51 protein-coding genes, 2 pseudogenes and 1 riboswitch (2 of these 54 only partly in view) are annotated in these 57,671 nt (G+C 37.4%); of the genes and pseudogenes, 10 read left to right on the top strand and 43 right to left on the bottom strand.

All coding sequences use genetic code 11. From position 1 onward, the window contains the following. Both galT and ACFOY7_RS06680 read left to right on the top strand, forming a co-directional pair. Positions 1-913 carry the 3' portion of a UDP-glucose--hexose-1-phosphate uridylyltransferase gene (gene galT, locus ACFOY7_RS06685; protein ID WP_390250639.1) on the top strand. It extends 575 nt beyond the left edge of the window, so only the last 913 of its 1,488 coding nucleotides appear in the window; its start codon lies beyond the left edge, outside the window; its stop codon occupies positions 911-913. A gap of 36 nt (positions 914-949) precedes the next feature. Next, positions 950-1,993 (top strand): aldose epimerase family protein, encoded by a 1,044-nt coding sequence (locus tag ACFOY7_RS06680; RefSeq protein ID WP_390250637.1) that lies wholly within the window; start codon positions 950-952, stop codon positions 1,991-1,993. Between the two features lie 222 nt (positions 1,994-2,215). Here the strand turns inward: ACFOY7_RS06680 and ACFOY7_RS06675 are convergent, their stop codons facing one another. The 5 genes from ACFOY7_RS06675 to ACFOY7_RS06655 all read right to left on the bottom strand — a co-directional run bounded on the left by ACFOY7_RS06675 (position 2,216) and on the right by ACFOY7_RS06655 (position 6,931). Beyond that, positions 2,216-3,049 carry an STAS domain-containing protein gene (locus tag ACFOY7_RS06675; RefSeq protein ID WP_390250635.1) on the bottom strand — a complete coding sequence of 278 codons (834 nt, stop codon included), beginning with the start codon at positions 3,047-3,049 and terminating at the stop codon, positions 2,216-2,218. Positions 3,050-3,351: 302 nt separating this feature from the next. Next, positions 3,352-4,023 carry a bifunctional 4-hydroxy-2-oxoglutarate aldolase/2-dehydro-3-deoxy-phosphogluconate aldolase gene (locus ACFOY7_RS06670; RefSeq protein WP_390250633.1) on the bottom strand — a complete coding sequence of 224 codons (672 nt, stop codon included), beginning with the start codon at positions 4,021-4,023 and terminating at the stop codon, positions 3,352-3,354. 12 nt (positions 4,024-4,035) lie between these two features. Then, on the bottom strand, positions 4,036-4,989 hold the full coding sequence (locus tag ACFOY7_RS06665; RefSeq protein WP_390250631.1) for a sugar kinase: 954 nt from the start codon (positions 4,987-4,989) through the stop codon (positions 4,036-4,038). Between the two features lie 16 nt (positions 4,990-5,005). Further along, positions 5,006-6,154 (bottom strand): galactonate dehydratase, encoded by a 1,149-nt coding sequence (gene dgoD, locus ACFOY7_RS06660; RefSeq protein ID WP_390250629.1) that lies wholly within the window; start codon positions 6,152-6,154, stop codon positions 5,006-5,008. A 15-nt stretch (positions 6,155-6,169) separates the two neighbouring features. Continuing rightward, positions 6,170-6,931 (bottom strand): IclR family transcriptional regulator, encoded by a 762-nt coding sequence (locus tag ACFOY7_RS06655; RefSeq protein ID WP_390250627.1) that lies wholly within the window; start codon positions 6,929-6,931, stop codon positions 6,170-6,172. A gap of 283 nt (positions 6,932-7,214) precedes the next feature. On the opposite strand from ACFOY7_RS06655, the gene modA reads away from it, so the two are divergent. Together modA and modB are read left to right on the top strand one after the other, a co-directional pair. After that, on the top strand, positions 7,215-7,985 hold the full coding sequence (modA, locus tag ACFOY7_RS06650) for a molybdate ABC transporter substrate-binding protein (RefSeq protein WP_390252055.1): 771 nt from the start codon (positions 7,215-7,217) through the stop codon (positions 7,983-7,985). Between the two features lie 4 nt (positions 7,986-7,989). After that, a complete protein-coding gene (gene modB, locus ACFOY7_RS06645; protein ID WP_390250625.1) occupies positions 7,990-8,646 on the top strand; it encodes a molybdate ABC transporter permease subunit in 657 nt (218 codons plus the stop codon). Between the two features lie 96 nt (positions 8,647-8,742). On the opposite strand, the gene ACFOY7_RS06640 is transcribed toward modB, so the two are convergent. The 8 genes from ACFOY7_RS06640 to ade all read right to left on the bottom strand — a co-directional run bounded on the left by ACFOY7_RS06640 (position 8,743) and on the right by ade (position 20,990). After that, the gene (locus ACFOY7_RS06640; RefSeq protein WP_390250623.1) at positions 8,743-10,794 is read right to left on the bottom strand and encodes a beta-galactosidase; all 2,052 of its coding nucleotides are present in this window, start codon (positions 10,792-10,794) and stop codon (positions 8,743-8,745) included. A 273-nt stretch (positions 10,795-11,067) separates the two neighbouring features. Next, a complete protein-coding gene (locus tag ACFOY7_RS06635; protein ID WP_390250621.1) occupies positions 11,068-12,264 on the bottom strand; it encodes an ROK family protein in 1,197 nt (398 codons plus the stop codon). 84 nt (positions 12,265-12,348) lie between these two features. Next, positions 12,349-14,367, bottom strand: a complete 2,019-nt coding sequence (locus ACFOY7_RS06630; protein WP_390250619.1) for an ABC transporter ATP-binding protein — start codon at positions 14,365-14,367, stop codon at positions 12,349-12,351. Then, the gene (locus tag ACFOY7_RS06625; RefSeq protein WP_390250617.1) at positions 14,367-16,112 is read right to left on the bottom strand and encodes an ABC transporter ATP-binding protein; all 1,746 of its coding nucleotides are present in this window, start codon (positions 16,110-16,112) and stop codon (positions 14,367-14,369) included. The genes ACFOY7_RS06630 and ACFOY7_RS06625 overlap by 1 nt, the downstream gene beginning before the upstream one ends. A 488-nt stretch (positions 16,113-16,600) precedes the next feature. Beyond that, positions 16,601-17,584 carry an aldo/keto reductase gene (locus tag ACFOY7_RS06620; RefSeq protein WP_390250615.1) on the bottom strand — a complete coding sequence of 328 codons (984 nt, stop codon included), beginning with the start codon at positions 17,582-17,584 and terminating at the stop codon, positions 16,601-16,603. A 266-nt stretch (positions 17,585-17,850) separates the two neighbouring features. Further along, positions 17,851-17,991: a hypothetical protein gene (locus ACFOY7_RS06615; protein WP_390250613.1), complete on the bottom strand. Its 141-nt coding sequence runs from the start codon at positions 17,989-17,991 to the stop codon at positions 17,851-17,853. Positions 17,992-18,190: 199 nt separating this feature from the next. Next, positions 18,191-19,120, bottom strand: a complete 930-nt coding sequence (locus ACFOY7_RS06610) for a nuclease-related domain-containing protein (protein WP_390250611.1) — start codon at positions 19,118-19,120, stop codon at positions 18,191-18,193. A gap of 103 nt (positions 19,121-19,223) precedes the next feature. Continuing rightward, the gene (ade, locus tag ACFOY7_RS06605) at positions 19,224-20,990 is read right to left on the bottom strand and encodes an adenine deaminase (protein WP_390250609.1); all 1,767 of its coding nucleotides are present in this window, start codon (positions 20,988-20,990) and stop codon (positions 19,224-19,226) included. 118 nt (positions 20,991-21,108) lie between these two features. Between ade and ACFOY7_RS06600 the strand changes: the two genes are divergently transcribed. Next, positions 21,109-21,342: a YesL family protein gene (locus ACFOY7_RS06600; protein ID WP_390250607.1), complete on the top strand. Its 234-nt coding sequence runs from the start codon at positions 21,109-21,111 to the stop codon at positions 21,340-21,342. Positions 21,343-21,762: 420 nt separating this feature from the next. Here the strand turns inward: ACFOY7_RS06600 and ACFOY7_RS06595 are convergent, their stop codons facing one another. The 6 genes from ACFOY7_RS06595 to ACFOY7_RS06570 all read right to left on the bottom strand — a co-directional run bounded on the left by ACFOY7_RS06595 (position 21,763) and on the right by ACFOY7_RS06570 (position 28,191). Continuing rightward, complete coding sequence (locus ACFOY7_RS06595) at positions 21,763-22,194, bottom strand: CBS domain-containing protein (RefSeq protein WP_390250605.1); 432 nt, start codon at positions 22,192-22,194, stop codon at positions 21,763-21,765. A 140-nt stretch (positions 22,195-22,334) separates the two neighbouring features. Then, on the bottom strand, positions 22,335-23,102 hold the full coding sequence (locus ACFOY7_RS06590) for a DeoR/GlpR family DNA-binding transcription regulator (protein ID WP_390250603.1): 768 nt from the start codon (positions 23,100-23,102) through the stop codon (positions 22,335-22,337). Positions 23,103-23,217: 115 nt separating this feature from the next. Continuing rightward, positions 23,218-24,084 carry an HAD family hydrolase gene (locus ACFOY7_RS06585; RefSeq protein WP_390250602.1) on the bottom strand — a complete coding sequence of 289 codons (867 nt, stop codon included), beginning with the start codon at positions 24,082-24,084 and terminating at the stop codon, positions 23,218-23,220. 55 nt (positions 24,085-24,139) lie between these two features. Then, positions 24,140-25,282, bottom strand: a complete 1,143-nt coding sequence (locus ACFOY7_RS06580; RefSeq protein ID WP_390250600.1) for an oligogalacturonate lyase family protein — start codon at positions 25,280-25,282, stop codon at positions 24,140-24,142. A 13-nt stretch (positions 25,283-25,295) separates the two neighbouring features. Continuing rightward, positions 25,296-26,981, bottom strand: a complete 1,686-nt coding sequence (locus tag ACFOY7_RS06575) for an alpha-L-rhamnosidase-related protein (RefSeq protein WP_390250598.1) — start codon at positions 26,979-26,981, stop codon at positions 25,296-25,298. A gap of 235 nt (positions 26,982-27,216) precedes the next feature. Beyond that, positions 27,217-28,191, bottom strand: a complete 975-nt coding sequence (locus ACFOY7_RS06570) for a ring-cleaving dioxygenase (protein ID WP_390250596.1) — start codon at positions 28,189-28,191, stop codon at positions 27,217-27,219. A 136-nt stretch (positions 28,192-28,327) separates the two neighbouring features. Then, positions 28,328-28,443: riboswitch (TPP riboswitch) on the top strand. A gap of 95 nt (positions 28,444-28,538) precedes the next feature. Between ACFOY7_RS06570 and thiW the strand changes: the two genes are divergently transcribed. Then, positions 28,539-29,045 (top strand): energy coupling factor transporter S component ThiW, encoded by a 507-nt coding sequence (gene thiW, locus ACFOY7_RS06565; protein ID WP_390250594.1) that lies wholly within the window; start codon positions 28,539-28,541, stop codon positions 29,043-29,045. Between the two features lie 52 nt (positions 29,046-29,097). Here thiW and ACFOY7_RS06560 read toward each other — a convergent pair whose 3' ends face one another. The 9 genes from ACFOY7_RS06560 to ACFOY7_RS06520 form a co-directional block, all read right to left on the bottom strand. Next, positions 29,098-30,453: a sulfatase-like hydrolase/transferase gene (locus ACFOY7_RS06560; protein WP_390250591.1), complete on the bottom strand. Its 1,356-nt coding sequence runs from the start codon at positions 30,451-30,453 to the stop codon at positions 29,098-29,100. 3 nt (positions 30,454-30,456) lie between these two features. Continuing rightward, on the bottom strand, positions 30,457-33,666 hold the full coding sequence (locus tag ACFOY7_RS06555; protein WP_390250588.1) for a glycosyl hydrolase: 3,210 nt from the start codon (positions 33,664-33,666) through the stop codon (positions 30,457-30,459). Between the two features lie 211 nt (positions 33,667-33,877). Then, positions 33,878-34,117, bottom strand: coding sequence for an indolepyruvate ferredoxin oxidoreductase subunit alpha (locus ACFOY7_RS06550; protein ID WP_390250586.1), 240 nt, complete (start codon positions 34,115-34,117; stop codon positions 33,878-33,880). A gap of 118 nt (positions 34,118-34,235) precedes the next feature. After that, positions 34,236-35,075, bottom strand: a complete 840-nt coding sequence (locus ACFOY7_RS06545) for an aldo/keto reductase (protein WP_390250584.1) — start codon at positions 35,073-35,075, stop codon at positions 34,236-34,238. A 138-nt stretch (positions 35,076-35,213) separates the two neighbouring features. Beyond that, positions 35,214-37,580 carry an RNA polymerase recycling motor HelD gene (helD, locus tag ACFOY7_RS06540; protein WP_390250582.1) on the bottom strand — a complete coding sequence of 789 codons (2,367 nt, stop codon included), beginning with the start codon at positions 37,578-37,580 and terminating at the stop codon, positions 35,214-35,216. Between the two features lie 32 nt (positions 37,581-37,612). Then, positions 37,613-39,430 (bottom strand): ABC transporter ATP-binding protein, encoded by a 1,818-nt coding sequence (locus ACFOY7_RS06535; RefSeq protein WP_390250580.1) that lies wholly within the window; start codon positions 39,428-39,430, stop codon positions 37,613-37,615. Further along, entirely contained in the window at positions 39,423-41,144 is a 1,722-nt protein-coding gene (locus tag ACFOY7_RS06530; RefSeq protein ID WP_390250578.1) for an ABC transporter ATP-binding protein, read from the bottom strand. The genes ACFOY7_RS06535 and ACFOY7_RS06530 overlap by 8 nt, the downstream gene beginning before the upstream one ends. A gap of 205 nt (positions 41,145-41,349) precedes the next feature. Further along, positions 41,350-42,252 (bottom strand): DUF1002 domain-containing protein, encoded by a 903-nt coding sequence (locus ACFOY7_RS06525; protein WP_390250575.1) that lies wholly within the window; start codon positions 42,250-42,252, stop codon positions 41,350-41,352. A 179-nt stretch (positions 42,253-42,431) separates the two neighbouring features. Continuing rightward, positions 42,432-42,809, bottom strand: coding sequence for a RidA family protein (locus ACFOY7_RS06520; RefSeq protein ID WP_390250573.1), 378 nt, complete (start codon positions 42,807-42,809; stop codon positions 42,432-42,434). A gap of 106 nt (positions 42,810-42,915) precedes the next feature. Between ACFOY7_RS06520 and ACFOY7_RS06515 the strand changes: the two genes are divergently transcribed. Beyond that, the gene (locus ACFOY7_RS06515) at positions 42,916-43,317 is read left to right on the top strand and encodes a secondary thiamine-phosphate synthase enzyme YjbQ (protein WP_390250571.1); all 402 of its coding nucleotides are present in this window, start codon (positions 42,916-42,918) and stop codon (positions 43,315-43,317) included. Positions 43,318-43,433: 116 nt separating this feature from the next. On the opposite strand, the gene uxaC is transcribed toward ACFOY7_RS06515, so the two are convergent. Beyond that, entirely contained in the window at positions 43,434-44,834 is a 1,401-nt protein-coding gene (gene uxaC / locus ACFOY7_RS06510; RefSeq protein ID WP_390250569.1) for a glucuronate isomerase, read from the bottom strand. A 30-nt stretch (positions 44,835-44,864) separates the two neighbouring features. Next, a complete protein-coding gene (locus tag ACFOY7_RS06505) occupies positions 44,865-46,355 on the bottom strand; it encodes a tagaturonate epimerase family protein (protein ID WP_390250567.1) in 1,491 nt (496 codons plus the stop codon). Between the two features lie 151 nt (positions 46,356-46,506). On the opposite strand from ACFOY7_RS06505, the gene ACFOY7_RS06500 reads away from it, so the two are divergent. Next, a complete protein-coding gene (locus ACFOY7_RS06500; RefSeq protein WP_390250565.1) occupies positions 46,507-47,499 on the top strand; it encodes a LacI family DNA-binding transcriptional regulator in 993 nt (330 codons plus the stop codon). Positions 47,500-47,680: 181 nt separating this feature from the next. Next, on the top strand, positions 47,681-48,124 hold the full coding sequence (locus ACFOY7_RS06495) for a PH domain-containing protein (RefSeq protein WP_390250563.1): 444 nt from the start codon (positions 47,681-47,683) through the stop codon (positions 48,122-48,124). Between the two features lie 9 nt (positions 48,125-48,133). On the opposite strand, the gene larC2 is transcribed toward ACFOY7_RS06495, so the two are convergent. Together larC2 and ACFOY7_RS06485 are read right to left on the bottom strand one after the other, a co-directional pair. Next, positions 48,134-48,595, bottom strand: a complete 462-nt coding sequence (gene larC2 / locus ACFOY7_RS06490; RefSeq protein ID WP_390250561.1) for a nickel pincer cofactor biosynthesis protein LarC2 — start codon at positions 48,593-48,595, stop codon at positions 48,134-48,136. Between the two features lie 7 nt (positions 48,596-48,602). Next, entirely contained in the window at positions 48,603-49,196 is a 594-nt protein-coding gene (locus tag ACFOY7_RS06485; RefSeq protein WP_390250559.1) for a TetR/AcrR family transcriptional regulator, read from the bottom strand. A gap of 82 nt (positions 49,197-49,278) precedes the next feature. On the opposite strand from ACFOY7_RS06485, the gene ACFOY7_RS06480 reads away from it, so the two are divergent. Continuing rightward, positions 49,279-49,821, top strand: a complete 543-nt coding sequence (locus ACFOY7_RS06480; protein WP_390250557.1) for a hypothetical protein — start codon at positions 49,279-49,281, stop codon at positions 49,819-49,821. A 28-nt stretch (positions 49,822-49,849) separates the two neighbouring features. Here ACFOY7_RS06480 and ACFOY7_RS06475 read toward each other — a convergent pair whose 3' ends face one another. The 11 genes and pseudogenes from ACFOY7_RS06475 to ACFOY7_RS06425 form a co-directional block, all read right to left on the bottom strand. Continuing rightward, the gene (locus ACFOY7_RS06475) at positions 49,850-50,827 is read right to left on the bottom strand and encodes an HD domain-containing protein (RefSeq protein ID WP_390250555.1); all 978 of its coding nucleotides are present in this window, start codon (positions 50,825-50,827) and stop codon (positions 49,850-49,852) included. Positions 50,828-50,998: 171 nt separating this feature from the next. Continuing rightward, positions 50,999-51,130, bottom strand: a pseudogene (locus ACFOY7_RS06470) (GNAT family N-acetyltransferase); the annotation flags it as partial. Then, positions 51,129-51,253 (bottom strand): annotated as a pseudogene (locus ACFOY7_RS06465) (IS1595 family transposase); the annotation flags it as partial. The pseudogenes ACFOY7_RS06470 and ACFOY7_RS06465, both read right to left, overlap by 2 nt. A gap of 113 nt (positions 51,254-51,366) precedes the next feature. Further along, positions 51,367-52,209, bottom strand: a complete 843-nt coding sequence (locus tag ACFOY7_RS06460) for a sugar phosphate isomerase/epimerase family protein (RefSeq protein WP_390250553.1) — start codon at positions 52,207-52,209, stop codon at positions 51,367-51,369. A 107-nt stretch (positions 52,210-52,316) separates the two neighbouring features. Beyond that, positions 52,317-53,093: a 2-dehydro-3-deoxy-D-gluconate 5-dehydrogenase KduD gene (kduD, locus tag ACFOY7_RS06455; protein WP_390250551.1), complete on the bottom strand. Its 777-nt coding sequence runs from the start codon at positions 53,091-53,093 to the stop codon at positions 52,317-52,319. A 13-nt stretch (positions 53,094-53,106) separates the two neighbouring features. Continuing rightward, complete coding sequence (gene kduI, locus ACFOY7_RS06450; RefSeq protein ID WP_390250549.1) at positions 53,107-53,937, bottom strand: 5-dehydro-4-deoxy-D-glucuronate isomerase; 831 nt, start codon at positions 53,935-53,937, stop codon at positions 53,107-53,109. 27 nt (positions 53,938-53,964) lie between these two features. After that, the gene (locus ACFOY7_RS06445; protein ID WP_390250547.1) at positions 53,965-54,975 is read right to left on the bottom strand and encodes a sugar kinase; all 1,011 of its coding nucleotides are present in this window, start codon (positions 54,973-54,975) and stop codon (positions 53,965-53,967) included. Next, the gene (locus ACFOY7_RS06440; protein WP_390250545.1) at positions 54,972-55,616 is read right to left on the bottom strand and encodes a bifunctional 2-keto-4-hydroxyglutarate aldolase/2-keto-3-deoxy-6-phosphogluconate aldolase; all 645 of its coding nucleotides are present in this window, start codon (positions 55,614-55,616) and stop codon (positions 54,972-54,974) included. The genes ACFOY7_RS06445 and ACFOY7_RS06440 overlap by 4 nt, the downstream gene beginning before the upstream one ends. Next, entirely contained in the window at positions 55,613-56,305 is a 693-nt protein-coding gene (locus ACFOY7_RS06435; RefSeq protein ID WP_390250543.1) for a rhamnogalacturonan acetylesterase, read from the bottom strand. The genes ACFOY7_RS06440 and ACFOY7_RS06435 overlap by 4 nt, the downstream gene beginning before the upstream one ends. Next, entirely contained in the window at positions 56,305-57,399 is a 1,095-nt protein-coding gene (locus ACFOY7_RS06430; RefSeq protein ID WP_390250541.1) for a glycoside hydrolase family 88/105 protein, read from the bottom strand. The genes ACFOY7_RS06435 and ACFOY7_RS06430 overlap by 1 nt, the downstream gene beginning before the upstream one ends. Positions 57,400-57,417: 18 nt before the next feature. Next, a protein-coding gene (locus ACFOY7_RS06425) for a glycoside hydrolase family 43 protein (protein ID WP_390250539.1) crosses the window boundary here: on the bottom strand, positions 57,418-57,671 show its 3' portion. The gene runs 1,312 nt beyond the window's last position; 254 of the gene's 1,566 nt are visible here — the last part of the coding sequence; the start codon falls outside the window, past its right edge — the gene reads right to left on this strand; its stop codon occupies positions 57,418-57,420.

Raw genomic sequence — 57,671 nt, 5'->3', positions numbered from 1 at the left:
TGCAAGATCCAATCACCGTATTATAGAAGTACCATTAGAAGGGGAAAAATGGTTCCTGCAATATTCTCCATACGTCTACTATAATGAACATTGTATCATTTTTGCAAAGGAACACCGCCCAATGAAAATTAACCGTGAGTCGTTCCTCAGGTTAACTGCCTTTGTTGAAAAGTTTCCGCACTATTTCGCAGGCTCCAATGCCGACTTACCGATTGTTGGGGGAAGTATCCTCTCACACGATCACTATCAAGGCGGTAACTATACTTTTGCAATGACTAGAGCGGATGATGAATTCTCTTTTGAGATGGCTAAGTTTTCTGATGTAAAAGCAACCGTTATTAAATGGCCAATGTCTGTCATTCGTCTGCGTCATAAGGATCGCCATCAATTAACGAATGCGGCGGACTATATTTTACAGAAGTGGCGTGAATACAGCGATGTGGAAGCCAGTATTCTTTCACATACTGCTGAAACCCCTCATAACACCATTACACCAATTGCTCGAATGAGAAACGGCCTGTTTGAACTGGATCTAGTTTTACGCAACAACCGCCAGACGGAGGAACATCCAATGGGACTTTTCCACCCTCATGAGGATGTTCACCATATTAAGAAAGAAAATATCGGTTTAATAGAAGTGATGGGGCTTGCAGTTCTACCCCCACGCTTAAAAGATGAATTAGAAGAAATAAAAAAACATTTACTTGATGAAAGTGTTAACATTGCAGAGTACCATAAAAATTGGGTACAATCTATTAAGAGAAGGCATTCAAATGTAACTGCAGAAAATGTCAACCAAATAGTAGAAAATGAATTAGGCCTGAAGTTTGCTAGAGTGTTAGAGGATGCGGGTGTATTTAAAACAACAGAGGATGGCAGAATTAAATTTAAACGTTTTCTCTCACAATTATAGGAACATGGCCTAAACAGAAGCAGGAGGAATGACGTAATGGAAATTAAAACAGAAGTAATAACAATTAATGATCAACAATGGGAGGAATTCACCCTTGTTAATAACAATGGGATGGCTGTTTCTATCCTCAATTTCGGGGGTATTATTACAAAAATTCTAGCACCAGACCGAGAAGGGAAACTGGAAAATGTCGTAATTGGCTTCGAGAATTACGAGGACTATTTAGATAACCCTGGTTATTTCGGTGCATTAATTGGACGTGTAGCTGGCCGTATTGCTAACAGCCAATTTGAGATGGATGGGAAAACTTATACGCTTCCTAAAAATGATGGCGAAAACCATCTTCATGGCGGTGAACCGGGATTTCATAAATCAATATGGTCAACAGTGCCTTTTGAAAATGGAGAAGAAACCGGGTTAACAATGACATTGAATAGTCCTGACGGTGAAAACGGCTATCCTGGAAACCTTCGTATGACGGTAACTTATACACTAAACAATTCCAATGAATTGTCGATTACTTATGAAGGTTTATCTGATCAGAAAACAGTCTTAACTGCAACCAATCACACATACTTTAACTTAAGCGGAAACCTGCAAACAGATATCCAAGATCATGAAATTACACTTGATAGCAGTAAGTTTGTGGAATTGGACGAAGAATTAATTCCGACAGGGGAAATCTTGGATGTCGATAACAGTGTGTTTGATTTCCGTCAAGGTCGTCAAATGAAAGATGGGGTTACATCAGAATTTAAGCAAAACCTAGTAGCAAACAATGGTTATGATCATTATTTCTTATTTGATAAATCAAAAGAGGTCAGTGCTATTGTACGTGAAAGCGAAAGCGGGCGTGAATTAAAAGTTATTACTGATCAGCCAGGTGTAGTGATGTATACTTCCAACAACCTTCCAGAAGGGTTAAAATTACGGGAACGTCAATCTGTTCAATATCTAGGTCTATGCTTAGAAACACAAGCATCACCAGCATCTATTCACCATGATAACTTCCCTTCTGTCTGGTTGGATAAGGATGAGAAGTATTTCGCGAAAACAACTTTTTCGTTCGGAACATTTTAATGACAGCCTGCATACTCAGCATCTTTGAACTAGGTGCAGTAACAGCCACATAATTAGAAAATAACCATCCCCTGGCGATTCCTTTTGGGATGGTTATTTTTTTCTGGTTTCTATCTATAAGAATAAATAATAGAGAAAAAATACATTACTTATCATTCCATTTACTAACTTTAAACACAAAGTAGCCGAATAAACATAGATCAGAGCAATATCATAACATAATTATTTACTATCTTTTATTAAATATTTACCAAGGGCTTTTTGCAATGTTCCTAACTTTTCAGTATCTGGACCGAATATTATTCCCGCTTCAGTCATTTCTTTTACGACTTCTTTACGTACACCAGTTATAACTGTAGAACATCCCATCATTGATATACCATTAATAATGTTCAAGAGTTCGACCGTAACCTCTTTATCCATCGTGGCAATTCCTGATAAATCAATAATCAGCATTTGAATTCGTACATTTGATACCTCTGTTAGTACTTTTTCTTTAACAATAGAAATACGGTTACTATCAATCGATCCTATTAATGGCAATATACTGATCTCATCATCAATAGGTATGATCGGCACTGATAGATTTTCTACTAGTTTCCTTTGTTCATTTATTAAAGCATCTTTATATGTTGAGTAGTTAATGAAGAATGTATTTAAGAACATGTCTACTCTATTATTAATATCCTGTTCTAAACTAAAAAAGTCATTCATTTTAACTTTACCTGACAGATCATTAAACTTATGTATATAAATCCATAAAGTTCTGCGCAGTGCTTGTATCCATTCTAACTTAAACGTTAACTCTATTGATGCTGTTGCCCAAGCTATCCCTTCCTGTTTTGCAAAGCTCTTCAGTTCACTTATCTTCCCATTAATAATATAAGATACTATTTTGTGAGCATTATTAACTAAATCTATATTACTGAATCTAAGAATTTCATCAATCTTATCTTTCACATTTACTGCTTCTGACAAAAGCGTTGTTTCAAAATTATCTTTATTGGCTGTGATAAAATCTCGAAGTTCAAATGACGAATCATAAACAACGTTCATTTTTATTCCCCCCCTGTATTCCCTCTTAAAAATATAAGTATATATACCCGTTTGAAACTATATCTAAACACTATTTTTTCATGTTTTTTGTCGAGAATCAAATAAATCATCTTGGTAGTTTAAACCATTATATTCTCATGTCATTTCCCCTGCAGTTATTTTGTTAAACGATACCTTGACAGTAACTCCACCAACCGCCAAATGAAATACAATGCATATTCGACTAAACACTCATTGTCTACATTAAAGGAACATAACAAGAACACGCTGATTGACGCAATTCCGATAAATTTCCCTAATCCCTATTGTGTCATTTCGCCATTATTTCTCTCCTTTCCATTGCGAACTTGTTGCAAAATTTGCCTATATGCTCTTGCCTTTCTCGTCAATTCTGCTAAATCTGCTTGACTATATTTATCTTTCGCTTGAACAAGTGAACCACCTAGTCCCACTGCAACGGCTCCTGCTTTGAAATAATCCATTATATTATGTTGAGCTACACCGCCAGTAGGCATCAATGGAATATGAGGTAAAGGTCCTTTAATGTCTTTTATATAATCTGGTCCAATTGCTCGGGAAGGGAATACTTTAATCACATCTCCCCCCGTTTCATATGCTGTCAATATTTCTGTCGGTGTCATTGCACCTGGAATACTAACAATCCCGTAACGCTTTGTTATTTGGATTGTATCAATATTAACTGTAGGAGAAAAAATAAACTGCGAACCTGCCATAATTACTGCCCTGGCTGTTTCTGCATCCAACACGGTTCCTGCACCAACAATCACCTCTTCAGGCAACTCGTTTCTTAACCGTTCAATCACATGCAAAACGCGCGGAGTATCCACCGTAATCTCCAACGTATGAATTCCACCGTTATAAAGTGCATTCGCCACTTGTAAAATATCTTCCGGATGTACCCCTCTGATAATCCCCACTAAACCGTTTTCAAAAATCTTTTGCAAAACCTCCATTTTCTTCACTCCTTAGCGACTAACATCGTCATTGTTTGGTTTGAGAAATCGATCAATTTCATTCTTTTCTGGTAATCCTTCTACATCACCGTTAACCATTGTTACCATTGCCCCTATTGCATTACCTCTTTTTACTGCTTCTTCGATGGCAATCCCGTCTAGTAATCCTGAAGTAAAGCCGGCAGCAAATCCATCTCCTGCACCAACCGGGTCTATGACTTGGTCAACTGGAAAACTAGCAACAAAGCCTGATTGTTCTTTTGTGAAATAATAGGTTCCTTTCTTACCAGCTTTTAAAATGACGATTTCTGCCCCTAACTCTAAAAGATTGCTTCCATAGACTTCAGGCTCTTCCTCACCAAAAAGATATGCCGCTTCACTTAAACCTGGCAAAACAATATCCGCTTGTGCAGCAATCTCCAGCATAACTTGTTTCGCTTTTTCTTTACTAGTCCAGAGTTTCTCTCTGAGATTAGGATCAAAGATAATTTTCACCTCATTATTTTTAGCTATGATCATCGATTTTTTGATTGCTTCATAGCAACTTTCACTGAGAGCCGGCGTAATCCCAGTAATGTGCAAATAGCTTGCTTGTGCAATGTATTCCTCACAAATATCAGTTTTGGATAAAGTGCTGGCAGCTGATTCATTACGATAATATTGCACCCTCACATCTGTACGATTACGCAATTCTTTAAAGTAAATCCCTGTTGGTGCATTCCTGTCAGATTTCACTTGCGAAACATCGACACCTTCCCCCCTTATAAATGAAATGATTGCCCTGCCAAACTCATCATCGCCAACTTTGCTAATCCACCCTGTTTTAAATCCAAGTCTTGCCAGACCAATCGCAAAATTAGATTCAGCACCGCCTATTTTTCTCGAAAAAGTTGCAGCATATCGCATCGGTCCATTCGATTCTGGTGTGAGCAGAATCATCGATTCTCCTAATGTAACTACATCCATTTATGCTTCCTCCTCTCTACCATTCCGCTACCGTACCATCCTGATGACGCCATATAGGATTCTTCCAATTATGACGTTTCTCTGCTATTTCTTTTACTTTTTCTTCATTTATCTCTATTCCCAGTCCTGGCCCTTGAGGAATCTTGACATGACCATCCTTATAATCAAAAACCGACCGATCTGTAATATAATCTAATAAATCACTCCCCTGGTTGTAGTGAATACCAAGACTCTGTTCTTGAATAAATGCGTTGTGAGCGGTTGCATCCATCTGTAAACAAGCAGCTAAAGCTATCGGACCTAACGGACAATGTGGAGCGATTGCCACATCATAAGCTTCTGCCATTGATGCAATTTTCTTCACTTCTGTAATCCCGCCTGCATGAGATAAATCTGGTTGAATAATATCAACATATCCATCAGACAGGAGGTGTTTAAAATCCCATCTTGAATACATCCTTTCACCTGTAGCAATTGGAATACTCGTATGATTAGCAATTTCTCTTAACGCTTCATTATTTTCAGATAAAACTGGCTCCTCTATAAACATTGGTCGAAACGCTTCCAATTCTTTCGCTAAAATTTTCGCCATTGGTTTATGAACTCTTCCATGAAAATCAATGCCAATTCCAATGTAATCTCCTACTGCATCTCTAACTGCAGCAATTCTTTCCATTGTCTGATCAATTTTTTCATAAGAATCAACATATTGTAACTCTTCCGTCCCATTCATTTTCACTGCAGTAAACCCTGCATCCACAACAGCTTTTGCTGCTTTTCCAACATCACTAGGTCGATCCCCTCCTATCCAGGAATAGACGCGAATGGAATCACGGCATGCACCACCTAGCAGTTGATAGACAGGAGCATTAAAATATTTGCCCTTAACATCCCACAATGCTTGGTCAATCCCGGCAATGGCACTCATTAAAATAGGACCGCCTCGATAAAATCCTGCACGATACATTACATTCCAATGATCCTCAATTCGAAGCGCGTCTTTGCCAATTAAGTAATCTCCTAATTCATGAACTGCTGCTTCAACCGTTGCAGCTCGCCCTTCGACAACTGGCTCTCCCCAACCCGCAATCCCTTCATCTGTTTCAATCTTTACAAAACACCACCTTGGTTCAACTAAGTATGTTTCTAATTTGGTTATTTTCATTTGATACCCACCTTCCTATTTCATATATCCTAATTTTTTTGAGATCGTTTTACTTTGTATTACTATTTCTTTTGCTAATTCACCATTAACTCTTTCTTTTGTTACCCGATCTGCAGGCCCAGCAATACTAATTGCCGCTACAACCATTCCATCATGGTCAAAAACAGGTGCAGCAATACAACGAATCCCGCTTTCATGTTCCTGTTCGTCGATGGCAAATCCTTTTTCTCTAATTGTATTTAATTCCTTTTGTAATTTATCTTGTTCTGTAATCGTTGTTTCAGTAAATTTAGGAAGTCCTTTTTCTTCAACCAATTGATTTACTTCCTGTTCCGTGAAGCCCGATAATAATGCTTTTCCTACACCTGTACAGTGCATATAAGCTCTTCTTCCGATTTGTGAATACATTCGAAGTGTATGCTCACTCTCCACTTTATCAATGTAAACGGCTTCATTACTGTCACATACACAAAGGTGGACGACTTCCCCAGAGGTTTCCGCTAATTTCTGTAAAGATTCTTTTGCCACTTTTCTAATATCCAAGTTGTTTAAAAGCGAGCTTGCGATCACAAGACATTGGATCCCTAATTGATAATGACCACTATGCTCGTTTTTTTCTACATAACCTTTTGTAGACAGGGTATTTAATAGACGATGGGTCGTACTTTTGGCTAAATCCATTTCTTTTGCTAACTGTGTCACACTTAACCCTTCCGGAAACTTTGCTAATGACTCCAAAATAGATAATGTACGTTCTACAGACTGTACTTGAGACATGATAAATCCCCCTTTTGTTCCGTAATACGGAACGATATTCTCTCTAATGGAACAACTTCATTTTATCTATGGTACTTAGTCATTGTCAAGGGAATTTACTATGTTAACGGGACGGACTGACATTCACAGAGTGGGTTTGCCTAGGTAAGTTTTAGGACAGCAAACTAGGAAAACAACTTATACTGTCTGGAATAAGAGTAACTTTTTCATTTTTTCTTTCCCTATAATTAGTTATAATCAATTATACTGACTAATATTAAAGGGGAAAAACATAGTGGAAAAGATGACCATAATGTTAATATGTGCAATCTTGGTTTTATCAAGCTTATCAGGATGTACAAAAAATCAGCAGTCTTCAGGAGAAACCGTTGAAATTACCGTCTCTGCTGCTGCCAGTTTACAAGATGCATTAACAGACATAACAACAATCTTTGAAAAGGAAAATCCCCGTATTAAGGTAAACTATAATTTTGGCGGATCCGGCTCACTTCAACAGCAAATTTCACAAGGGGCACCAGTCGATATCTTCTTCTCGGCTGCTGATGACAAATTTAAACACTTAGTAAATGAAGGATTGATCGAGGATGGACAAAGCACTAATTTACTCCAGAATGAATTGGCACTAATTATACCCTCAAGAGGCCAGATAGCCATAGCTGGTTTTACCGATCTAATACATGCTGATAAAGTAGCAATTGGGACTCCTGAATCGGTACCTGCTGGAAAGTATGCGAAAGAGACACTTGAAAGTTTAAATAGATGGGACAGTATGGAAAACAAGGTTATCTTTGCGAAAGATGTACGCCAAGTACTTACATATGTGGAAACAAATAATGTGGATGCAGGAATTGTTTATCTTACAGATGCATTAATCTCTGACAAGGTGAAAATAATTGCAACAGCTGAAACAACTATGCATACACCAATTGTTTATCCGGTCGGTATCGTCAAAAACAGACAATCTGTAACAGAAACAGAACAATTCTATTCCTATTTACAATCAGAACAAGCTTTACAGATTTTTGAAAAATATGGATTCAAAGGACTGAAATAATAACATGCCTTCAGATTTTTGGTCACCTGTCAGACTATCATTAGAAGTAGCCTCCCTGGCAATTCTATTTGTTGTCATTTCTGGATTGATTACGGGACGGTTTATGGCGAACAGGAAATTCAAAGGAAAATCGGTTGTTGAAACAATTTTCCTCCTGCCATTAGTATTACCACCAACTGTTGTTGGTTTTTTATTAATTATAATTTTCGGAAGAACAAGTCCCATTGGTCAAATGATCGAATCAATTTTTCAACAGCCTGTCATGTTTACCTATTGGGCAGCTGTTATAGCTTCAACTGTTGTTGCATTCCCACTCATGTACCAATCATTTAAAACAGGGCTGGAAGCAGTTGATAAAGATATCGAAAATGCCGCACGTGTTGATGGCGCAAGTGAATGGAAATTATTCATGTTTGTTTCGATCCCGCTTGCTCGCAGATCACTCATCTCAGGCGGCATATTAAGTTTTGCCCGCGCATTAGGTGAGTTTGGCGCAACACTTATGTTTGCAGGTAACATTCCAGGGAAGACACAAACGACCCCAACAGCCATTTATATTGCGATCGATTCTGGCGATATGCAAATGGCTTGGTTGTGGGTGGCTTCCATGATCGGGATTTCCTTTCTTATGTTGCTTTGTGTCCATCTATTCAAAGAATAATAGTAACGGCTGCATTTTATCCATTAATGCATCTACTCTAGTCCAAAATCAAAAATCACCCCCATTTCTTAGAGCTGAAAACGGGGGTGTATACTATTATTTTCTCAACACTTTTACATTAAAATTTTCCAAAGTTATAGATTTCGGCAAACTCTCACCTGTTAATAAATCTCGATAATTTCGGTCTGGAAGGATCACTTTTTTCATTTGGTTAGAGAAATTCATCAAGAATATAAATTCATTTTCTCCATCTGTTCTAACCTGTGCACTAACATCTTTTGGCAACAGCCCGCCTAGTGCTTTTTTCAATTGCAATTGATCTGCGAGCTCTCCATAAAATGATTGATGAAACGCCTGGTCATTTCTTGAAGCAATATAATATGCTTTTCCTTTCCCAAAGTTATTTACTGTTAGCGCTGGTCTCCCTGCATAGAAATCACTTTTATAACAAGCTATGGCTTCAGCACCTTCTAAATGAATTAAATCACATAACTCTCTTGCTTTAAATTCACCTTTAAGGCCGAACGAATTATTACCTGTTGCTTCGATTGTGTTCACTTCATTATCATATAATCCGTCCATTTCTTCTGACCAGATTCCTAACGTTTTGCGCAATGGTCCTGGGAACCCACTTAAGAAACATAAATCATTCTCATTAACAATACCTGACCAATATGTCGCAACAAACGTTCCACCATTGCGAACAAATTCCTCAATCTTTTCTCCTACTCCTGGTCTCACCATGTATAACATTGGTGCGACCACCACTTTATATTTTGAGATATCTTTATCCATATCAATCACATCAACACTAATGCCTTGTTCCCAAAATGCCTGGTAATGTTCTCTTACCGTTCTCTCATAATGAATACCACTATTTCTTGGACCTTGTGCGTCCTTGACGGCCCAACGATTTTCTGTATCAAAAATAACCGCAACCTCAGCTTTTACCGTTGTGCCTACTATTTCATCCAGTTTCGAAAGCCCTTCGCCAAGCTCTTTCACTTCATTAAAAACTCTTGTATTCTCATGACCTGCATGATCAACAACTGCACCATGGAACTTCTCACTAGATCCGCGACTTTTACGCCACTGAAAATACTGAACAGAATCAGCACCGTGTGCTACTGCTTGTAATGATGACAGCACATGCATTCCAGGTTTTTTTAATTTACTAATCGGCTGCCAATTTGTCAGGCTTGGTGTACTTTCCATTAATAAAAATGGTTTCCCATCTTTCAATGAACGGAACCAATCATGGTTTATTGCTGTCCATGCAGCTAAAGCAGATTCATCTTGTTCATCATGCCAAGTTGGATAGGAATCCCATGATACAATATCTAAATCATCAGCAAACTTTGCATAATTCAACCCTTCAAACGCTTCCATAAAATTCGCTGTTACAGGTAATTCTCGATTAACATCTTTCAATGGTTTAACTTCATGACGATAGAAATCCAATGTTTGATCTGTAACAAAGCGCTTCCAATCCAGATTCTGCCCATGCACCATTTTTTCACCATGCGGTGCTGGTGATTCTACTTGTGACCAATTAGTATACGTATGACTCCAGAATGTCGTCCACCATGCATCATTCAATGCATCTAATGTCTTATATTTTTTCTTTAGCCACTCACGGAATGCATCTTGGCAATAAGAACAATGACAATCTCCACCATATTCATTGGAAATATGCCAGCCAATCACTGCCGGGTGATCAGCATAACGCTCTGCTAACTTCGCATTCATTATTGCTGTCTTCTCACGGTAAACCGGAGAAGTATAACAGTGATTATGCCGCATTCCATGCAGGTTACGAACACGATTTGCCCCTACTCTCAGTACTTCTGGGTATTTCTCTGACATCCATGCAGGCCTGGCTCCCGTCGGTGTAGCCAATAATGCATAAATACCATTTTGATCGAAGGTGTCTAATAACTTGTCCATCCATCCGAAATCAAAGTTACCCTCTTCTGGTTCTAGCTTAGCCCATGAGAAAATCCCTACAGACATCACATTACAGTTTGCCAGCTTCATTAAGCGAATATCTTCATCTAACACTTCAGGATATTTCTCCCACTGTTCCGGGTTATAATCAGCACCATGAAGCATTTTTGGTATCTTGTCACTAAGTGGTTTGAATTTCATTTTTCATTCACCTTGCTTTCTTTTAAATTACTTTTCATTCAATCGCCTTCTTCATCAATATTCGGAGAGAAGCCGAACTGTTTATTCTAATTAGTGGTCACCTCCTTATTAAATTAATTTAATTATCTATCTATATTATAAAACAAATAAATGAAGATAGATAGATAATTAACAACACTTTTACGATTAAAGAAAAATGGAACCTGCATCCATACTACCTGCAGGTTCCATTCCCATATATTTTGTAGGTGCGACCAGCTATTTATGCCGATTTTATTCCAAATTAGGTTCAAATAGATCTGTTAATATCAATGCTACTGAACCTAAAGAAGAACCATATTGGCCCAACTCAGAAATTGTGATAGATGTTTGTTGCGCTCTTTCCGATATGGCCCTTTCTCTTAATGTCTCTCTCATGGATGTTAAAATAAAATCACCTGCTTTCGATACGCCCCCACCTAAAATTATTTTGCTAGGATTGTAAATATGAACAAGGTTAGTTAAGGCAATCCCGATATACACGCCTGTTTCATGCAGAATCTTTACAGCAAGAGAGTCTTCATGTAGTGCTGCTTTATGAACAAGCTCTGCTGTCAATTCTACCTTATCCATCCACTTTGTAAGTATACTTGCTTCTCCTTTGTCCAAAAGTTCTTTTGTTCGTTCCACGATAGCCGGTCCTGAAGCTAATGTCTGGAGACAACCGTGATTTCCACATGAACATTTCTTCCCATATATATCAATCATCATGTGACCTATTTCTCCTGCGATCCCATGCTCGCCATTATATAGCTTTCCGCCAATAACAATCCCTGCACCTATCCCTCGGCCAATGTTAACAGCAACCATACTTTTATGGTTAATTCGATCTTGAAACCATGCTTCTCCTAATGCAAATGCTTTGGCATCATTTTCGACTTTTACATCCATCTCAAAAAATTCTTCAAGATGTGATTTAATGGGGATATCTCTCAACTGCAAATTTGGTGCAAATATAGAGACACCCATATCTGTATCCACAATGCCATGCATGGCTACTCCAATCCCAATAAATTTTAATTGACTGTGTTGATCGATTAACTGTTTCACACCTTTTATTAAAAGGGAAAGAAACTGCTCTTTTGTAACATTTTCGGCTAAATGCTCTTCTGACTCTTCAACTACTTTCCCTGACAAATCGGAAACGATAAACTGTATGTTGCTTAATCCCACATCAATCCCGATAATATGGAAGCCTGACGTGTTTAATACAAGCATCGTCGGCTTCCTGCCTCCTTGTGACTCTCCTAATTTACTCTCTAAGATTAACTCTTGTTCTAACAGCTCCTTCACAATGCTTCCAACTGTTGGTGGTGTCAGTTGTGTATCCTTCGCAATTTGAGCTCGGGAGATTGGTTCAGAAGTACGTATTTTATTTAAAATAATCGCTTTATTTAGTGACTTCATCCATTGAAAACTACCACGTTGCATGACACTTCCCACTTTCTTAAGATACTTCATTAAGTATAACATGACCCGCGGGAATCGTACATGAACGATTTCTTTCCTATTCTGTTAAGATACTTGAACTCTATCCTTCCCTAATTGCATTTCGTACATTTTAAAATATTCACCTTGTGCCTCAAGAAGTGTCTCATGATTTCCTTGTTCCAATATTTCCCCATGCTTTAAAACAAAGATTTGATCTGCTTGTTGAATGGTGGATAACCTGTGGGCAATGACGAGTGTTGTCCTGCCTTGTTTAAGAACGTTTAAAGCATTTTGAATCATGCCTTCTGTTTCTGTATCTATGTTAGCTGTTGCTTCATCAAGAATAAGAATTGCTGGGTCAAACGCAAGGGCACGTGCAAAGGAAAGTAATTGGCGTTGACCTGTGGAGAACTCATTCCCTTTTTCTTTCACAGGTTCATCATATTGATTCGGCAGCTTTTCAATGAAACGATTGGCTCCTACTGCCTTTAATGCTTCGATTGCGGTTTCTCTGCTTATAGCTGGATCGTTCATCGTAATATTCGATAAGATGGTGCCAGTAAAGATAAAGGGGTCCTGTAACACAATCCCTATATGTTTTCTAACTTGCTGCTTTGCATAGGTTCTTGTATCTGTGTCATCTATAAGGATTCTTCCTTTCGTTGGATCATAGAAACGAAAAAGCAGATTCATGATCGTACTTTTTCCTGAACCAGTATGACCAACAAACGCAGCTGTCTCCCCTGGCTGGATCTCGAAGCTTAACTGTTTCAATACATAGTCTTCTTTATTATATGCAAAGGAAACTTTCTCAAAAGACACTTTTCCTTTGTATCGGTTAATTGGGCTATCATCCATTTCTTCCGCTTTCTCATCCAGCAAATGGAAAACTCTTTGACCTGAAGCTCTCGCTAACTCTAATTGTTCCAGCTGACTAACAATTTGATTTACTGGTTCAAATAGACGAGTTAATAAATCGACTAATGCATAAAGTAAACCTGCAGATGCTATTACAGTGCCGTCAAGCGCATTGCTGCCAAAATAGATGATAACAATAACAAATGCAACATTGCGTAATAAATCAACTAGATTAAATGAAGAAAAGGCATTGAATGTGTTCATCTTTGTCTGGAAGTGACGCTGTTTTTCATTAAGCACTTCAAACTCATCTACCATGCGCTCTGTTTGATTGTATGCCTGAATAACTGTCATCCCTTGAATCGATTCATTAATGTTTGCATTTATATTGCTGTTCGTTTCACGAATAATACGATTATATTTCCCGCCAATTTTCTTATACACCTTCATCCAGACAAATAAAATTGGGATCAACACTAAACTAATCAATGCTAGTTTTACATCTAAGATAAATAATGCAATAAAGATACCGAACATATAGATGATGCCTGAAGCAAATACTTCTAATACTTTGACATATAATTCCCTTATCGCTTCCGTGTCATTAGTTACTCTTGCTAATATTTTCCCCGCTGGCTGGTCTACAAAGTATTTAATCGGTAATCGTTGAATATGCTGGAACACATCATGACGCATTTTTTGAATAATACGATTGGATGCATATTGCAGCAAATACGTCTTATAGTATACAAAGACCGAGGCGATTAAGATAAGACTGATATACAGTACGAGCAACCATGTTATTGACTTGACTTCTTTTTGAAAAAAGACAGAAAGTTCATTTGTTGAGAGCTTTTCACCTGCTGCCGCAATGGTGTTTTCTTGATATTCAAGCAGGACCTCCCCATTATCTGCTTCTGTTAATTTAGCTTGTAATGGCACTTCAGCTTGCAGCAAATAAAAGGAGATACCATCTTGGAAGAGGGTGACGACTTGTTCTGAGCTTTCATCTGTTCGATCAACTCTTGTGTAATACTGTCCATTAAATTCGATATTACCGTCTTCCGTTACAACATAATGATTCGCAACACCTACAATATGCTGATCAATTAATCTTTTCGCAATAAATGGTCCACTTAATTCAAGCGCGACAGCAAACATTAAACAAACAAGCCCAACGATAATTGTTTTCTTATATTTCATTGCATATTGGAATAAACGTTTCTCTGTTGTCGCTTTTTTCATTATTTTAACCCCCCTTCCATCTGTTGAATCATAAATTGATGGTAGTACCAACCTCTGTTGCACATTAATTGTTCATGGTTGCCGTGTTCGGAGATTTCTCCATCTTCCAGTACGATAATTTGGTCAGCGTGTTTTACAGCTGATAACCGATGGGCAACGATAATGGTTGTTTTGTTGACCCGTTCCCGCTTTAAATGTTCAATAATATTCGCTTCGGTTTTTCCATCTACTGCTGACAAGGAATCATCAAGGATTAATATTTCCGGATCTTTGATTAAGGCTCTTGCTAAAGAAACCCTCTGTTTCTGGCCACCAGATAATGTCACACCACTTTCGCCAACTAATGTATCTAATCCTTCCGGCAAATTGTCAATATCCTCTTTTAGTGAGGCTGTTTCGAGAATATGATGGATCTCCTCATCACTAGCTTGGGTATTTCCGAATAATATATTTTCTTTCACCGTTTTTGAAAACAAGATATGATCCTGTGGTACATAACCAATCCAATCTCTCGTTACACTTAGCTTTAATTCTTCAATGGGAATGTTATCAATTAGTAACTTTCCTTCTTTCGCTCCCGGATATTCTCTTAATAACTGTCTGACTAATGTTGTTTTCCCAGACCCCGTTACTCCAACAATACCAATGGTCTCTCCACGGGTTATATCTAGATTGATATTGGCAAGAGCTTTCTTCTCTGTTTCAGGGTAAGAAAAAGTTAGTTTGTTAAACTGTATTTTGCAAGGAACTTTAATATTTTTCGGCTTTTTAGGATCTGCTACATCTGGTTTTTGTGTGAGCACATCCTCTATTCTGTCTAATGATGCATTTCCGCGTTGCATTACATTAATCAGCTCACCAACTGCAAACATCGGCCAAATTAACATACCTAAGTACACATTGAATGTAACTAATTGGCCAATTGTTATATCACTTTTAATAACCAGATAGGAACCAAAACCTAATCCAATCGTATAGGAAATTCCAACTAAAATTTTGATCGTTGGTTCAAACAATGCATCCAGTCTGGCTACAGCGATATTTTTTTGAAAAACTTCTTCTGCTTTATCATTAAATCGCTGTTCATCTTGCTTTTCTTGTACAAATGCTCTTATTACCCGAACGCCTTGGATGGACTCTAATGTGTTATTGTTCAACTCACTAAATAGAGCTTGTGCCTTCATAAAACGCTCATGAATTTTTGCCCCGTATTTTTGCATGATCAATGCCATAATCGGCAATGGGATAAGGGCAACCAGTGTTAATTTCCAATCAATCATGATTAGCATGACACCAATTATAAATGCCATAAACACAGTGGAATCGACTAATGTTAAAATACCGAATCCAGCAGTTGTCGCTAATGCCTTTAGATCATTGGTTGATCTCGCCATTAGATCACCTGTCCGATAGCGCCCATAAAAAGCTGGTGTCATTTTCATAAAATGGTTCATTAATCTCGAACGGATTGTTCTTTCCAATAAGATTGCTCTGCCGAATAACGTATGCCCCCAATAAAAGGACAGGACATAGATCACAATAATCAATCCAATAAAAAACAGGACAACCTCTCTTAATCTTTGTTCCGTTAATTCATTCTGTGCAATGGTATCCACTACATTACCAATTAACATTGGCGGGATTATAAACAGTAAGCTCGCACTCGTCAGCGCAATAATCGCTAACATATAGCGAAGCCACTGTTCCTTAAAGTACCAGGATAATTTTCTAAAGACCGTAAACATAACTACTCCTCCTTAAAACCGGCTAGCCATCATCATAGCTATCCTCACATTCAATTAGTGTTAGCAGCAGGTAAAATATTCTGTGATTTTCCCTTTCCATTTCATCATGCTCCTTTCCATTTTTTTAGATATAAAAAAGCGCAACCGGCCGTGGCCAGATGCGCTTATAAACATGGGAAGTTTAGCATTCTATCATCGAAGAGCAAATAAATATCTTCAAAAAGATAGAGAAAAGCCACGATCAATCGTTCTAATCATGACTTTTTATCAGCTAAACTATAAAATTATCTCTCCACTTCATAAGAGATGATCTATGATTATTTTAGGCAAGGTCACGTTAATACTTTTATTTAATTTATGGTTGGTGATATTAAGATGTAATTTCATTTTCGCGACCTCCCTTTCCTTTATTTGTTAATGCATTTAAAAGTATACAATTTCATTTATTGAAAAGCAATATATTTTTTAAAATTTACCATATTTTCATCTTAATATGGCCCCCGAATATGTTTATGCACATCATTCTTATAAAATGAACGTAAGTCTTCTAGTTCATTTGCCGAAAACTCCTTTACGTCTATTGCTGCTAAATTGTCCTCCACTTGTTTAACTGTCTTAAATCCCGGGATGACCGATGAAATGCTGTCATGGCTGAGAATCCACTTTAATGCAGCTCGTGTCATATTGCCACGCCCTTCTGCGATCCAATCTATCTTCTTGCTAAGCTCCACCCCTTTTTTAAATGGAAGTCCTGCGAATGTTTCCCCAACATTAAATGCTTCCCCATCTTTATTAAAGTTACGATGATCATCTTGTTCAAATTGATGGTTAGTTGAGAACTTCCCTGTTAAAAGTCCGCTTGCTAGCGGAACCCTGGCCAGAATACCAACATTCTTCTCTTGGGCGATTGGGAATAACTCCTTTATAGGCTTTTGACGGAAAATATTAAAAATGACTTGCAGTGCCGCGACATTTGGGTTTTCCATCGATAGTAAACCTTCCTCAACGGTCTCTACACTCACTCCATAATGACGAATCTTCCCTTGTTGTTGTAATTTATCCAGCACCTCAAACACATGACCATCACGGAGGATTTCTATCGGCGGACAATGGATTTGGATAAGGTCTAACTGGTCGCGTTCCAGCCGTTTCAAGCTATTTTCCACATAGTTTGTTACAGATTTCTCTGAATATGTTTCTGGATCGTGAATATCACCAGCACGACAAAATTTCGTTGCTATGTAGACTTGATTTTCCTTACCTTTTGTCGCTTTCGCAAGTAATTCTTCACTATGCCCATCTCCATAAACATCCGCTGTATCAAAGAAATTAACACCAGCATCCATCGCACGAGCTAAACCATTTAATGCTTCTTTATCATTTGTTTGACCCCATGCACCACCAATTGCCCATGTGCCAAAACTGAGCTCACTGATTTTCATCTCGGTTTTTCCAAATTGACGGTATTTCACATTCGATCTTCCTCTCTTATTTTTCTATTTTTCTCATCTGTTGCTATGATTAGTTCTGACTACAAGTAACATTATACTTACATTCCAGCTGAATAAAAAAGAATCCGCTTACCTTTTAAAAGAAAGCATAAAACCTTGCCAGGCTCCCAAATGATTTGGCCTTTGATACTTTCTCGACTGCATACCTTTTTGAGACCCTGGCTGGGGCTTGATACTATGACGCTCTCCTGACTGCATAACTCTCCCGCCAATCACTAGTTTTGACGCTATGGCGCTCTCTTGACTGCATAACTCTCCCGCCAATCACTAGTTTTGACTCTATGACGCTCTCTTGACTGCATAACTCTCCCGCCAATCACTAGTTTTGATGCTATGATGCTCTCTTGACTGCATAACTCTCCCGCCAATCACTAGTTTTGACGCTATGACGCTCTCTTGACTGCATAACTCTCCCGTCAATCACTAGTTTTGACGCTATGACGCTCTCTTGACTGCATAACTCTCCCGTCAATCACTAGTTTTGACGCTATGATGCTCTCTTGACTGCATAACTCTCCCGCCAATCACTAGTTTTGACGCTATGACGCTCTCTTGACTGTATATTCCCTAGCAACCCTCTCCCCTTTCCTTTATTTCATAGTAAGTAAAACGACTTAGAAATACTTTGTTGAAATGTTTATCAAGAATTCTCTGGATCCTTTGTTTAGAAGAAATAATCTTACACCACTCATATATATCATTTGTCGTAATTTCCCGTTCTGGAAACAAAAGCCTATATTCTTTGACATTTCGCAATACAGCACTCTCCACAAATTCTGCCTGATTACATTGTTTGCAAATACATTTTCTCCCATCGGTATAAAGGTGAAAGGATTTACATCGAGAGCACGCTATTCCTTTTTTTATTGTATCAAAATCATATTCGGGTACTTGCGAAATGGGGGACTTACTGATATGAAGTGATGTTAAATGTTTAGCTAGATGCTGTTCTTTGGCTGAGATTGTTAATTTAACTTGGTTAAACTGTTGAAGGAACTTTCTGATTTGAGTCGGGTAAATGAAGGGTTTATTTAGTGGGGCTTGATACATGGTGAACGCTGAATTGACGAAGACGACATAACTATGAACAGGGAACTCAAAATCATATGATTGCAATAGCTGCCGCAGTAATGACTCACTTTTTTCTAATTGAAGTAATGGATTGTTTCTTTCCTCTTTGGATATCCGGTATAGATGATCTGCTTCATAAAAATGATCACCTTCATAATTCTTGATCTCAAACAAAATGATTTTCCCGGCCAGCAGCAGAATCGTATCAATTTGGAAATGGTTATTTTTTTGCTTTAACAAAAGATCATTTATAACCAGACAATCACTGGTCAGCTTTTCCATCCAGGAATCAAACAGTAATTCTCCTTGATACCCCTTTTCCAATCCTCTAAAGTACTGGCTATCCTTCTCCGATAAACCATTTCGTACAAATAATGCTTCTAACATTAGCAATTCACTTGACTTTCGCCTTTCCTTATAGATCAATAGAACACATCCTTTCCATCATTATATTAACATTTTATTCCTCAACAAACCTTGAGTCAACATAAAGCGATGCCCCCATGTAAACGACATAGGAGCATCTCGATTATCCTCTTATTACATCAATCAATTCAAATTTTGTCACATCAACTAGGCCACGATTAGAAATGCGGACTTCTGGTATAACTGGTAAGGCAATTAAGGAAAATGTCATAAATGGTGCATGGATTGGACAACCAATCTCTTGCCATGCCTTTTCTAATTGATGTACTTGCTCTACTACTTTTTCTAATGGCTGATTAGACATTAGACCCGCAATAGGCATGGGAACATGTGCCAAGATCTTTCCATCATCCACAACAACCATCCCGCCGCCAGATTCTGCCAGTGTATTTGCAGCAAGCATCATATCTTCAGGATCTATCCCCATTACTAACAGGTTGTGGCTATCATGTGCTACAGTTGAGGCGACAGCTCCTGACTTTATTTGAAATCCTTGTGCAAAAGATAGCGAGATTTGGCCAGACTGATGATGTCGATCAATACATGCAAGTCTGACAATGTCCTGCTCAAGATTTGGCTGAATCACACCATTAGTCACCTCTAAAGTTGCTGTCATTTTCTCTGTCCTTGCACTATTTTCAATAATCCTGATTCCATTGATATCCACACACTTATCCACAGAAGTTGTGAATAAAAAGTCTTCAGCAACTAAGGGACGCTTAAGTTTTACAGTATCCAGCGCAAATTGTGGATAAGTATATTCTGGCATGTGGGCAACTAATTTTTTATTATGTACGATAATTTTACCATTCGTTAAAACTGTCTCTGCTTCTACCTTCTCTAAATCACTTAATATAATGATATCTGCTAATTTACCTGGCGTAATGCTGCCAAGTTCTTTATCCATATGAAAATATCTTGCTACATTAATTGTCCCCATTTGAATTGCTGTTACTGGATCGACCCCTTCTTCCATCGCTCTTCGAATAACATGATTCAGCTGTCCTTTATCCACAAGTGTCTGGGGATATACATCATCTGTTACTAATGAAACATTGGACGGGTCAATGCCGTCTTCTGTAATAATTTTAATAACTTCTTTCACATCATGCCATGCGGATCCTTCACGAATCATGATATGCATCCCAAGTCTTGCTTTTTCTAATCCTTGTTCCCTTGTAACTGTCTCATGACATGAATCAACACCTGATGCTATATATGCCTGCAGCATCTCACTAGTTCCATCAGGGAAATGTCCTGTCACTGTTTTTCCCGCTCGAATGGTTGCCTCAATCTCTCCAATCATCTTCGGGTCATCATATACAACACCAGGGAAATTCATTACCTCCCCTAAACCAACAACTCCATCCCATTCCAGCCCTGACTCAATATCTTTCACACCTAAAGAAGCGCCTGCATCTTCAAGATTGTTTGTTGCCGGCACACATGACGGAAAGGTTGTGAAGACTTTCAGTGGCAATTGCTTTCCTTCCTCATGCATTAAACGAACTCCTTCGGTTCCCAATACGTTAGCAATTTCGTGTGGATCCATAAAAACAGCTGTTGTTCCTTTTACTAATGCTGCTTTAGCAAATTCTGTTACAGAAAGCATGGTACTCTCTACATGCATATGTCCGTCCATCAAGCCTGGAGCAATATATTTTCCTGTCGCATCAATTATTTCTGTTTCTTCTCCAACCAGCTTACTTGCATCCCCAATATAGGCAATACGATTATCAATAATGGCAACATCCATATTTTGCTGCATTTCTCTCGTCATTACATTAATAATGGTACCATTTTTAATCACAATATTTGCATGGTCACTTCCGGCTAAAACTTTCCGAACATTTTTTCTCGCTTGAGACATTTTGTTCCCTCCACTTATTTTTCCTACTATCGTAAGCTTAATTGTTGTGACTAGTCAACGTTTTTCCAGTTAATCTGGGCTAAAATAACATTAGAAAATTATGAAAGAGGTTACACTTATGCGAAGTTTATTATTTACTGCTGCGGAATGGATTTCACGATTTGCCTATGTTAATCTGCTATGGATTGGATTTAGTTTGCTGGGGCTGGTAGTGTTCGGTTTCTTTCCTGCTACTGCTGCTATGTTTGCATTAGTTAGGCAATGGATTATGGGGAATATCGACAAACCTGTCTTTTCAAGTATCTGGGTCACTATAAAAAAGAATTTTTCAAAAGCAATCTCTTTGGTTTAGTCATTATCAGTATCAGCTTTATTTTCTACGTCAATTATCAATATATTATGTTATTTCAAGGTGGATTTCACGATATTATTAAAATACCTTTATACGTATTTATGATTGCGATTATGTTAACGATTTTTTATGTATTCCCAACATTCGTTCATTATAATATTAAGTTTATCGATATTTGGAAAAAATCATTCTTTGTTATGCTATTGCATCCGCTCCATAATATATCAATGGTTGCAGGTATGTTTGTCATTTTATATATCATGCAATTCAATTCCAGGGACGATCATCTTTTTTAGCGGGAGTTTCATCACATTTATTATTATGGGTACATGTTATCATGCATTCCAAAGAATCGAGTTGAAACAGAAAACACTGATGGAAAAAACGAACTAGGTTGGGCTAGTTCGTTTTTTCCGCTAATTAATGGATAATATCTGTATGTTCAGAAATCTCTTCTAACGCTCTTCCTGCAGCTTGATCTGACATTTGGTCTAATGATAAGTCACCTAATGACAGCATACCAATTAATTTCCCCTGATTTACTACAGGTAAGCGCCTAATTTTATAATCGGCCATCATTTGACTTGCTTCCTGTAATGTAGCTTCAGGTTGTACTTTATACAATTGGCCACTCATTACTTCTTTAACAGGTGTTGCAGCATCTCTATTTTCCGCATAACCTCTTATAACTAAATCACGGTCTGTTACCATTCCAAGCAAATCTTGACTATTTTCACAAATAGGGACAGCACCAATGTTCTTATCTTTCATTAATTGGGCAACCATTGCAATGGAATCATCTATACGGCAGCTTGCTACATCTTCTGTCATAACATCTCTAACTGTCTTCATGGGATAAACCTCCTTCCAGATTCGTTAAGAAAACTTAATCAAAGCTTAGTTTATCCACACATAGACGGTCTATACTTGATGCTTACTTTCCCTTCGTGGGCCGCAATTATCCTATTACCATTTTAGAAACGAGCACCTCATTATCCTGCTTTCATTATTTGTAATCCAAACTCTTTTAATTGCTCTACATCTTGATCAGATACTTCGCAATCTGTAATAATACGTTCAATTCGTCCCAACTCAGCTACATGAGCAAATGCCTGTGTATGAAATTTGTAATGGTCTGCGAGAATATAGGTTGTGTCTGCAATCTCTATCATCTTTTGCTTTACGCGGGCTTGTTGTTCATTTGACTCACTAATTCCCCGCTCCAGGTGGATCCCTTTACAAGAGAGAAAAGCTTTATTTACATGATATAAATCAAGTGATCTTTCTGCTAATGGACCAACATACGACAAGGAGCGTGCAAGCAAAGTACCACCTGTTGATATGACCGTTATGTGTTGTTTTTTGCTGAGTTCCAGCACAACATTTACTGAATTAGTTAATACCGTTATTGGAATATTTGGCAAGTTTTGCGCAACATACCATGCAGTCGTACTTGCATCTAATAAAATTTTGTCGGATTCTACAATATGTTTAACTGCTTCCTTAGCTATTTGTTTCTTTTCTTCAATATGTATAATTTCCCGTTCGTGAAAAGATATCTCCAGCTCGTCAGCAATTGGTTTTATACTAACGGCTCCACCGTGACTGCGTGCCAGTTTCTTTTCTTTTTCTAATTTCTCCAAATCTCTTCTGATTGTTTCATCTGTTACTGAGAAGAGTGCTGCTAGTTCTGATACCCGTACGCTCTTTCTTTTATTTACTTCTTCTACAATGCGTTGGTGTCTTTCCGCTACTAACATGAAACAGCCCACCTTTTCAAAAAAACTTCGACTTTTGTTTATTTTTGTTTCTGTTTATTTTAACATAACATATGCCCAAAACAAACAAAGAAATCAAGCAAGGAAAGTTCCTTACTTAATTCCCCTTTAAAGAGAAATATTCGGCTAAGTAATGATATACTCCTTCTTCATCATTAGAATAGCTCGTTATTTCTTTCACTATTTCTTTCATTTGATCCGTTCCGTTTTTCATTGCTACAGGATATCCGACAAATCGCATCATTGGCAAATCATTATTGCTATCGCCAATAGCCATTGTTTCGTCTGATTTAATATCATATAAATCAAGCAATGCTTTAATACCTGTCGCTTTATTCACTCCTGCCACCATGACTTCAACATTATGATAAGATGAGGAAGATGTAGTAAAATCTTCTTCTTTTTTCATCGCTTCTAACTCTCTGATCCAATGTTTCATTGTCTCATGACTAGGACTAAAACAGTAAATTTTCGAATATTTTTGGCTAGGTAATTCTGTAATCCATTCGATATCATTCTCATGAATAGCTGTTTCACGATCTATCCATTCATTTATTCCTACTTCTTCCGGTTTCTTACTATCAATCATTTCTGTCATATAGGCTTTATCCTGTTCAAAGGCTAGTCTTCGTCCATCGTTCGGGTGTACTTCATAATATATATGATGAGCGCTCGCAGATTCAATTACTTTTGCCACAACGGAACGGGATAATTCATGTTCTAACACTCTCTTCCCATTGACATGTGTTATCATTCCATTTGCTGTCACTACCCCATCTAATTTTATCTCCCCTGGTACTGCATCATATATCTCTTCTAAAGAACGACCTGTAACTATAAAAACTTTGATCCCCTTATTTCTAATTTCTTCAATAATATCAAGTGTTCTTTCCGTTATTTTATTGTGATTATTTAACAATGTACCATCCATATCCAGACATAATGCTTTTGGTATAAAAGACATAAAAAATCCTCCTTTAGCTATTGATATATTATAGCATAGCCAGAGGAGGATTTTCTTACTTAACAAAGTCCGGTAAATCTCGGGCACTTTTAGGAACTTCTACTAAATAGATATTAGCATATCCATTCCGGTCACTTGTGTAGACCAGTTTAGATCCATCTGAAGTAAATCTCGGATGTGCATGGACTTTTTGGGTATGAAAACTGCAACGATGTTCACATAACACTTTCGGATGTGAGAAAAAGCCGTTTTTCTTATACCAGATAACAATATGTTCTATTGGCGCACGACCATCTACAACCACTTTGTTAAAATCATTGGAGAAGGCATGCCAATTAACAAAATCAAATTCGACTTCTTCTTCCTCTGTATTATCATATTTAATTTTGCCAAAGAATCCTGTACGATCCTTCCTAAATCCATGATATCCGATTGTTTCTCCATCTTGATACCAGTATTCATGACCAACCATCTCTTGCTCTTCTTTTCTTACACGGATTTTCCATGCTTCACCTGTTTCCAGATTAAGTCCCCAGATGCGATGATCAACTAATTGCCAAGGACCTTCATGACAAAATGTAATTAACTCAGGTCTTATAGGTGATGTGTTAATATGTGTAATAAAGTTATTTTCCCGGAAAACTTCTACCATTTCTTTTGTTGCTAAGTCTATTTTAATAATGGCAGATTCCGGCCTTGCCTCCATTAACTCTCGATGGCCGATATAGCCATTACCTAGATCAGTATAAACTCTATCCGACATATTCTCTCTTTGACAGGTAACTAAATATTTGCCATCTGCCGTACAGTTTAAATTTCCGCCAAGCAGTGCGCTCGGTTTTTCATAGATTGTCTGCTCTTCCAGTGTTATTAAATCTAATGATATGATTTGATCATCTCTACGAAAATAAACCATCTTCTGATCCGGGTGCAGACATGGATTCAGACTCCCATATGTTTTCTGATGATCAGTTAGCTGGGTGATCACACCTGTTTCTGTATCCACACTAAATAAATCCGTTTTATTATTTCGGTCCGAACAAAATAACAATTTACGATCGTTATCATACCAGCCATCTTCCGTAAAATAAAAATGATGACTGTGCCCAGTGTAATTGGTTAACTGAATGGTTGGTATTCCGGTAATCCTGTCATTAAACTTTTTCCATTCCGGCGGCCATACTTTACCCTTTCCCATTTTCCCATCTCCCTTACCTTAAAATGTGTACTTCATCAGGCGCTTCGATGGTTGATTTTATCTTGCCATCTGATTGCCTTTCATGCTTTACATCGATTGCTCCATAGGGTGTAGGGAAAGTTCCCTCCACCCATTGTAAATCTCCAAGCGATGGATCAATTTTTATCTCCTTACAGCCAGGAGTGACTATTTTAATTCCTAACACGTAACGCGAAAGCCAAGCCGTTGGGCCGGATGCCCAGCCATGACATAAACTGTGACGATAACCTGCATAGCAATGATCGCCATAAGTACCATGGACATCAATCTTGTTCTTTGGTGTCAGTTGATCTATTCTCGCTGCATTGTTGAGCCATTCCATATTAAAATCTTCCCAGAATGTTGTCGCACCGAGCTGCAGCATTCCGCCCCAATATTCCCTTATCATTCGGAGCGTTTCAGTCATCTCTCCTGCCATTGCTTTCGCTAATAAGATATAATAGCCATAAAATGTAGACATCCCTTTCGCCCCGTCAACAGCAATCACTTCCTGACTCGCTTTTTCTGGATCAATGATATTTGCAAGAGCCAACACTGCTGCTGCTTGTTTGCTCTTTCCATGGTATACCTTTCTTTTCATTAAATTAGCTAAATAGAGATGACAACGTTGACTTGCCTCTGTTTCTTCCAAATAATCACATAAAAAGGCACCTTTTTTGATTGCTAGTACATATAATGCATGAACACCTGCTGCAACACCCTCTTCATTATGTACAGAGGGCCAATCAAGAAATGGGTTTGGCATTGTATTACGGCCGTCCTTATCGATATGTTCCCCCATTTGGTCCAACAAACGGATTAAATAACTCTTCTGTTCCTTTAGATAATCTACATTACCTGTATACATAAACCAATCATGTTGAATAATAATCCACCACGCAGAGTAACTGGGAAATGTATTCATCCACTGCGGTAATGGTGTGCGGTCCCTTACATAATCTAAACTCTCTGGAACAATCTGATGGTTTCCAAAAACAGCCTGTATTGTTGATACTTCAGGATGCATATCACCAATCCATACCATTCGGTCTCGTTTAATCCCATCCCAAAGGTATTCCTGCATATTTAGATAAACTGTATAGGCACCTGTCTGCCAAATCTGATTCAAAAGCTTATCATCGCTGTGAAAAGAGCCTTGAAATTCTAAGTCCCTATGAATAAAGATAGCCTTGATTGTATTAATCTGGATAAAGCAATCAGATTCCAGTAAATCAATTCTTACAAAACGAAAGCCTGTATTGCCAATTTCATTCATTCCCAGAAAACTTATATCAACGATTTGGTCTCTCATTGCATGATCATTGGTAGCATTAGTATTCCCCCCAATATCACTCATTGCCTCCATTGCAGATTCACCAAACCGCACTCTTACCTTCGCACTTTTTATTAGTTCACCAGATTTTACAATGTTCCACACCGCTAATTGAATACCTCCATGCAGTTCAACACCAAAATCTAAAAGGATTGCCGGTGAACTGCCCTCATGGCTCATTACAACGGGCTTCTCTGGCGTAATTAATACCTGTGACTCTCTATCCTCTAACAGTAATTGTTCATTATCTATTCTCGACTGATTACTATCTGTTTTCCACAAAATATTTTTCGGTGTTATATATTCACGCACTCGTGGATCCTTTTTACCTGATGCAATTTCTTCCATTTAAATAAATACCTCCTCGTTCCCAAATTAGATAGCGCTTACATTACACTCTAACTAATCCACATAGTTTTGACAATTATACTTTTTTTCGTAATTAATACATTTTTGCAATGCGAAGGAAAAAGGAGTTCGGCAGTAAGACCACTGTGTCATTTATGATTTTCCCAAAAATAAAAGCACCTGGATAAAGAAGGTGCTAAAATACAGAGAACAAACCATTTCTCTTCTTCCTATACTATTTCTCTTTTGTGTCTAATGGTTTTAATTTTGCTTCAATTTCTTCCCGATCACGCTCTAAAAATGGTGGTAAAGCAATTTGTTCACCTAAATGTTCGATATCTTCATCTGTGGCAAACCCTGGACCATCTGTTGCCAATTCAATAAGAATACCATTAGGTTCTCTGAAGTATAATGACTTGAAGTAATAGCGATCAACAACCCCTGAGTTTGGTAAGCGTTCTTGACTGATACGCTTTTTCCATTCATTTAATTCCACTTCATCTTCTACTCTTAATGCAACATGATGGACACTGCCTCTGCCCGGACGCTCTTTTTGTAAGTGTGGCCGAACTTCCACATGTAACTCTGCACCAGTCCCACCTTTTCCTGTTGTATATACTTGAATCTTTGGCATGTCTGTTACAGGTGAAGTGTATTCTCCTGTTTTACGAAAGCTCAGCACACCTGTTAAAATCCGCTCAGTTGGTTCTAAATCAGGAACGGTTAATTTCACTGGTCCAAGTCCTGTAATTCCCATGTCTCTTGGCACAACACTATTAGACCAAGGAATCCCACCTGCGACACCCTCATTCGTTTGATCGGAAACAAGAACTAGTCGTTGGTCCTCATGATCTTTAAAATGAATTACTTTTCTCCCAAATTGTTCTTCTATTCCGTTGTTTTCTACATCCATTTCATTAAAGCGATCTATCCAATAGACTAATGCATCATCATCAGGCACCCTTAATGAGGTAGCGGAGATACTGTTGTTCCCTGGATACGTATGCCCTGCACCCACTATCTCAAAAAACGTTAAATCAGTTCCTGGTCTTCCTATTTCATCTGCATAGAACAGATGATACATGCTCGTATCATCTTGATTGACAGATTTCTTGACTAAACGCAATCCTAATATCTGGGTATAAAAATCATAATTATTTTTCGCATTGGCTGTTATGGCAGATACGTGATGCAAACCTTTAAGCTCCATCAATGATCCTCCTCTTTCTAAAGAAGTAATATTTTTAAGTATCTATTTATTTTACCTTATTATTATCTCGAATTCAAAACAATCATATTATTGACATTTACTTCTTGTATGTTAGAATTTTCTTTAAGTTAAATATGATTACTACTAGGGGTGCCTATAAGCATAGGCTGAGAGAAAAGCGCGCTTCAAGCTTTTTAACTCTTAAGACCTGATCTGGTTTATACCAGCGGAGGGAAGTAGCTGTCCATACCAATTTGTATGCGAAGCCAGGTCTTAATTAAAGATCTGGTTTTTTTAAATTTTCCCTTATGTTAGTATAACCAAACATTGATGGAAGGTGGAACGAAATGAGAAAAAGAACGACATTACTTACAATGATGGCAGTATTTGTTGCGATAGGAACATTAGGTTCACAATTTTTATGGTTTCCAACAGGAATTGCAAAAGCTTTCCCTGTACAACATGCGGTAAATGTGATGGCAGCTGTTACACTAGGACCTGTCCCTGCAGTAATTATTGCTTTTGCTATCGGCCTTTTGCGCAATTTATTAGGCATAGGTACATTGCTTGCTTTTCCAGGGGGGATGATTGGTGCATTATTAGCCGGAATAGTTTTTAAAGTTACGAATAATAAAATAATGGCTGGGATTGGCGAAGTTGTTGGTACCGGTATAATCGGTGCATTATTATCCGTTCCTTTCGCTTACCTGTTAATGGGCACATCTGTTGGTGCCATAGCATTTTTACCAGGTTTCCTTGTCAGCAGTATAAGTGGAGCAATTATTGGAATCCTGATATTATCCAGAGTGAAAACAACTAGCTTATCCAAGTATGCTTTGTCAACGAAGACCTAAGAGAAAAGGCTGTTGAGTGTTATACTTATCAACAGCCTTTCCATTCATTCATTTAAAGCCAAACTTCTTCATCCATTACTCCTCTTTGCCCACTTTCCTTAGGAGCTGCAGGTTGAATAACAGGTGTTTCATTCTCCATTTGTATAATTTTCTTTAGTAATTTTCCCCGGAGGACTTCTGCAACTTTCTGGTGGGAACGGAAACCAATTAAATTAGTTAACTCATAAGGATCTGCTGCTAAATCATACAGAAATTCTTCAACATACCGATCCGAGCTAGCATCATATATTCTATCTGCATCTGGATCAGAAACACTATACTTCCATCGGTTTGTCCGTATCGCCCGCCCAACTTGTGATTCGCTTATTTGAATGAATACTTCATTTTCCCAGTCACCAGCCTCCTGATTGACTAACGGAAGAAAAGAATGACCTGACATTTGCTCTGGAACCTTAATCCCTGCAGCATCTAACAAGGTTGGCGGAAAATCGATTAAACTGACTAATTCCTTTTTCTTCCCACCGTGGAAAAATCCTGGACCTGTAATAGCTGTTGGTATACGAATGGAACTTTCATGACAAGACCGTTTATATTCATGATTCCTCGTTTTAAAATGACAGCCATGATCTGATGTGAATAAAACGATCGTTTCTTCTCTAATCCCCAGGCTTTTTAATGTATCTAAAATTCTGCCTAATGCCTCATCAATTCTTTTTACCATTCCATAATAACCACCTAAGTGTTGTGCACTTGTTCCACCCAATGCTTGCAAGTCTGGCGGAATCCACTTTGCTGTATATTTTTCCTCATACCCATCTGGTGCTGGATAATTATCTGTTCGATTCTGATGGTGTGGTTCCAAGTAAGACAGAAAAAGGAAAAATGGGTTTGCTTGCTTTTCCCTATCATCAATAAACCGAATGGCTGCATCTGTTAATGCATCAACACGATAACCTGGTAATTCTACAGGATTCTGCTCATTATCATATACGGTTGTTTTATACGGTTCAGAAGTATGCTCAAGCCCGTTGGCCGCAAGCCAATAGTCATAGCCTCCTTGTCTCTTTCGACTAACTGGTTCTTCTGCAGCAAGATGCCACTTACCTATATAACCAGTGTAGTAACCGTTTTCCTTAAAGTAATGTGCTAATGTTTTTTCATCATCAGGCAGTGGAACGGAATTTCGATAACAGCCTGTTTCTGTTGCAAACTTTCCTGTTTGAAAACAAGATCTAGCCGGGGCACAAACTGGCTGACAAGTGAAAGCATTATACAGATGTGTTCCTTCTCCTGCCATTTGGTCAAAGTTTGGCGTTAAATCTAACGGATTGCCATGAACACCTGTCGTATCCCATCTTTGCTGGTCAGTAAATACAACGATAACATTTGGGGACTGATTTACTGTCAAAACTTATTCCTCCTCCCTTTTGACTGTTCGTACCTCTTTTAAGACATGTTCCTCATAATCAAAATACTTACCTTCTAACAAACCGACTAATGTATTTTTCACCTTAATGGTTAGTACATTTATTCCTTGTTTTAATTGATCACCTTTTACAATCGTGTCATATGGTGACCATGCTCTTACACCAAGTGATATACCATTCAATGAAATTTCGACTGCATCATGCACTTCATCTAAATCTTTTATCCGTAATTGATATGTTTCATTATTATCACCTTTCCACTCGAATGAGCTGGTGAAAGTAAGGCTTCCAGCATAATGCGGCAATCCAGCATATGGTTGTTTAAGTGATGATGTTTTTTCAGGGGTTTTCGTTATGACAGGTACTGTATCACTATATACAACGCCAAAATCTCCTAGTAAATAAATTGGATCGACTACGCCATCCCAATCTTTTTCGATTTGTCCTTTTACCTCTACACTGTTCTCTCCTTGTTTCACTAGTTCACTAATATCTGCCACGATATTGGTATGATCATAGAAAAATTGTTGGTTGAATGCTGACCAATTTACTTTTTTATCATTAATATAAATACTTAATCCGTCAGAGACAGCATTTTTATCGATTAATAGGAAACATTCACTAGACATTTGCTCAATTTGAAACAATTTCACATAACTTACATTCAGCGGATATGGAAGACTCAATTCCATCGGCGTTCCAAAAATCTGCGAAAATTGAACAGGTAAATTACAAGTTTTGGATAGATCCTCACACTGGTCAATAAAAGTCTTCGCTTCTACTGTTCCTGTTATATTTTCTTTATAATGAATCGTCATTTCAAAATCGGATAACCTTAATATATTTGGCTGATCTAATGTTAAATCCCAGCTCTTTTGCTTTGCCAAAATGATTAATTGGCCGGCTGTTTCTTGTATGCTATCCTGTTTTGCTTCCTTATCAATTACTTTTATTAAATAAGATTGATATGGTACAAAAGTTAGTGGAAGTTCCCAGCGATTTTCTGATCGTGTGACAGGCAATGATTGCACCTGACCTGTTTCTATATCTACTTTTAGAAACTCCTTTTCCACTGAGCCTGCTTGGTAGTATAGTGTTGTACGGTGTCTTCCGTTTTCCTGATTGGTAAGAAAAATAAGATCTGATCCATCATCATATTGTCGATGCTGCATAAGGAAACTTTGCGTACCATCTTCTACACGAAACTGAACTTTGTTTGTCCGAAATTGTTCAATAATTTCATGTAACCGCTCACATTCTTCATTACCTTGTTTAATGAAATAAGTATGATATTGCGAATGTGCCAACACTTTATCATCACTGCTATTTTGCCAAAAGTCCAACAAATCTATTGAATCCGTATTAAAGTAAGTTTCCATCTCAGTTAATACTGCTGGGTCACTTTCAATATTTTCATATGGTAATAAGCCGTTCGCTATGACAACACCACCTTGTTCCATAAATTGTTTGATTTTAAGCCATGCTGACTTCTCTAAATTTGTTATCGGCGGAAGAATTAAGATTGAATAACGTGCTTTACCAATCACTATGTTTCCTTCAGATATTTGTGCCTGTGCTAAAATCTCTGGATCTAAATGGTCGTAGTCGTGGTGATTTTTCGTTAAACTTAGGCAAATATCACGCCATGTATTTTTTAATTTTTCTAATTGTGCTTTTTCCTTATCATCATTTCCTACATAAGAGAACTTCATAAATGGATTTGCCATTTTCACCCATAGACTTGTTGTTGGATCCAATACTGCTATTTCTCTTACAACCGTTCCTTGGCTCATTAGATAGCTGATTCTTGATACATAATCACCTAACAAGCGATAATGCTCCCAATATGGGTTCTGTAAAAATTGGGATGGTGGTGCATCATGTTTAACCAGTCCATTTAATGTATAGAAAAAGGCATGAAAATTAAAGAAGTTTATCCCTAGCGCAACCATTCGGTCAATCATCCATTTGGCATCTTGCATTGTCATCGACCAGCCTACACTGTGAAAACATTCTATTAAGGCCCTGTCACGGTTTAATTGATTACTAAGTGCACTTATCATTTTCGGATTGGCACGAAGACTAAAGAAATACCTTTTTAAAATCCAATCTAATGACCGGCCGAGCTTCTCATGGGAACTGTCTCCTCCTGGTACATGACTGTACACTTGGGCTGACATTCTTGCTGATGGCACTTCGGAAACATATTGTATCCCTTCTGTCTCACACCAATCATGGATCTGTTTATGATAAACGTCCCTCAACATTTCATGAATGGATTGATAATATTGATAACGGACCATGGCAGCATTTTCATCATCAAAGAGTAATTTATGTAAATGATCACGAATATCATAGCCATAGTGTTCCTGAATATATGGGACAAGCTGAGGGGACCATGGGAGTTCTCCCAATAAATGTGTTTCATCTGTGAACATCCCTTTAATCGTTTTGCCAAAATGATTGCCGACCTTTTCTAAGTACTTTTCATGCGTTACTCTTATAAAAGTCTTAATCGCATCTTTGTGTAGTGGATCAACATATGTGCCATAATATTTAAAGTCACTGATTTCCTCTTCCATAAAGCAATGAATTTGCCATTGTCCTGCAGGCACCTCCCAAGTAAGGAAACGTTTAGGATCGTAAGTAAAGTATCTCCTTTGATTGTATGCTGTTAAGCCGGTTTTTTGATAAACATGATCTAATTGAATATTGCCAATATATTGTTTGATATCAATTGCTTCTTCCCAATTAAGGTGACCTGTTTGATGATCGACTGGCACAGCTTTAGCAAACAGAATTTTACCCCAAGGCAGTTCGGCTGAAAATTTCCCTCCCCCATCTGCCACCTTCATGTTATGTGTAAGAATCGATTGTTTCGCATCCTTATGCTCTAATGTTACTTCTCCACCTGCAATTCCGCTCGGGTATGGATATTCATCATATAACCATACATGCATACCATTCTTCTCAGCGACTTCGATAGCATAATTTACCTTATCAAACCATTCTTCGGATAAATAAGGAACAGTCATCCCTTGTCTTGCACAAAGAAAGAAACCTGTCACATGTTTATCTGCCATCTCGTTAATCTGATGTTCAATTTCTGCTTCTTCCATTTCCCCATTCCAGAACCAAAATGGATGGATACCAAATTCTGCACTTGGATATAGAAATTTTTGTTGATTAAGCATTTTTCCACCTCTTTTTATAAAGCGTTTTCATAATTACACTTTAACGGAGTTTCGGCTAAATAACAATCATACTTTTTTGAATAACGATGGTAACTAATGTAACACTTTTCTATCACTTTAATACTTTTCTGCAACTTGACTATACTAGTTTACCTGCCTATCCCTTTAGAGAAAAAATAAAGCAGCCACTATCCATGTGGCAGCTTTAATTTTATTTATTAGCAAAAAACGCCTCTGCTTTTTCTAAAAACACTTCTTGTTCTGGTGTAAGATCATATTCTTCCTCTATTGCATCAACCGGACAAACGGCTTTACATGCGCCACAATCAATGCAGATATCTGGATCTATATAAAATTGGTCCGGACCTTCTTTAATGCAGTCAACAGGACAAACTGTTGTACATTCCCCTGCTTTTTCGATTTGGCATGGTTCTGTAATTACAAATGCCATAATCAAAACCCCCTCTTTGTTGTCTCTCTATTACTACGATAGCTTATTCGTTTCATCTGTTCAACCGCAAAACAGAAAAAAGTATCTAGTTTATCTAGATACTTTTTTCACTTATATATTATCTTTTATCAAAAACGTCCGGATCTGGGCCAATACGTTCTTCTTTATTCATCTCACCGATGAGTTTCATTTCCTCATCTGATAATTCAAAATCAAAAACATCAGCATTTTCATGAATACGGTGCTTTTTCACTGATTTAGGAATGGTAACTACTTCATTTTGGAGGTCCCATCTTAAAATTATTTGTGCAGTGGATTTGCCATGACGCTCAGCGATTTTCGTTAATGTTTGATCAGCTAAGATTTGGCCCTGTTTTAACGGAGACCATGCTTCTAATTGAATTTGATGTTTTTTGCAAAATTCATGCAAGCTTTTTTGTTGCAGGTGTGGATGATATTCAACTTGGTTCACCATTGGTACTACTTCAGCTTCTGTTAAAAGATCTTCCAGGTGGTGTTCCTTGAAGTTACTTACACCAATTGCACGAATCTTCCCGTCTTTATAAAGCTGTTCCATTGCTTTCCATGTTTCTTTATATTTATTCTGGCTTGGTACTGGCCAGTGAATCAAATATAGATCGAGATATTCTAATCCAAGCTTTTCTAATGATGTTTCAAATGCTTTTAATGTTTCCTCATAGCCTTGATCACCATTCCATAGTTTAGATGTGATAAACAATTCGTCACGAGGAATACCGGATTCTTTGATTGCTTGACCTACACCTTCTTCATTTTTATAAACTGCTGCTGTATCAATGCTTTTATAGCCGTGTTCCAATGCCCATTTAACAGAATTAATCACTTCTTCTCCATCCTCAACTTGAAAAACTCCTAGTCCGAACCAAGGCATCTTCACACCATTATGTAGTGTTGTTGTTGCTTGTAAACTTGTTACCATTGTTATTCCTCCCCTTTGTTTAGTTACTATATTATCTTGCCATATATGAATAAAATTGAGAAATGTTATGCTTATTATTATCTTAGATAAATTGTTTATTCTGCTAAAATCAAAAAATGACCGGTATAACCGGTCATTTTACTCATTATTTCGTACTGCAATTTCATGTATTTTGAAATGGAGAAAATCGTTTTTTGGTACTTGCTCAATAAATCGGCTTGGACGTCCGACTGAGAATAGCGCTAAGTGGTGCATGGCACGCGTACATGCTGTATAGAATAAGTTTCGTTCAAGATCGTTATGGTAATTCTCATCAGATGCGTCGGCAATAACTACTGAATCAAATTCAATTCCCTTAGCTAAATAAGCAGGAATAACGACAATCCCCTTATTAAATGTATGTGTTTCCTGTGTCATTAAGTGAACAGGTAAACGTTGTTTCAATAACGCGTGTAACAATCTGCACTCTTCCATTGTTTTACCGATTATTGCAACAGTCTCTTGCCCTTCTGCAAGATATTCCTGGATTTTCGAGACAATTTTTTCTACGGCAATTTCAGGTTGGTCTACTTCCATTAAGACTGGCAAGTCACCTTCTCTTTCAAAAGGTTCAATCAAGTCTCCATTTGGCATAAACGCTTTAGTGAAAGAGACAATTGGTTTTGTTGAACGATAACTTCTCGTTAATACAATTCGTTCATGTTTTTCAGAGAATTTATCTGATAAAAGTGTTTCTTCTCTCACTGCATGTGCATAAATCGCCTGGTTAATATCACCCAGCAATGTCATTCTGCTAACAGGATACATACGCTTCACCAGTGCAAACTGAAATGGTGAATAATCTTGCGCTTCATCAATAAACAAGTGCTGAATTGTTCGTTGAGAGTGGAATCCAAGCATACATTTTTCAAAATAGATATAACCGGTAGCATCTTCCCATGTTAAATATCTATCTTTTAGATATTCATCTGTTAATTGACATATATCCGTCCATCTGTCTGGTAATGATTCGTCCATACCAATTGTACGATAATGATAAAATAACTTACGGAACGTTTTTAATGTATCAACAAAAGCAAGTTTCCTGATTTTTACCTTTAATGGTTTCATCTTATTTGCAACCACTCGTTTTCGTAAAAGTTCTTCCTCGCGATCAAAGTCATCAAAGGTTTCATCAGTAAATCTTAGTTCTTCTTGCAGTGATTGATGAACATCCACATAGTCTTCTTTATCCAGCAATTCACTCTCTTCTAACACCCAATCTTTTTCTCTTTCATATTCCTCCACCCTCTTTAATTGGAGTAAAAGCCAATTCGCTACTTTTTCCAGACGGTCGGGAATAGATAAAGTGCGCTCTGTTTGATAGAAATATTGTTCAATCGCCTTCTTGGAAATAATAATTTCCCCACGGAATGAGATATTACGAAATACAATGCCTGCTTCGCCTAAGTCATCCAAATATTTATCCAATAATCTTTTATAGTCTAAACTTGCCTTATAATGCATTGCTTCTACTCTCGTATCATAGTCTTTTCCATCTTTTCTTAAATAGTACTCCATTTGCTCGAATGGTGTCTCTAATTGAAAGCTGTCATCTAACTGGCGATGTAAAAACTGATAAAATGTCATCTGTTTCATATTATCTTCGCCAAGCTCAGGAAGGACTGTTGCAACATAACTATTAAACAATGGATTAGGTGAAAATAATACGATTTGTTCCGATGTTAAAGTCTCTCTATATCGGTATAACAAATAAGCAACACGTTGTAATGCCGCAGAAGTTTTGCCGCTCCCCGCAACACCTTGGACCACTAATACCTTACTTTTTTCGTTTCTAATTATTTGATTTTGTTCTCTTTGAATAGTGGAAACGATACTCTTCATTTTCGTACTCGCCTGATTACCTAACACTTTTTGCAAGAGATGGTCACCAATAGTCAATCCTGTGTCAAACATTCCTTTTAATTCGCCATTACGTATAATATATTGACGTTTTAATGTTATTTCCCCGGAAATATTTCCTTGAACAGTGTCGTAACTTGCCGGTCCTGGCGGATAATCGTAGTACATGCTCGCAATAGGCGCTCTCCAGTCATGTACAAGGAAATTCTCTTCCGCATCGTCAAGTACTGAGGCTAACCCTATATATATTGGCTGCTCATTTGACTCACTTTCTTCTTGAAAATCAATTCTGCCGAAATATGGCGAGTCCTTTAAGCGATCAAGAATATCTAATCGTTCACTCACCTGCCCATGGCTTCTTTCCCGTTCAGATAAAAATTCAGCTTGTTGCTTAATACTCGCTTCGGTCTCTATTTTATCATCCATTTCTTCTATGTTAACCGTAACGTCTTCCCAGAAATCCCGCCTAATATCGATAACGTCCTGCTTCAAGTTGGATGCACGTGATCGTAATATACCCATTTTCCTTTTAATTTCTTCTACCACTTTATTGACACGATTTTGTTCATCTTTCAATTCTTGTTTTTGTCTATCATCCGTCATTACAATCACCTCCATGACGTAAATTCTTTGGATCATGCTTCTTTTACTGTTTGTGTTTTAACAAGGTTAGCATAAAATCCTTTTTGCTGTAATAATGAATGATGAGTGCCTCTCTCAATAATCTTACCTTCTTTTAACACTAAAATAAGATCTGCTTCCTCAATCGTATTTAATCTATGTGCAATAATAAAGCTAGTCTTTCCTTCCATTAACCGGTTTAATGCTTCTGTGATTTTTAATTCGGTAATCGTATCAATACTACTCGTTGCTTCGTCTAAAATCAAGATAGACGGATTACGAAGCATTGCTCGGGCAATCGAAATTAATTGGCGCTGGCCCTGACTTATACCATGACCGTTTCCTTCTAACAATGTATCATATTTATCCGGCAATTGTTCAATAAAGAAATGAGCATTTGCCATTTTAGCAGCATTCTCTACATCCTCGTCCGTTGCGTCTAATTTGCCATACCGTATATTTTCTCTTACTGTTGTATCAAATAAATAAGCATCTTGTAAAACAATACCTAAGTTTTCTCTTAAGCTTTCATTTGACAGATGGTTAATATCGTGCCCATCTACTAAGATATTACCTGTCTGTTCCTTATAAAAACGTGTTATCAAGGAAATAACAGTTGTCTTTCCCGCACCAGTAGGTCCTACTAGTGCCACCGTCTGACCAGGCTCCGCATGAAATGATATCTTATCCAATACTTTCTCTTCATTATTATAAGCAAAGGAAACTTGTTTGAATACAACATCCCCATTTAATTTTTCTATACGCTTTTTATTATCATTACCTTCTTCTTGTTGCTCATCTAATATAACAAAAACTCTTTCTGCCCCTGCCACTGCAGATAATATCGTATTAAATTGGTTAGCTAAATCATTTAACGGGCGTGTAAATTGTCTTGCATATGTTGTAAATGTTACGATAACGCCAATAGATATCACCGTTGCATTTGTTGACAGAACCACCCAGCCGCCAATTCCGACAATTATGGCAAAACTAAAATTATTTAAGGTATTCATTAGTTTAGGAATGAAACCAGAATATACTTGAGCCCAGTAACCTGCTTCTCTTAACTTTTCGTTATGATTCTGAAATTGATTAATCACTCGATGTTCCTGATGAAATAATTTAACCATTGTATGACCTGACAGCGTTTCTTCCAGGAATCCATTCATTTCCCCTAATTCCCTTTGCTGTTCCTTAAAATACTTACCTGTTCGTTTCGTAATCCATCTCATTCCAAAAAACATGAGTGGTACAATCAGGAGAGTCATCCATGTTAACAGCGGGCTAAGCCAAAACATTACAACTAATGTTCCAACTAATGTCAGAACACTAGTTGTTAATTGAATAACTGCTGTATTTAATGTCCTGCTAATATTTTCAATATCATTTGTTAGTCGGCTCATCAAGTCCCCGCTTTGGGATTTCTGAAAAAATAATATGGGCAGTTTTAAAACATGTTCAAATAATTCCTTCCGCATTAAATAAACGGTATGTTGTGCAATATCAATCATCCAATAGTTTTGCAATGCTAGTGTAACTGATTGTAAAATAAATACAGCAGCCAGAATGAGAAGGATTTGGATAAAGCTGAATTGACTCACAGCTCCTGTCATTACATCCACTGCTAAACCAATAAAATAAGGTCCAAGTAATGAAAGTAACGCACTAAAAATAACAAATAAGAGGACAAGCCAAAATAACAATCGATCTGTAGCCATATAACTCCATATTCTAAGTACCGTGCCTTTTAAATTTTTCACTTTCGCCCTTTTCACAGGAAGATGCGGTGAAACAGGCGGGCTAGTTTGCGGGTTTCTTTTTCGATTAATCATCCATCAATACACCTTCCCTTCTTTGTGATTCCCACATTTTTTGGTAAAGAGGGAGTGATTGTACTAATTGTTCATGTGTTCCTTGTCCTTTAACAGTGCCTTTCTCTAACACAAGAATCTGATCGGCATCAACCACTGAACTGATCTTCTGTGACACAATAAAAGTGGTACATTTTCGTCTGCGTATTGCTTCTAAGACATGCTTTTCTGTTGTTGCATCAAGGGCACTAGTGCTGTCATCTAACAATAAGATAGACGGATTATCTGCTAAAGCACGTGCAATCGAGAGACGCTGCTTCTGGCCGCCAGACAGGTTGACACCACGCTGTCCGATTACAGTGTCGTATTTGGCTGGTAATGTTTGAACAAATGAATCTAATTGTGCTTCTTTTGCTACTTGTTCGATTTCTTCCATCGATAATTGCTCGTTCCCCCAGGAGATATTATCTTTAATGGTTCCAGAGAATAAAAAACCTTCTTGCGGCACTAAAGTTATATCAAGACGAACCTGATTTCCCCATACCTCAATAGGCTGTTTATCAATATAAATTTCGCCACTCGTTTTATGATATAAGTATGGAATCAAATGGAGGAGTGTTGTCTTTCCAGAACCAGTTTCCCCTAATATCCCGACCTTTTCTCCTGGCTTGATATCAAAGTTGATATCATGCAGTGATTCTTTCCTCATATTTGGATAACAAAAAGATACATGTTCAAACTCAATTGCACCTTGTATCTTATGCCATTGGGGTATTTCTTTCACTTCATCATCCAGACTTTCAGCCAACACTTCATTGATGCGTGCAGCTGAAGCTCTTCCGCGAGTGAGATTCATTAGAAGGAAAGAAAAGACACCAAATGATGCTAACATTCTGGTCGCATAGTTTATAATTGCAACCACTTCACCCGCTTGTGCACCATTCATCTCTAATTGTACCGATCCAAACCATAATAAAACAATTAAAGCCAGATTCATGATCAGCATGACAATTGGCATCACGATTTCCATTACCCATAATGCTTTTTTATTTTGATCCTTCAGACGGTTATTTATTTTTGAAAAACGGTTGTTTTCATATGTAATATGATGAAAAGCTTTTACGAGCTTAATTGCTAACAAATTTTCCCGTACAATCTGATTCACACTATCTAACTTTTCTTGTACAGATCGGAACAACCTCATACCTTTCTTCATTAAGGTCAGCATGATTATCATTAAGAGCGGAATTGTTGCTAGCAAAATCACAGCCAACGAAGGGTTTATTGTAAAAGACATAACAATTCCAAAAACTATAAATAATGGAGCTCGAAGCATAATACGCATAAATCCAAAAAGCAAACCTTGAATTTGTGAAACATCATTGGTCATTCTAGTGAGTAGAGAGGATGTTTGGAACTTCTGTATCTTCATCGCAGAAAACATCTGGATATGATGGAACATATCCTTTCGAATATCATGGCCTACCCCCTGGCTCACATGCGAGGCGAAGAAAGAGCTGCTAATCCCCGCTATAAATGCAATAACCGTTATAAATAATAACCAGCCGCCATAAATATAGATTGTTTCCATATCCCCGGCTACAATACCATCATCAATGATTTTAGCCATAATTACAGGTTGAACAAGCTCTACAATTAATTCTACAATCATTAAAAATAGTGCAACATACATTGCATATTTATATAGATTTATATACTTAAATAATTTGCTCATTGAATTCCCCCAATCTCACTAGTTCTACCTATTATATAACAATTTAAGCGCTTCCTCCATTAGAAAAAAGCGCCCTGCAATATACTACATCCAGCTTGGTTGTATAACCAAGCTCATTGCTATTCCCTATTATTACTATGCTGCTAATAAAAAAAATTCTTCAGTATGCAATTCCCTCACATACTGAAGCTATTTATAAAATATTTTAGCTGAATAAACCTCTAATCGAATCAATTAAATTAGTAAAGAAGTCTTTGACCGCTTGCCAGAAACCCTCTGTATCGCCGCCGGTTACTTCTTCAAGCTTGCCTTTTAAATCATTAACAATACTGTCCAGCTGTTTTGTCACTTGTCCAAAATCAATGTTCAAATTACGCATTTTATCAAATAAGTTTGTTAACATTTGGCGGTCTTCCGGACTTAATTGAATATTTAAATTTTCTAATTGTTCACTAACAATTCTTTCCACATCTTCTTTTGTTGCGGGATTTTGTTCAGCTATTTGCTTTTTGATCTCTGTTAACAGTTCACTAACTTTAGCTTCCTCAATCCCCGCATCCTCGGCCAGATCTGTTGCTACATCTAGTTCTTCATTTGCTACTTCCATTCTTTCTTTATCCAATGATTCCCCATCAACATTAAAGGCTTTATAGATACCTGTTAATGCAGAGTGCCCACTAACCTTTAATGGGGAGGCAACTTCCACTAATGCATTTTCAATTCCGGCTGTTAATAAAGCATTCGCATACATTTCATTCGTTACCTGAGTAATATTTTCCGGATTAACGATATTCACAACCACACCATAACCTTCACCTTGTCTAGTGATTTTTGCTGAAGAGTACATATTTGAGCTTGGATCACCATCAATGAAATTTACCAGATCCTGTGCTGTCACAATATACTCTTCCACTTGTTCAGGATCTGTTGCATTCAGTAAATTTCTGACCTGGTCTTTTTGATCTTCTGACAGTGCCTCACCTAAGACCACTTTTGGTTTTCCATATCGTTCATCAATACCTATATCTCCATTACTTGCAAAAACAACTGACGACATAGCAAGTCCAACTACCAATGATAAAATAAACATCGATAACAGTTTCTTCATATATTGTCTCCTTTTTTGTATACTTACTCTTATATTATGCAAGATTTATGAGAATATGGAAAGAAAAAAATTAGAAACTTGAATTATTGATAACGTCTGTTAGTCGATACGATGTCACTATACCCTAATCAGCTGGCCTAAAAACCTTCTAACAGATATGCTAGAAGGTTTCTTTTTTCTTATTTCTTTGCAATAACATCCATTTCAACGCCTACACCTTTTGGTAATTTGCTAACTTCAACTGTTGCACGTGCCGGATATGGTTCTTGAAGAAATTTTGCATATGTCTCATTAATTGCCGCGAAATCGTCCATATTTGTAATATAAATCGTAAATTTCACAACATGTGCAAAAGTTAATCCAGCTTCACTTAGTACTGCCTGTAAATTGTTCATCACTTGCTCTGTTTGTTTCGCAATATCACCATCGACAACTTCCATTGTTTCTGGATGAAGCGGTATCTGCCCGGAAACAAAGACAAAGTCTCCTGCATCAATCGCCTGTGAATATGGGCCAATCGCTTGTGGTGCATTGTTTGTATATATTTCTTTTACCATCTCTATCGCATCCTCTCTTCATTAATACTACACAGAAAATTTTAACATAGAAACGATTTTTAGTAGAATAGAATGGAAGGAATTTTTTAAAAAAGGGTGATAAAACATGGAGAAAACGTTTCAACTACGCACAAACAAACATGACGACATGATCGAGATTACAGCAGATGTTGCAAATTTCCTAAGAGAAAATAATGTGCAAAACGGGCTTGTTGTTGTTTCTTCCTTACATACAACAGCAGGAATTACAGTGAATGAGAATGCTGATCCTGATGTGAAAACAGATTTTCTCAGACGGCTTAGTGAAGTATATCCTTGGGAGCATTCAAAAGATTTGCATATGGAAGGAAACACTGCTGCACATTTAAAAGTGAGTACGGTAGGCCATAACCAAACATTAGTTGTCTCTAACGGGAATCTTGTACTTGGGACATGGCAAGGAATCTATTTCTGTGAATTTGACGGACCCAGATCTCGTAAATTCCATGTAAAAATTTTGAAAGGATAAAGCATGCACTTAGCGTCTTATGGAATTATTCTTAAAATGATCGGGGAATCCTATCGTTTCATGATTAAACGAAGAAGCACAAACTAGTAAAGTCTGTGCTTCTTCTCCACTACTATTTAGAAACCAAAGTATTCCTTCGCATTATAATAGGAAATATTTTGTACAATTTTCGCTAATGTTTCTTCATCATTTGGATATTCGCCATTCTCTACCCATTCACCAATTAAGTTACACATAATGCGACGGAAATACTCGTGACGTGTATAAGACAGGAAGCTTCGTGAATCTGTCAGCATTCCGATAAAACGGCTAAACACACCATTATCAGCTAACTTCTCCATCTGGTCAATCATACCTAGCTTGGTATCATTGAACCACCATGCTGTTCCGAATTGCATTTTCCCTGGAGTTCCTCCACCTTGGAAGCTTCCTATTATCGTTGAAATCGTTACATTATCACGCGGGTTTAAAGAATAAAGAATGGTTTTTGGCAATGCATCTGCTTGATCTAGTGAATCAAGTAATTTCACTAAAGGCTGTGCTATTAACGCATCATTCATTGAATCATAGCCAGTATCTGGACCTAAATTATTAAACATTCTTGTATTGTTATTTCTGTGGGCATTAATATGATATTGCATCGCCCAGCCTCTTTTATGGTATTGTTTACCTAAGAAAGTCAATGTAAAGGATTTATATTTTTTCTCTTCTTCTAATGATACTTTTTCATTTTTAATCCCTTTAGCGAAAATTTCTGCTACTTCCGCTTCTGTGGTTTCTTCATACATCATTGTATCTAAGGCATGGTCAGACACACGACCGCCAACTTCATGGAAGAAATCAATTCTCTTTTCTAATGCTTCTAAAAAGGCTTCATATGAATCAATAGTTATGCCAGATACTTCTGCCAATTTTGCCACCCAGTCAACGAAGGTATCCCGATTGATTTCCAGCCCTTTATCTGGACGGAAACTTGGTAATACTTTCACATCGAAACTATCATCTGCTTTAATTTTTTCATGGTATTCTAGCGAATCTGTAGGATCGTCTGTTGTACAAACAACTTCAACACCTGATTTCACGATAAAATCACGGACATTCCATTCCCCGCTGGTTAGGAGCTTATTTACTTTCTCCCAAATAGCTGGTGCAGTGTTTTCATTTAATGGCTCTTCAACACCAAAGTACCGCTTTAATTCAAGATGTGTCCAGTGATAAAGCGGATTACCAATTAACATTGGGACAGTTTTTGCCCATGCAAGAAATTTATCATAATCACTGCCATCACCTGTAACGTATTTCTCTTCTATCCCGTTCGCTCGCATTGCACGCCATTTGTAATGGTCACCATAAAGCCATACTTTCGTAATATTCTCGAATTGAATATTTTCATAGATTTCTTCTGGACTTAAATGGCAATGGTAATCGATAATCGGTAAATCTTTGGCATATTCATGGTAAAGTTTCTCTGCAGTTTTGTTATTTAAGACGAAATTATTATCCATAAATGCTTTCATTCTTATCCCTACCTTTTTATAGATTTATGATTAAAGCCCTAATAAGTCTAGATGACGGCCAATATGTTTAACTAATCCATTACGATAAGTATCTTCATTGTTTAATAGAGTATCAAAGAACTCCGTACGGAATAAGTCAGAACCAGATTCATCTTTCGCTGTTAATAAAATACCATAGGTTACGTGGAACAATTGTCTTGCAGCATCATCGTCCATATATTTTGGCAAGTCTGCATCTGATGTATTATTTAATGGAGCAATACTGGCTAAATCAGGTGTTACATGATAGTACTGTAAAGTTTCTTCAAAATGTTCTTCTGCATATACATGCATGCGGCGATACAGATCTGGATTTTCGACAGCAATTACTCGTACAGCTTCCAGCCAGTTCGTACCAGCTGTTTTAATGTGTAATAACCCTTCTGTATATTTACCGATAATTGGGAATACACTGAATTTGTCACTACCTGAGTGAATACTTAATTTATAGCCAAAGTATTTAGCTATCTCCGCATGTTCATGTAATTCTTTTTCAAATTGCTCCAGATCACCAATGTAGTCAATTCCTTTCTGGAATTCTCCACAGAATCTAGGTGCAAGACTCTGTACAGTTACTCCTCTTCTTCTCAACTCTTCTGCAACAAAGAAATGCGCTTCAGGTGCTGTTACCGTTTCTGTTTCGTCTATTGAAATTTCAAAATCGATTGCTTTATCTGCTTTCGCAACATACTCGTTAAATACATGTTCCATAAAGTCAATAGCTTCACCATATACGAGCACATTCTTTACAAGGCTGGCTTCATCAAAAGTAATCTCAAGGTTTTGTACGTTAAATGTTTTGTTTAAATAGTGGTCATTATAATATTCTTTTCTATCAACCGGAAGCCCTGCATATTCTTTTTGAATGTCCTCTGCTGTTGCTCCTTCGATATCATTGCGGATTTGTTCCGAACAATCTAATGTCAGGAAACTAAATCCAAGCTCTATCGCATAGGCGATGTCTTTTTCTAATTTAATATGATCTGCATCGGCACCATATCCATCTTTATAACCTTCTTGAAATACTGCGAAACTAGCTGCATCCAGAATATCAGTCATTGTTCGATTTAGTAGTGTTAATTCCCGAATACTTTGTTGAGCAAGTATTGGTTTTACTTTTCGATTTCTTGTTGTTTCAATATGACCGGGTGAGGCAACACCAAGACGATCACCAAGACCCATTGTTGCAATCTTCGTACCAAATGCCTGTGGAACTGTATAATCAAAATATTTATTAAGGACAAGTCTGTTCTCATGTGATAATGCACAAACTTTTCCAGTGCCGGCAGTCTCCCCATTCAGCTCATTGAATAAATCACTTTCGCCAACAGCTATCAAATATTTTTCCGTACCTGTCTTCACCATAACAAGATTTGTACCATCTTTTTGTTCAAAAGAACTCTCGTAAACAGTCACTCCGTTTGACGATGATGGGGCTTTTCCCTGGGTCAATGCCTCTACTACTTCATTAAATTGATCCACTATATTCCACTCCCTGTAAATATTCCGTTTGTGAACGGTTTCAGTTATTTTTATCAAATTAATAACAACGTTGTTATTTTTATGATATACTATTTAAAAAAAGAACTCAACTAAAAACTTATTTTTTTTATGAAAGATACAGGTGATGAAGATGACAGTTACAATAAAAGATATAGCCAGAATAGCTGGTGTAAGCTATTCCACTGTTTCAAAAGCATTAAATAACAGCCCATTAGTAAAAGAAGTGACCAAAAGAAAAATTTTAAAAGTTGCGGAAGAGATGGGTTATGAGCCAAATTTGGCTGCTAAACAATTAGTCCGTAAAAAAACCGATGTGATAGGCTTAATGTGGCCAACAATTGAAAGGATCGTACTAGCTACATTGGTTACTAACATCAGTAAGGCTTTTGAAGCTACTCCATATTCGATGATCCTGTCAGTTGATTCACCAGAAACTGCAATGGACACATTTAAGAAATTTCAAGTGGATGGGATGATTGTTTTTGGTGAATCAAATAAAATTTCTGTCACCACTGATAATATTCCCTTTGTTATATATGGTGTTTCGGGGAAAAATGAAACAACCTCTCCCATTATTGATGCGAATCACGAAGCTTCCATGCAAAAGGCTGTAAAACACTTATTTGAACTTGGGCACCGCCATATCGCCTACATTGGACATCTTGATACAGAAGATGCCCTTCAATCAGAAAAAGTGGAAGGCTATGAAAAAGCGATGAAACATTTCGGATTAAATGAATATATACAAATTATCAATTCGAATGGACTTAATTGGTTTGATGGTTATACAGCGATAGATGAAGTATTAGGTCAAGAGAAGTTACCAACTGCGATTATTGGGGGGAGTTATGATATCAGCGGAGGGATCTTAAGAGCTTTACAGGAAAAAGGGGTTAGAATTCCCGCAGATATTTCCATTGTCAGTTATGACAATATCCCGCAAATGGCTACAATGGAAGTACCAATGACGTGCACTGGGGTACCTGTTGATATTTTGGCAGAAGAAATTGTCCACACTATTATTGAACGGATTGAATCAGATGAAGAGATAGAGTCAGTAAAAAAGTTATCTCCTACATTAACAGAAAGAGAAAGTTCTGGTCCACCACCGAATAAACGGTAACTCTTCCCTTTCAATCACTGCATTAGATTAAGGGGGAAAGGCAGTACTAGAACAGGGTAAAAATTCCGGCTATATTTCAAAGGGATCCATCCATTTCCTTAGTCTTAGCCAACTCTTTATATTTCTGAATAATATGAGATGTGACCAGCAAAGCATATTAATGGTAGAGGTGTGAATGGAGATGAAATTCCGTGCCAAAAGAGACCAGCCTTTTCTCCTAATGATACTCATTGCTATAGTAATTATTGGTATTGCTACAATATTACCAATATTCCTTATACCAAATCCCAATCTATTCGATATAATCTTACTTATTGGTATTTTCGGAGTCTGTACTGGTTTTTCATTATGGACTACTTTTGATATAAGTTATACTTTGCATGACGATTACTTATTTGCAAAAGGCGGGTTATTCCGTAGTAAAATCCCTTATAAAGATATCATAAAAATTGTTCCTTCCACTGATATACTTACAGGATATCGTATTCTATCGTCAAGAGATGGATTAGAGATATTTTATAAAAATTCGTTTTTTGGCAGTATTAAAATTTCACCCGAAGATAAAAATCAATTTCTTGAAGAATTGGAAAAAAGGAGAGCAGGAAATAATACGCCTACACAGTAAGGCGTGTTATTATACTAATCTCCATATTTCTGAATACACATCTTTTAGCGGGATTTGGTATTTTTCTGCAATTTTCCGGCAATCTTCATATTCAGGTGAAGCTTTGATCACTTCTCCGTTTTGCAGTCCTTCTTTTACAGAAATCTCTCCCCATTTTGTTTGAACTATCCTTGTTTGTCTTTCCATTCGGAATACAGTTAATGGATAGTATCTAATACCAAGTGTCGTCGTTTCCGCTAACAAAATTTCCTTTAATTGATCGAACTGTTTTTTATTACATAACAACTGTAACAATACAGCTGGACGGTTCTTTTTCATATAAATCGGTGTATAATAAACATCATTAGCACCAGCTTCGAACAATTTATCCATTACATAACCTAACCATTCACCTGGTGTATCATCCAAGTTTACTTCTACCTTTAACATTTCTGTATCAGTATGTTGTTCATCTGGCGGGTGTTTCTTCATATACCGCTCACCTCTTTACAATGGATTCTATATGATACTTTAATGTATCAATCATATTCTTATACGTAAACTTGTCAGGATAAAGCAAATGATGTATTGCCATCCCATCTATAATGGCATGCAGTCGATTTAATTCCAGTTCGACATCTATATCAGGATTCAGTAATTGTACCTTCTTTAAAAACATTAGGACATTCAACATGCCATCGTGCATTTCTTCATAGGTCCTTTCACTAAGTTCTCTTAATTTCTCATCAACCAATGTTCTTGCTGTAAATACAAACCAGACCTCCATTTCTATTTTCCGTTCATTATCTAATGGTAACACTTCACCTAATGCTTGAGCGGCTATTTCCACCGGGTCGCCCTGATAACTACCAGATTGCACCCGCTCGTTTACTCTATCTGTTACTAGTTCCATGGAAAATTGCAGCAGTTCTGATTGTGTTGCAAAATAATGGCGTAACGCTCCCACAGATAAACCTGCCTTTTCTGCAACTTTCCTTACTGTAGCTTTCTCTAACCCTTCTTCGACAATCACTTTCCATGTTGCTTCAGCAATTTGGACTTTACGTTGATCATGATCTACTATTTTTGGCATATAATTATTTTAACACACTTGTATTAATTTAGAAGTATGATATGATTTAATACATACGTATTAAAAAAGGAGCTAAGTATTTATGATTGGTTGGTTAATCGTTGCATGCGAAATTGGATTTTGGTTATTTGTGATTGCTGGATTAGTAACTAGATATATTTTAAAACAGAAAAAATTGAGTACATTTCTTTTGATATGTACACCAGTAGTTGACTTTATCTTACTTATAGCAACAATTATAGATTTGAAGAATGGAGCTACGGCGACAACCGTACATGGAATAGCAGCAATCTATATCGGTGTCAGCATTGCATTTGGTCATCAAATGATTAAATGGGCAGACGTTCGCTTTGCCTATTATTTTAGTAATGGGCCTAAACCAGCAAAAAAGAAAAAGTATGGCAAGGAATTTGCGAAGTCAGAAAGAGAGGGCTGGTACCGGCATCTTTTCGCATGGGGGATAGGAAGTTGTTTTATTTTTGGAATTGTATGGTATATAAATAATGCAGAGCAGACTGCCCAATTAATGCAGCTTTTCATAATCTGGTCTATTGTATTAGCCATAGATTTTGTAATTAGTTTCAGTTATACACTGTTTCCGAAAAAGGAAGGGGATTTATTTTAAAGGCTCTGTTAACAACATCTAATCTATCTTAGTTAGAGAGTATTCTTACATACATCCCTCTTGTGGCTTTCTCATATGCTAAGTTACTCATAACCCTTACTTTTTCTGATAGTTCTGACACTGGCATCAATTCCCCATCTTTAAAAACAGAAGGGTCAATCATGCGCAGTTTGTTTTTTCTATGTAGATGGTAGTTCTCTCTATCCTCTTTCACTTGCACATTTGGATCGAGCTTGCTTAATAAATCAACCAATTCCTTATCTTCTGATGATCTTATTTTGATTATCAATTCTTCATCTTTACCAAGAAAATCGTTAAGGTTTAATAAATTTTTTTCTAATGATAGTTTTAAAGTCTTTGACAATATATCGTAGCCATAGGTATTTAGAGGGTCCATAAAGAAGTCAATTACTTCTTTGTAATACGTTTTGACAAACCATTCAGCTATTTCAATGTTTTGAAGATACATTTTCCCTTTTACAACGGTTAAGTTCTCCAAAAAACGATTTACTTCATCTAACGAGATATTTCCATACACATACATATCACGAAGAGTATAATCTACTCTATCTGCACATAATTCTGGTGCTGGCTGTTCCAACAATGACCACTTAGTATCATCATACAAAATATCCTCATAATTGTAGTTATATTTGGCTAAAATTGTTGGGATTTCAGAGTTTTCAACAACTGAACTATATATTTTTTCATGGTAGTCTTCTTCCTTATTTTCAATTACAAAATCAATTATATGAGAAAATGCTGTGTGGGAAACATCATGCAATAACCCTGCAATCTGCTCTTCGACTGTTCCACCAAGTTTTCTAATTAACAACATTACACCTATTGAGTGGTCATAACGAGTAACATTCCACTTTCTATTAACTAAGTAACTTGCTCCACCTTGATGAATTCCCTTTAACCTTTGAATTGGCTCACTTAAAATTATTTCTTCTAAAACACTATCTACTTCAAATGCACCGTATATTCCATCTGATATAATCATTTGTCTCCACCCTTAACTGCAAAGAATAAAGCGAAAATTTCATTATTTCATCTTAAATTATCCTGCTCATTCAGTTTAACATTAATTTCCTTTTTTGAAATAGAATAAGGAATTCCTTATTGAAGGAATGCACCCGTTAGTTTAAGTATAAGTATTCACAAAGAAGGGCAATTATAATAGCATATTATCATAATCACTTTTAAGTATTGCCATAATAATTTCATCTGAATATGCTTTATTATAAAATAAAGACTGACGTAAGACACCTTCTTTTACAAACCCCACTTTTTCATAGGCTCTAATCTAATTGCTCTCTTATTAATCGACCCATTCCCAATGTCTGTGAAAAAGTTATTTTGTCACGGCCTCTCGCAACTAAACACATACTTTTTCGTTGCTTATACCGCGTTTCTTTTCGGAACGACCACCAACTTGTATATGATTAAATCTATTATTGCATTTGTTCCCGAAAATCAAATTATCAACAACAAACTTTAACAGAGTCATTCTAAAAGAGCAGTTCCCAGTGAACTGCCCTTTTAAGCTTTATCATATTGTTTAATTAAGTAGCTGATACTATCATCAATATAAGGTTCTTTCGTGTTCTCCAACAGCACTTCAATAAATGGTTTATCCGCCTTTACCCACTGGAATAATAAATCATAACGCAATAGCCCCGTGCCGACAGGGACCATCTTTATCCAATTATCTTCAATAACAAAATCTTTTGCATGGATTGCTACAATTCGGTCGCCGAATAATTCAAATGACTGCTCGTATACCATCTCTTGATCTTGGTAATTCTCCATAGACATAAAATTAGCTGGATCAAATACTACTTGTAAGTGATTAGAATTTACTTCATCTAATAATCGCCGCATTAATTGCGGTGTATGAATCGGATGATTGATTCCTCCTTCAATCCCAACAATTATCCCCCACTTTTCTGCTTCATCCGTTAGAGATTTCACACTTTTAACAACCTTATGGAATGCTTCCTCAGTAAAATTAGCTTCCGTATAGCCCATTTTTTCATTTACATTCCCTGTTTCTGATGCAACAATGCTGCAACCAAAATCTCTCGCAAAGCGAATATGTTCTTTGAAACGGGAAAGTAACTGTTCACGCTTCTCTTGATCGGGATGGATCATATTAATATAACAACCTAAAATGGCAATAGTGACACGATTACTTTGAAATGACTGTCGCATATATTTAGCAAAACCCGGACTAAGTGAGCCTGTTTGTGTTGGTAAATCGGGAAAAGACTTTGCTAATGCTAATTGTACAGAGCCCAACCCCTTCGATGCCACTTCTTTTGCAATTTGCTCTGGCTCATGGTATGCGACATCATGACCACGAATACCTAAATTTAGTCTCATGAAAGATACACTCCTTTTTTAAATGAGTTTTCCGCTGCTATCGGCAACCCGCCAATTTTAGAATGATAGAAAAAGAATGACTAGCCAATTAAGCTAGTCACTCCTGGTTATCTAGCCAGCCATCCTCCATCAACAGCTAACACATGTCCGTTCATGTAATCAGACGCTTTGCTTGCTAAATATACTACTGTTCCCATTAGGTCACTTGGATCTGCCCAATAACCCGCCGGAATACGTGATAAAATTTCCGCATTACGCTTTTCATCCGCTCTTATTGGTGCTGTATTTTTTGTCGCGAAATAGCCTGGAGCAATCGCATTTACCTGAATATTATGCTCGGCTAACTCATTAGCAAAAGATTTGGTTAAACCCGCGACAGCGTGCTTACTTGCTGTATATGGCGGGATAAATTTTCCGCCCTGGAAAGAAAGCATTGAGGCAATATTAATAATTTTGCCTGCACGTTTTTCTGCCATCACTTTCGCTGCTGCCTGACTTAAGAAGTAAACAGCATCTAAGTTAAGTGCCATCACATCGTCCCAATCCTCATCTTTATATTCCAGTAGAGGATTACGGCGGATTGTACCAGCATTATTGACTAAAATATCAACAGTACCAAATACTTCCACACATGCTGGCACCACTTTTTGTAATTGCTCACGATCTGACAAATCCGCTTGATAAAACTCAGCATCTCCTTCTGACCCTGAAAGTAATTGTTTCGTTTCATCCCAGTTTGTACCATGTGTGACAACAAACACATTTGCTCCAGCTTTTGCTAAAGCAACAGTATATGCTTGTCCCAGACCAGTGTTACCGCCTGTAATAATTGCTGTCCTGCCTTTTAATGAAAAATAATCTAAAGTAAAGTTTTCCAAGCTCATTCATCAAACCTCCTTATCGTAACTCATCCATGCTCACATGATCCATATCATCATACGTAATGTTCTCGCCACACATTCCCCAAATGAATGTATAATTACTTGTCGCTGTACCGCAATGGATAGACCAGCTTGGTGAAATAACCGCTTGCTCATTCTTCAATACAAGGTGTCTTGTTTCACTTGGTTCACCCATGAAGTGGAAGGCACGAGTATCCTGTTCCATATCGAAATATAAATAGACTTCACTGCGGCGGTCATGCGTATGTGCAGGCATTGTGTTCCAAACACTTCCCGGCTGAAGCATTGTTAAGCCCATTTGCAATTGACAGCTTTCACATACATTCGGATGAATATATTGGTGAATTTTCCGCTCATTCAATGTACCGGACTCTCCTAACTCCAGTGGTTTTATATCTTTAATATCAATCTTTACTGTAGGATAAGTGTGGTGTGCGGGTGCAGAGTTTATATAAAATTTAGCTGGTGTTGCCGGATCATTAGAACCAAACCAAACTTCCTTTGTCCCCCGACTCACATATAGCCCATCATGGCGTTTCATTTCATAACGTTCACCATCTAAAATTACGTAACCATCATTACCAATATTAATAATTCCAAGTTCACGACGCTCTAAGAAGTAACTTACACCTAACTGTTTATCCAGCTTAATTGTTAAATCTTCTGATGCTGGTGTTACCCCACCAAAAATCATACGGTCAACATGTGTATAAGTTAAATGAACTTTCCCTGCTTCAAACAATTTCTCCACTAAGAATTTCTCACGTAACTCGTCTGTATTGTATCTTCTAATCTCCTCAGGGTGGCTTGCATAACGTACTTCCATGAATAATTCCTCCTTGAAATAAATTATTTATCTGCTAATTTCCTGATTCACACTTTGCAAAAATTGCTCCACTTCTTCTGGAGAAAAGGCATTGCCATCACCTACTATTGTGTGTTTTAATACACTGGCACCTGTTGCGAAGTTAGCAATTTTATCTGTATCCCATTTGCTAAGTAATCCAAACAGAACCCCTGCTGCATAGGCATCCCCCCCGCCAATACGATCAATCACTGGATCAATCGTATATGTATGTGTTTTCAAAAGTTGTTGATCAGCAAACAGATACCCTTCTAAAAGATGTTCCGAAGATGATTTTACACCCCTTTTCGTTGAGGCAAAAACTGAGATGTTAGGGTATTTCGCCTGAATTTCTTTATAGTAATAATTTAACTTGTTTATATGACTCACTTGTTCTTCGAATGGATCAATATTTAATAAATATACAGCATCCAAGTGATTACAAAATGCGATATCTACATATGGCAAAACTTTTTGAATTGCCGTACTTGCTTCTTGTTGTGTCCATAACTTCGCACGGAAATTAAAGTCAAAGCTAATTTTAATCCCTCGATTTTTCGCTTGCTTCATTGCACGTAAAGTAACTTCCTCTAACTCTTTTGATAATGCCAGAGTAATTCCAGTTGTATGAAAAAGGTCTACATTTTCTAATATTCGATCCCAATCTAATTCTTCCTGCTTTAATTCTGAAAAACTGGAAAACTTTCGATCATAGGTTACTTGGCTGGAACGATTGCCAATTCCTGATTCAACAAAGTACAATCCTAATCTGCTGCCACCTTTTAGTAGATTACTTGTATCAATTCGATTGGACTGAAGATATTTCACACATGCTTCGCCAATTGAATTATCAGGAACTTTACTTATAAAGGCTGTATCGACCCCGAAGTTAGCAAGTGAAACAGCAACATTCGCTTCCGCTCCACCATAGTAAAAAGTAAAATGATTGGATTGCTGTAATCTAACTGTTGGGTCTGTCGTTAATCTCATCAGCATTTCACCAAATGTTAATACTTTCATTGAACCGCCTCTTTCGCTTTCGCAACATATTGTTTGGCTAGTTCTGTAATCTTTGCATAATCACCTGTTTTAGCTGGTGCGACAAGATTACCGCCAATACCAACCGCAACAGCACCACTTTTAAACCACTCCAGCATATTATCCAGGCTTACACCGCCTGTTGGCATCATGTTCGCTTGTGGAATCGGTGCATGAACAGCCTTTAAAAAGCCTGGGCTGACATTACTTCCAGGGAAGATTTTCACCACATCTGCACCTGCTTCCATTGCTTCCTTAATTTCTGTCACGGTTAAACATCCCGGCATATAAGGAACCTGGTACAAGTTACATAGTTTAGCAGTTTCCGCATCAAAGGATGGCCCAACAATAAATGAGGCACCAGCAAATATTGCCTGTCTAGCAGTATATACATCTAGTACTGTACCTACACCGACAGTCACTTCCTGATCATCAATGTATTTTTTCTTTAATATTTCTACCGCTTCTTCTACATGGGGAATGGAGTATGTTAATTCGATTGCTTTCATCCCTCCCCCTATACACGCGTCAGCTACTTGGACAGCACCATCGACGGTATCTGTTCGAATAACTGCAACTACCTTTTGGTTTTGAAGATTTGCCAGTACTCTTAATTTATTCATTTTGTCACCTCACTTTTCACATACTTACATAAGGGATGGTTAAATCGGAGAACCTCTTTAATGAATATTTCTGCATGTGTATAAGCTCCTTCTTCTCTAAGATGAGTATCATCCTTTTCTCCATTAGGGTAACCATTAAATTGACCTGGCTCTACCCACATAAACCATTCCTTTGACCGCTCCGGACCTAACTTGATTAATGCTTCTTTCGTTTTTTCTAACATATCAATAAAAATAACAGCTTCCCGGACCGCTAACTCTCGCATAGCTCTTGGGTAATCCCCATGTGTTTCCAGTAGATTTCCTTCATTGTCAAAATGTCTTCTTGCAATGGAAGTTAAGAGAATCGGAGTAACACCAAACAAACGGGAACGATTAATAAAAAATGTTAAATTTTCCTGGTATGTGTCATATGGTGTTGTTGCTCTCGCTTCATCTGTTTTTTGATCATTGTGCCCGAATTGAATCAGGACATAGTCACCTTCATGAAATTCCTTCTCCATATTTAACCAACGATCCTCATTAATAAATGATTTGGTACTCCTGCCTGAAGCAGCATGATTTCTTACTACTAATTCATCTGTAAAAAAATGCTGTAACTTCTGACCCCAGCCCATGCGGGGATATGCTGACGGCTCATAATGCGACATCGTCGAATCCCCTGCTAAAAAAAGCTGTACCTTTTCCATTAGTTATTCTCACTTCCAATTGCTATTTGGACACTTGCAAGAATAAATGCTCCCACTCCATGAAGATCGTTCGCACTTGTTTCTCGATTAACATAGTAATCATACGTCCCAATTGATGTCCCAATACATATGTCATGTAATGTAAAGTTACCTTTTTGATCTACTTCTATTTTGTTCTCGACCAAACCTTTGAATGCTTTTTCAGCATATGTCCAATAAGACTTATCTACATAGCCTTTATTCACTGCTTTTGCAATCGCGTAAGTAAACAAACAAGAACAAGAACTTTCTAAATAGTTGCCTTCTTCCCCTGCTTTATCAACAACCTGATTCCACAATCCCGTTTCTTCATCCTGGAATTTAATTAATGCATCAATTAATTCATGGACAACTTGTTTCAGCTCATCACGTTTTTCATGGCCTTCTGGTAGCATCTCAATAAAATTCGCTGTCACCATGCTGTACCATCCAAGTGCACGCCCCCAAACTTCCGGTGCATGGCCTTTTTCAGTCGCCCATGGTGTTTGCTTGCTCTCGTCATAGCCGTGATAATATAAGCCATTTTCCTTTTTGGTATTTTTACGCATTAAACGCTCTTGTTCCATGACTAAATCTGTTAATTCCGGCTCATCAAACATTTGACCATACTGGATTGTAAATGGTCCTGCCATATATAATCCATCCAGCCACATTTGATAGGGGTATTTATCTTTATGCCAGAAGCCGCCTTCTTTTGTTTTATTTAATGTATTTAACAGATTTCGTAATTTAGCAGCCGCCACTTTATAGCGTTTGTCTTTTGTTTCTTTATATAAGGGCAATAACAATAATCCTGGTTGAATTGCATCTAGTTCGCTTCTTGCAAAATAGAAGTTCCCTTCCTCATCAACTAACTTGTCGACATATTCTTTAAAATAGTCGAAGTATTTCTGCTCACCTGTTAATTCCCATACATCATGCATTCCACATAGAAAAACACCCTGATGATAATGCCAACGGTCTGATGGCGGCAGCTTTACTGGCTCATATTGGTTCATTAATGTATCACATGCAAGTTGAGCCCAATCTAATGCATTTCTTTGTTTTACTGTCATTTTTTTATCCCCTCTCCATTAATAGATACCTTGGTATTCAAACCAATCAAAATCAGCATAATTATTACTTTCTTTTCCATTTGCTGAACAATACATGCCCATATAAGCACCAATAAACCCGCCTGCTTTGTCTGTACTTAAAATCGTCCCATCCACATTAACCGCTAAGGTAATCCAGTCAAATGCTGTTTCTGCATAATAAAAATGGTATGATTGACCTTCTGCTTCCACTTTTAGATAAACCTTCTCTGTTGCCATTTTCTGTTTTGCAA

It is taken from the genome of Gracilibacillus xinjiangensis (genome assembly GCF_042651765.1).
Classification (GTDB): domain Bacteria; phylum Bacillota; class Bacilli; order Bacillales; family Amphibacillaceae; genus Gracilibacillus; species Gracilibacillus xinjiangensis.
Note: the sequence above shows the minus strand (reverse complement) of the source record. Positions and strands in the feature narration are given on the sequence as shown.

Bases quoted from the DNA above. Each gene is read 5' to 3' on its own strand.
- ACFOY7_RS06680 (WP_390250637.1), top strand. From the start codon at position 950: ATGGAAATTAAAACAGAAGTAATAACAATTAATGATCAACAATGGGAG.
- ACFOY7_RS06675 (WP_390250635.1), bottom strand. From the start codon at position 3,049: ATGAACGTTGTTTATGATTCGTCATTTGAACTTCGAGATTTTATCACA.
- ACFOY7_RS06670 (WP_390250633.1), bottom strand. From the start codon at position 4,023: ATGGAGGTTTTGCAAAAGATTTTTGAAAACGGTTTAGTGGGGATTATC.
- ACFOY7_RS06665 (WP_390250631.1), bottom strand. From the start codon at position 4,989: ATGGATGTAGTTACATTAGGAGAATCGATGATTCTGCTCACACCAGAA.
- dgoD (WP_390250629.1), bottom strand. From the start codon at position 6,154: ATGAAAATAACCAAATTAGAAACATACTTAGTTGAACCAAGGTGGTGT.
- ACFOY7_RS06655 (WP_390250627.1), bottom strand. From the start codon at position 6,931: ATGTCTCAAGTACAGTCTGTAGAACGTACATTATCTATTTTGGAGTCA.
- modA (WP_390252055.1), top strand. From the start codon at position 7,215: ATGACCATAATGTTAATATGTGCAATCTTGGTTTTATCAAGCTTATCA.
- modB (WP_390250625.1), top strand. From the start codon at position 7,990: ATGCCTTCAGATTTTTGGTCACCTGTCAGACTATCATTAGAAGTAGCC.
- ACFOY7_RS06640 (WP_390250623.1), bottom strand. From the start codon at position 10,794: ATGAAATTCAAACCACTTAGTGACAAGATACCAAAAATGCTTCATGGT.
- ACFOY7_RS06635 (WP_390250621.1), bottom strand. From the start codon at position 12,264: ATGCAACGTGGTAGTTTTCAATGGATGAAGTCACTAAATAAAGCGATT.
- ACFOY7_RS06630 (WP_390250619.1), bottom strand. From the start codon at position 14,367: ATGAAAAAAGCGACAACAGAGAAACGTTTATTCCAATATGCAATGAAA.
- ACFOY7_RS06625 (WP_390250617.1), bottom strand. From the start codon at position 16,112: ATGTTTACGGTCTTTAGAAAATTATCCTGGTACTTTAAGGAACAGTGG.
- ade (WP_390250609.1), bottom strand. From the start codon at position 20,990: ATGTCTCAAGCGAGAAAAAATGTTCGGAAAGTTTTAGCCGGAAGTGAC.
- ACFOY7_RS06600 (WP_390250607.1), top strand. From the start codon at position 21,109: ATGCGAAGTTTATTATTTACTGCTGCGGAATGGATTTCACGATTTGCC.
- ACFOY7_RS06595 (WP_390250605.1), bottom strand. From the start codon at position 22,194: ATGAAGACAGTTAGAGATGTTATGACAGAAGATGTAGCAAGCTGCCGT.
- ACFOY7_RS06590 (WP_390250603.1), bottom strand. From the start codon at position 23,102: ATGTTAGTAGCGGAAAGACACCAACGCATTGTAGAAGAAGTAAATAAA.
- ACFOY7_RS06585 (WP_390250602.1), bottom strand. From the start codon at position 24,084: ATGTCTTTTATACCAAAAGCATTATGTCTGGATATGGATGGTACATTG.
- ACFOY7_RS06580 (WP_390250600.1), bottom strand. From the start codon at position 25,282: ATGGGAAAGGGTAAAGTATGGCCGCCGGAATGGAAAAAGTTTAATGAC.
- ACFOY7_RS06575 (WP_390250598.1), bottom strand. From the start codon at position 26,981: ATGGAAGAAATTGCATCAGGTAAAAAGGATCCACGAGTGCGTGAATAT.
- ACFOY7_RS06570 (WP_390250596.1), bottom strand. From the start codon at position 28,191: ATGGAGCTTAAAGGTTTGCATCACGTATCTGCCATAACAGCCAATGCG.
- thiW (WP_390250594.1), top strand. From the start codon at position 28,539: ATGAGAAAAAGAACGACATTACTTACAATGATGGCAGTATTTGTTGCG.
- ACFOY7_RS06555 (WP_390250588.1), bottom strand. From the start codon at position 33,666: ATGCTTAATCAACAAAAATTTCTATATCCAAGTGCAGAATTTGGTATC.
- ACFOY7_RS06550 (WP_390250586.1), bottom strand. From the start codon at position 34,117: ATGGCATTTGTAATTACAGAACCATGCCAAATCGAAAAAGCAGGGGAA.
- ACFOY7_RS06545 (WP_390250584.1), bottom strand. From the start codon at position 35,075: ATGGTAACAAGTTTACAAGCAACAACAACACTACATAATGGTGTGAAG.
- helD (WP_390250582.1), bottom strand. From the start codon at position 37,580: ATGACGGATGATAGACAAAAACAAGAATTGAAAGATGAACAAAATCGT.
- ACFOY7_RS06535 (WP_390250580.1), bottom strand. From the start codon at position 39,430: ATGATTAATCGAAAAAGAAACCCGCAAACTAGCCCGCCTGTTTCACCG.
- ACFOY7_RS06530 (WP_390250578.1), bottom strand. From the start codon at position 41,144: ATGAGCAAATTATTTAAGTATATAAATCTATATAAATATGCAATGTAT.
- ACFOY7_RS06525 (WP_390250575.1), bottom strand. From the start codon at position 42,252: ATGAAGAAACTGTTATCGATGTTTATTTTATCATTGGTAGTTGGACTT.
- ACFOY7_RS06520 (WP_390250573.1), bottom strand. From the start codon at position 42,809: ATGGTAAAAGAAATATATACAAACAATGCACCACAAGCGATTGGCCCA.
- ACFOY7_RS06515 (WP_390250571.1), top strand. From the start codon at position 42,916: ATGGAGAAAACGTTTCAACTACGCACAAACAAACATGACGACATGATC.
- uxaC (WP_390250569.1), bottom strand. From the start codon at position 44,834: ATGAAAGCATTTATGGATAATAATTTCGTCTTAAATAACAAAACTGCA.
- ACFOY7_RS06500 (WP_390250565.1), top strand. From the start codon at position 46,507: ATGACAGTTACAATAAAAGATATAGCCAGAATAGCTGGTGTAAGCTAT.
- ACFOY7_RS06495 (WP_390250563.1), top strand. From the start codon at position 47,681: ATGAAATTCCGTGCCAAAAGAGACCAGCCTTTTCTCCTAATGATACTC.
- larC2 (WP_390250561.1), bottom strand. From the start codon at position 48,595: ATGAAGAAACACCCGCCAGATGAACAACATACTGATACAGAAATGTTA.
- ACFOY7_RS06485 (WP_390250559.1), bottom strand. From the start codon at position 49,196: ATGCCAAAAATAGTAGATCATGATCAACGTAAAGTCCAAATTGCTGAA.
- ACFOY7_RS06480 (WP_390250557.1), top strand. From the start codon at position 49,279: ATGATTGGTTGGTTAATCGTTGCATGCGAAATTGGATTTTGGTTATTT.
- ACFOY7_RS06475 (WP_390250555.1), bottom strand. From the start codon at position 50,827: ATGATTATATCAGATGGAATATACGGTGCATTTGAAGTAGATAGTGTT.
- ACFOY7_RS06460 (WP_390250553.1), bottom strand. From the start codon at position 52,209: ATGAGACTAAATTTAGGTATTCGTGGTCATGATGTCGCATACCATGAG.
- kduD (WP_390250551.1), bottom strand. From the start codon at position 53,093: ATGAGCTTGGAAAACTTTACTTTAGATTATTTTTCATTAAAAGGCAGG.
- kduI (WP_390250549.1), bottom strand. From the start codon at position 53,937: ATGGAAGTACGTTATGCAAGCCACCCTGAGGAGATTAGAAGATACAAT.
- ACFOY7_RS06445 (WP_390250547.1), bottom strand. From the start codon at position 54,975: ATGAAAGTATTAACATTTGGTGAAATGCTGATGAGATTAACGACAGAC.
- ACFOY7_RS06440 (WP_390250545.1), bottom strand. From the start codon at position 55,616: ATGAATAAATTAAGAGTACTGGCAAATCTTCAAAACCAAAAGGTAGTT.
- ACFOY7_RS06435 (WP_390250543.1), bottom strand. From the start codon at position 56,305: ATGGAAAAGGTACAGCTTTTTTTAGCAGGGGATTCGACGATGTCGCAT.
- ACFOY7_RS06430 (WP_390250541.1), bottom strand. From the start codon at position 57,399: ATGACAGTAAAACAAAGAAATGCATTAGATTGGGCTCAACTTGCATGT.